The 57671-nt window shown below is 36.7% G+C and carries 57 protein-coding genes, 1 other RNA gene, 1 pseudogene, 1 riboswitch and 1 other annotated feature (2 of these 61 running past the window's edge); of the genes and pseudogenes, 13 read left to right on the forward strand and 46 right to left on the reverse strand.

What is annotated here, in order from left to right:
- Nucleotides 1-37: riboswitch (cobalamin riboswitch) on the reverse strand; it reaches 149 nt to the left of the window's first position.
- Between the two features lie 477 nt (nucleotides 38-514).
- Both EDD72_RS03210 and EDD72_RS03215 read right to left on the reverse strand, forming a co-directional pair.
- Nucleotides 515-1189 carry a response regulator transcription factor gene (locus EDD72_RS03210; RefSeq protein ID WP_132767193.1) on the reverse strand — a complete coding sequence of 225 codons (675 nt, stop codon included), beginning with the start codon at nucleotides 1187-1189 and terminating at the stop codon, nucleotides 515-517.
- Between the two features lie 170 nt (nucleotides 1190-1359).
- A complete protein-coding gene (locus tag EDD72_RS03215; protein ID WP_132767194.1) occupies nucleotides 1360-1752 on the reverse strand; it encodes a DUF302 domain-containing protein in 393 nt (130 codons plus the stop codon).
- Between the two features lie 252 nt (nucleotides 1753-2004).
- Here EDD72_RS03215 and EDD72_RS03220 point away from each other — a divergent pair, with 252 nt between their 5' ends.
- Genes EDD72_RS03220 through EDD72_RS03230 form a run of 3 tightly spaced genes read left to right on the forward strand, consistent with a single transcriptional unit; the run spans nucleotide 2005 to nucleotide 4087 of the window.
- Nucleotides 2005-3336 carry a sensor histidine kinase gene (locus EDD72_RS03220; RefSeq protein ID WP_132767195.1) on the forward strand — a complete coding sequence of 444 codons (1332 nt, stop codon included), beginning with the start codon at nucleotides 2005-2007 and terminating at the stop codon, nucleotides 3334-3336.
- A 12-nt stretch (nucleotides 3337-3348) separates the two neighbouring features.
- On the forward strand, nucleotides 3349-3981 hold the full coding sequence (locus tag EDD72_RS03225) for an accessory gene regulator ArgB-like protein (protein WP_132767196.1): 633 nt from the start codon (nucleotides 3349-3351) through the stop codon (nucleotides 3979-3981).
- Nucleotides 3965-4087 (forward strand): cyclic lactone autoinducer peptide, encoded by a 123-nt coding sequence (locus tag EDD72_RS03230; RefSeq protein WP_132767197.1) that lies wholly within the window; start codon nucleotides 3965-3967, stop codon nucleotides 4085-4087. The genes EDD72_RS03225 and EDD72_RS03230 overlap by 17 nt, the downstream gene beginning before the upstream one ends.
- Before the next feature lie 113 nt (nucleotides 4088-4200).
- Here the strand turns inward: EDD72_RS03230 and sigK are convergent, their stop codons facing one another.
- From sigK to EDD72_RS03340, 22 genes are all read right to left on the reverse strand, one after another.
- Nucleotides 4201-4917, reverse strand: a complete 717-nt coding sequence (sigK, locus tag EDD72_RS03235; RefSeq protein WP_132767198.1) for an RNA polymerase sporulation sigma factor SigK — start codon at nucleotides 4915-4917, stop codon at nucleotides 4201-4203.
- Nucleotides 4918-5038: 121 nt separating this feature from the next.
- Nucleotides 5039-6853 carry a peptidoglycan D,D-transpeptidase FtsI family protein gene (locus tag EDD72_RS03240; protein WP_132767199.1) on the reverse strand — a complete coding sequence of 605 codons (1815 nt, stop codon included), beginning with the start codon at nucleotides 6851-6853 and terminating at the stop codon, nucleotides 5039-5041.
- Between the two features lie 78 nt (nucleotides 6854-6931).
- Entirely contained in the window at nucleotides 6932-7573 is a 642-nt protein-coding gene (udk, locus tag EDD72_RS03245; RefSeq protein WP_132767200.1) for a uridine kinase, read from the reverse strand.
- On the reverse strand, nucleotides 7574-8860 hold the full coding sequence (locus EDD72_RS03250) for a peptidase U32 family protein (protein WP_132767201.1): 1287 nt from the start codon (nucleotides 8858-8860) through the stop codon (nucleotides 7574-7576). It lies immediately after the preceding gene.
- A 19-nt stretch (nucleotides 8861-8879) separates the two neighbouring features.
- Nucleotides 8880-9800 carry a peptidase U32 family protein gene (locus EDD72_RS03255; RefSeq protein WP_132767202.1) on the reverse strand — a complete coding sequence of 307 codons (921 nt, stop codon included), beginning with the start codon at nucleotides 9798-9800 and terminating at the stop codon, nucleotides 8880-8882.
- Nucleotides 9801-9802: 2 nt separating this feature from the next.
- The gene (locus EDD72_RS03260; RefSeq protein ID WP_207893631.1) at nucleotides 9803-10450 is read right to left on the reverse strand and encodes an O-methyltransferase; all 648 of its coding nucleotides are present in this window, start codon (nucleotides 10448-10450) and stop codon (nucleotides 9803-9805) included.
- A 118-nt stretch (nucleotides 10451-10568) separates the two neighbouring features.
- Nucleotides 10569-11624, reverse strand: a complete 1056-nt coding sequence (gene mltG, locus EDD72_RS03265) for an endolytic transglycosylase MltG (RefSeq protein ID WP_132767204.1) — start codon at nucleotides 11622-11624, stop codon at nucleotides 10569-10571.
- Nucleotides 11625-11716: 92 nt separating this feature from the next.
- A complete protein-coding gene (locus EDD72_RS03270) occupies nucleotides 11717-12013 on the reverse strand; it encodes a DUF1292 domain-containing protein (RefSeq protein WP_132767205.1) in 297 nt (98 codons plus the stop codon).
- Nucleotides 12014-12032: 19 nt separating this feature from the next.
- Nucleotides 12033-12308 carry a DUF1292 domain-containing protein gene (locus EDD72_RS03275; RefSeq protein ID WP_132767206.1) on the reverse strand — a complete coding sequence of 92 codons (276 nt, stop codon included), beginning with the start codon at nucleotides 12306-12308 and terminating at the stop codon, nucleotides 12033-12035.
- Between the two features lie 5 nt (nucleotides 12309-12313).
- On the reverse strand, nucleotides 12314-12724 hold the full coding sequence (gene ruvX / locus EDD72_RS03280) for a Holliday junction resolvase RuvX (RefSeq protein WP_132767207.1): 411 nt from the start codon (nucleotides 12722-12724) through the stop codon (nucleotides 12314-12316).
- Between the two features lie 109 nt (nucleotides 12725-12833).
- A complete protein-coding gene (locus EDD72_RS03285) occupies nucleotides 12834-13097 on the reverse strand; it encodes an IreB family regulatory phosphoprotein (protein WP_132767208.1) in 264 nt (87 codons plus the stop codon).
- Nucleotides 13098-13148: 51 nt separating this feature from the next.
- Nucleotides 13149-15797 (reverse strand): alanine--tRNA ligase, encoded by a 2649-nt coding sequence (gene alaS, locus EDD72_RS03290; protein WP_132767209.1) that lies wholly within the window; start codon nucleotides 15795-15797, stop codon nucleotides 13149-13151.
- Between the two features lie 496 nt (nucleotides 15798-16293).
- Nucleotides 16294-17373, reverse strand: coding sequence for an AI-2E family transporter (locus tag EDD72_RS03295; RefSeq protein ID WP_243643761.1), 1080 nt, complete (start codon nucleotides 17371-17373; stop codon nucleotides 16294-16296).
- Nucleotides 17374-17543: 170 nt separating this feature from the next.
- The gene (locus EDD72_RS03300) at nucleotides 17544-17741 is read right to left on the reverse strand and encodes a hypothetical protein (RefSeq protein ID WP_132767210.1); all 198 of its coding nucleotides are present in this window, start codon (nucleotides 17739-17741) and stop codon (nucleotides 17544-17546) included.
- Nucleotides 17742-17757: 16 nt separating this feature from the next.
- Entirely contained in the window at nucleotides 17758-17955 is a 198-nt protein-coding gene (locus tag EDD72_RS03305) for a hypothetical protein (RefSeq protein ID WP_132767211.1), read from the reverse strand.
- Between the two features lie 23 nt (nucleotides 17956-17978).
- Entirely contained in the window at nucleotides 17979-18479 is a 501-nt protein-coding gene (locus EDD72_RS03310; protein WP_132767212.1) for a PRC-barrel domain-containing protein, read from the reverse strand.
- Between the two features lie 60 nt (nucleotides 18480-18539).
- Complete coding sequence (locus tag EDD72_RS03315) at nucleotides 18540-19682, reverse strand: cysteine desulfurase family protein (protein WP_132767213.1); 1143 nt, start codon at nucleotides 19680-19682, stop codon at nucleotides 18540-18542.
- Nucleotides 19679-20326, reverse strand: a complete 648-nt coding sequence (locus tag EDD72_RS03320; RefSeq protein WP_132767214.1) for a YczE/YyaS/YitT family protein — start codon at nucleotides 20324-20326, stop codon at nucleotides 19679-19681. The genes EDD72_RS03315 and EDD72_RS03320 overlap by 4 nt, the downstream gene beginning before the upstream one ends.
- A gap of 37 nt (nucleotides 20327-20363) precedes the next feature.
- The gene (locus EDD72_RS03325; RefSeq protein WP_132767215.1) at nucleotides 20364-21659 is read right to left on the reverse strand and encodes a replication-associated recombination protein A; all 1296 of its coding nucleotides are present in this window, start codon (nucleotides 21657-21659) and stop codon (nucleotides 20364-20366) included.
- Nucleotides 21660-21675: 16 nt separating this feature from the next.
- Nucleotides 21676-22719, reverse strand: coding sequence for a low-specificity L-threonine aldolase (gene ltaE, locus EDD72_RS03330; protein ID WP_132767216.1), 1044 nt, complete (start codon nucleotides 22717-22719; stop codon nucleotides 21676-21678).
- Between the two features lie 12 nt (nucleotides 22720-22731).
- Entirely contained in the window at nucleotides 22732-23307 is a 576-nt protein-coding gene (locus tag EDD72_RS03335) for a 5' nucleotidase, NT5C type (protein ID WP_132767217.1), read from the reverse strand.
- Nucleotides 23308-23403: 96 nt separating this feature from the next.
- Nucleotides 23404-24654 carry an extracellular solute-binding protein gene (locus tag EDD72_RS03340; protein WP_132767218.1) on the reverse strand — a complete coding sequence of 417 codons (1251 nt, stop codon included), beginning with the start codon at nucleotides 24652-24654 and terminating at the stop codon, nucleotides 23404-23406.
- 224 nt (nucleotides 24655-24878) lie between these two features.
- Between EDD72_RS03340 and EDD72_RS03345 the strand changes: the two genes are divergently transcribed.
- Both EDD72_RS03345 and EDD72_RS03350 read left to right on the forward strand, forming a co-directional pair.
- Complete coding sequence (locus EDD72_RS03345) at nucleotides 24879-25160, forward strand: autorepressor SdpR family transcription factor (protein WP_424565521.1); 282 nt, start codon at nucleotides 24879-24881, stop codon at nucleotides 25158-25160.
- Nucleotides 25161-25164: 4 nt separating this feature from the next.
- Nucleotides 25165-25827, forward strand: coding sequence for an SdpI family protein (locus EDD72_RS03350; protein ID WP_132767219.1), 663 nt, complete (start codon nucleotides 25165-25167; stop codon nucleotides 25825-25827).
- A 33-nt stretch (nucleotides 25828-25860) separates the two neighbouring features.
- Here EDD72_RS03350 and EDD72_RS03355 read toward each other — a convergent pair whose 3' ends face one another.
- From EDD72_RS03355 to EDD72_RS12470, 7 genes are all read right to left on the reverse strand, one after another.
- A complete protein-coding gene (locus tag EDD72_RS03355) occupies nucleotides 25861-26613 on the reverse strand; it encodes a tRNA threonylcarbamoyladenosine dehydratase (RefSeq protein WP_132767220.1) in 753 nt (250 codons plus the stop codon).
- The gene (locus tag EDD72_RS03360; RefSeq protein WP_132767221.1) at nucleotides 26614-27372 is read right to left on the reverse strand and encodes a tRNA threonylcarbamoyladenosine dehydratase; all 759 of its coding nucleotides are present in this window, start codon (nucleotides 27370-27372) and stop codon (nucleotides 26614-26616) included.
- A 34-nt stretch (nucleotides 27373-27406) separates the two neighbouring features.
- A non-coding RNA gene (gene ssrS / locus EDD72_RS03365) (6S RNA) lies at nucleotides 27407-27587 on the reverse strand.
- Between the two features lie 79 nt (nucleotides 27588-27666).
- Nucleotides 27667-29436, reverse strand: coding sequence for an aspartate--tRNA ligase (gene aspS, locus EDD72_RS03370; RefSeq protein WP_132767291.1), 1770 nt, complete (start codon nucleotides 29434-29436; stop codon nucleotides 27667-27669).
- Nucleotides 29437-29456: 20 nt separating this feature from the next.
- Nucleotides 29457-30719: a histidine--tRNA ligase gene (gene hisS / locus EDD72_RS03375; RefSeq protein ID WP_132767222.1), complete on the reverse strand. Its 1263-nt coding sequence runs from the start codon at nucleotides 30717-30719 to the stop codon at nucleotides 29457-29459.
- A gap of 81 nt (nucleotides 30720-30800) precedes the next feature.
- Nucleotides 30801-31041: a binding site (T-box leader), on the reverse strand.
- 48 nt (nucleotides 31042-31089) lie between these two features.
- Nucleotides 31090-32586, reverse strand: a complete 1497-nt coding sequence (locus EDD72_RS03380) for a coproporphyrinogen III oxidase (RefSeq protein WP_132767223.1) — start codon at nucleotides 32584-32586, stop codon at nucleotides 31090-31092.
- Nucleotides 32587-32783: 197 nt separating this feature from the next.
- Entirely contained in the window at nucleotides 32784-32948 is a 165-nt protein-coding gene (locus EDD72_RS12470) for a hypothetical protein (RefSeq protein WP_165894953.1), read from the reverse strand.
- Nucleotides 32949-33100: 152 nt separating this feature from the next.
- Between EDD72_RS12470 and EDD72_RS03385 the strand changes: the two genes are divergently transcribed.
- Nucleotides 33101-34591: an N-acetylmuramoyl-L-alanine amidase family protein gene (locus EDD72_RS03385; RefSeq protein WP_165894954.1), complete on the forward strand. Its 1491-nt coding sequence runs from the start codon at nucleotides 33101-33103 to the stop codon at nucleotides 34589-34591.
- Between the two features lie 211 nt (nucleotides 34592-34802).
- On the opposite strand, the gene dtd is transcribed toward EDD72_RS03385, so the two are convergent.
- From dtd to EDD72_RS03420, 7 genes and pseudogenes are all read right to left on the reverse strand, one after another.
- Nucleotides 34803-35240 (reverse strand): D-aminoacyl-tRNA deacylase, encoded by a 438-nt coding sequence (dtd, locus tag EDD72_RS03390; protein WP_132767226.1) that lies wholly within the window; start codon nucleotides 35238-35240, stop codon nucleotides 34803-34805.
- 14 nt (nucleotides 35241-35254) lie between these two features.
- Entirely contained in the window at nucleotides 35255-37414 is a 2160-nt protein-coding gene (locus EDD72_RS03395) for a RelA/SpoT family protein (protein ID WP_424565522.1), read from the reverse strand.
- Nucleotides 37415-37608: 194 nt separating this feature from the next.
- Nucleotides 37609-38121, reverse strand: a complete 513-nt coding sequence (locus EDD72_RS03400; protein WP_132767228.1) for an adenine phosphoribosyltransferase — start codon at nucleotides 38119-38121, stop codon at nucleotides 37609-37611.
- Nucleotides 38122-38137: 16 nt separating this feature from the next.
- Nucleotides 38138-40477 (reverse strand): single-stranded-DNA-specific exonuclease RecJ, encoded by a 2340-nt coding sequence (gene recJ, locus EDD72_RS03405; RefSeq protein WP_132767230.1) that lies wholly within the window; start codon nucleotides 40475-40477, stop codon nucleotides 38138-38140.
- Between the two features lie 34 nt (nucleotides 40478-40511).
- Nucleotides 40512-41447 carry a cation diffusion facilitator family transporter gene (locus tag EDD72_RS03410; protein WP_132767232.1) on the reverse strand — a complete coding sequence of 312 codons (936 nt, stop codon included), beginning with the start codon at nucleotides 41445-41447 and terminating at the stop codon, nucleotides 40512-40514.
- A 108-nt stretch (nucleotides 41448-41555) separates the two neighbouring features.
- Nucleotides 41556-43722: pseudogene (secD, locus tag EDD72_RS13065) on the reverse strand (protein translocase subunit SecD).
- A gap of 102 nt (nucleotides 43723-43824) precedes the next feature.
- On the reverse strand, nucleotides 43825-44073 hold the full coding sequence (locus EDD72_RS03420) for a post-transcriptional regulator (RefSeq protein WP_132767296.1): 249 nt from the start codon (nucleotides 44071-44073) through the stop codon (nucleotides 43825-43827).
- A gap of 178 nt (nucleotides 44074-44251) precedes the next feature.
- On the opposite strand from EDD72_RS03420, the gene spoVB reads away from it, so the two are divergent.
- Nucleotides 44252-45823, forward strand: coding sequence for a stage V sporulation protein B (spoVB, locus tag EDD72_RS03425; RefSeq protein ID WP_132767234.1), 1572 nt, complete (start codon nucleotides 44252-44254; stop codon nucleotides 45821-45823).
- Here spoVB and EDD72_RS03430 read toward each other — a convergent pair.
- The gene (locus tag EDD72_RS03430) at nucleotides 45820-46506 is read right to left on the reverse strand and encodes a YetF domain-containing protein (RefSeq protein WP_132767236.1); all 687 of its coding nucleotides are present in this window, start codon (nucleotides 46504-46506) and stop codon (nucleotides 45820-45822) included. The two genes, spoVB and EDD72_RS03430, sit on opposite strands and share 4 nt — an antisense overlap.
- Before the next feature lie 158 nt (nucleotides 46507-46664).
- On the opposite strand from EDD72_RS03430, the gene EDD72_RS03435 reads away from it, so the two are divergent.
- Together EDD72_RS03435 and EDD72_RS03440 are read left to right on the forward strand one after the other, a co-directional pair.
- Nucleotides 46665-47054, forward strand: coding sequence for a TIGR04086 family membrane protein (locus tag EDD72_RS03435; RefSeq protein WP_132767238.1), 390 nt, complete (start codon nucleotides 46665-46667; stop codon nucleotides 47052-47054).
- 106 nt (nucleotides 47055-47160) lie between these two features.
- The gene (locus tag EDD72_RS03440) at nucleotides 47161-47982 is read left to right on the forward strand and encodes a phosphatase PAP2 family protein (protein WP_132767241.1); all 822 of its coding nucleotides are present in this window, start codon (nucleotides 47161-47163) and stop codon (nucleotides 47980-47982) included.
- A 141-nt stretch (nucleotides 47983-48123) separates the two neighbouring features.
- Here EDD72_RS03440 and yajC read toward each other — a convergent pair whose 3' ends face one another.
- From yajC to queA, 3 genes are read right to left on the reverse strand one after another with little or no spacing between them, the layout of a single operon-like run.
- On the reverse strand, nucleotides 48124-48426 hold the full coding sequence (gene yajC, locus EDD72_RS03445; protein ID WP_132767243.1) for a preprotein translocase subunit YajC: 303 nt from the start codon (nucleotides 48424-48426) through the stop codon (nucleotides 48124-48126).
- Between the two features lie 39 nt (nucleotides 48427-48465).
- Nucleotides 48466-49599, reverse strand: coding sequence for a tRNA guanosine(34) transglycosylase Tgt (gene tgt / locus EDD72_RS03450; protein ID WP_132767245.1), 1134 nt, complete (start codon nucleotides 49597-49599; stop codon nucleotides 48466-48468).
- A gap of 32 nt (nucleotides 49600-49631) precedes the next feature.
- Nucleotides 49632-50660 (reverse strand): tRNA preQ1(34) S-adenosylmethionine ribosyltransferase-isomerase QueA, encoded by a 1029-nt coding sequence (queA, locus tag EDD72_RS03455; RefSeq protein WP_132767247.1) that lies wholly within the window; start codon nucleotides 50658-50660, stop codon nucleotides 49632-49634.
- A gap of 301 nt (nucleotides 50661-50961) precedes the next feature.
- Here queA and EDD72_RS03460 point away from each other — a divergent pair, with 301 nt between their 5' ends.
- Genes EDD72_RS03460 through EDD72_RS03475 form a run of 4 tightly spaced genes read left to right on the forward strand, consistent with a single transcriptional unit; the run spans nucleotide 50962 to nucleotide 54582 of the window.
- Nucleotides 50962-51732: a DeoR/GlpR family DNA-binding transcription regulator gene (locus EDD72_RS03460; RefSeq protein WP_132767249.1), complete on the forward strand. Its 771-nt coding sequence runs from the start codon at nucleotides 50962-50964 to the stop codon at nucleotides 51730-51732.
- An 11-nt stretch (nucleotides 51733-51743) separates the two neighbouring features.
- On the forward strand, nucleotides 51744-52685 hold the full coding sequence (gene pfkB / locus EDD72_RS03465; RefSeq protein WP_132767251.1) for a 1-phosphofructokinase: 942 nt from the start codon (nucleotides 51744-51746) through the stop codon (nucleotides 52683-52685).
- A 27-nt stretch (nucleotides 52686-52712) separates the two neighbouring features.
- The gene (locus EDD72_RS03470) at nucleotides 52713-54098 is read left to right on the forward strand and encodes a PTS fructose transporter subunit IIC (protein WP_132767254.1); all 1386 of its coding nucleotides are present in this window, start codon (nucleotides 52713-52715) and stop codon (nucleotides 54096-54098) included.
- 28 nt (nucleotides 54099-54126) lie between these two features.
- Nucleotides 54127-54582, forward strand: a complete 456-nt coding sequence (locus EDD72_RS03475) for a PTS sugar transporter subunit IIA (RefSeq protein WP_132767257.1) — start codon at nucleotides 54127-54129, stop codon at nucleotides 54580-54582.
- A gap of 29 nt (nucleotides 54583-54611) precedes the next feature.
- On the opposite strand, the gene EDD72_RS03480 is transcribed toward EDD72_RS03475, so the two are convergent.
- The 4 genes in view from EDD72_RS03480 to EDD72_RS03495 are tightly spaced (at most 39 nt apart) and all read right to left on the reverse strand, a layout consistent with a single transcriptional unit that may run on beyond the window.
- Nucleotides 54612-55154 (reverse strand): GDYXXLXY domain-containing protein, encoded by a 543-nt coding sequence (locus tag EDD72_RS03480; RefSeq protein WP_132767259.1) that lies wholly within the window; start codon nucleotides 55152-55154, stop codon nucleotides 54612-54614.
- The gene (locus EDD72_RS03485; protein ID WP_132767262.1) at nucleotides 55151-56242 is read right to left on the reverse strand and encodes a DUF2157 domain-containing protein; all 1092 of its coding nucleotides are present in this window, start codon (nucleotides 56240-56242) and stop codon (nucleotides 55151-55153) included. Before EDD72_RS03485 ends, EDD72_RS03480 begins: the two co-directional genes overlap by 4 nt.
- 39 nt (nucleotides 56243-56281) lie before the next feature.
- Nucleotides 56282-57457, reverse strand: coding sequence for an aminotransferase (locus EDD72_RS03490; RefSeq protein ID WP_132767264.1), 1176 nt, complete (start codon nucleotides 57455-57457; stop codon nucleotides 56282-56284).
- A protein-coding gene (locus EDD72_RS03495; protein WP_207893633.1) for an Lrp/AsnC family transcriptional regulator crosses the window boundary here: on the reverse strand, nucleotides 57457-57671 show its 3' end. Its footprint extends 286 nt past the window's final position; only the last 215 of its 501 coding nucleotides appear in the window; its start codon lies off the right edge, out of view — the gene reads right to left on this strand; it ends in the stop codon at nucleotides 57457-57459. Before EDD72_RS03495 ends, EDD72_RS03490 begins: the two co-directional genes overlap by 1 nt.

Consider the following 57671-nt stretch of genomic DNA (forward strand, 5'->3'; position numbering starts at 1 on the left):
GATTGAATCAGTAGGAACCTATTTATCACACGCTATTTTGTTTTCTGTGTCTATTATAGCGCACTACAAAAAATTCACAAGCAATAGCAAACTATTGTCAGAATTTTTTATTCATCTTCGCAATCAAAAAAAGCGACTGAATGAGTCATCGTCTGAGTCAGTAACACACTGGGAGAACAGCCTAATCGATAAAAGAAAAATTGTTTTCTTTTAAACTGTTTCATTTATCACTTCATTTTTTTGTGTTTGTAAAATATAAACCTATTCACAATCAGGATTCCAATCAGTATTAAGAAAATCCAAAACGTTCCTCTCATCCAAAAATACATATGGTGCACCATCATCCCTCTACCCATCATCATCCCCATCTTATATGGAGGAAACCAAATCATCCGAATCGCGAACAAGAGGAAGGAAACACCAACAAAAATTGAAAATACAGAAAAAATAACCCATAAAAATTTTCTCATGATTCCCACTTCATTCCTTCAAAATAGATTCAAATCCCTCATTCTTATTCTACTTTATATCCGATTCCCCATACCGTTTTTATGATTTGTTCTTCTAATCCAGCTTTTCGAAGTTTTTCTCTCAGATTTTTAATATGAGAATCAACGGTTCGATCCTCTCCCATAAAATCGATACCCCAAACCAGTTCAACCAATTGTTCTCGTGAAAGGACTTTCCCTTTGTGCTTAATTAAGATTTCCAATAAATCAAATTCGGTTTGAGTAAGGTTGATCGTTTTTTCTAAGTAAGTAGCAATCCGCGCTGAGAGATTTAAAACAATCCCTTTATATTTTAATAACTCATCTTCTTCTGTATTTTTTTGTGTTCTTCGTAATAAGGCCTGGATACGAGCAACCAACTCTGCCTCTTCAAATGGCTTTACCAAGTAATCATCGGCTCCAGATGTAAGTCCAGTTACTTTATCCTCTGTCGTGCCTTTTGCTGTTAGCATCAAAACGGGTAAATCAGAAACTTTCCTCACTTTCTCTAATGTTTCCCAACCATCCATGACAGGCATCATGATATCAAGCACCATCAAATCATATTCTTCTTTTAGGATTTTATCATATGCTTCTTTTCCATTTTCTGCTTCATCTACTTGATAATGATGTTGTTGTAAATAAATTCGCAGTAGTTGTCTCATATGAAATTCATCATCAACGATTAAGATCCTAGTCATAGCTATCAACTCCTACAAAACTGATTGTAGAATGAAACTATAAAGAAAGTATGAAGATCAATCAAATGATCTTTTTGGATTAGTTTACCATAAAATCAGAAATAATTCCTGTAAAAAAAAAAAATCCCACTGTGTATATCACACAATGGGAAACGTTTCGTATGTAAAACTTATTTTGCTGCTGCATCCATCACGCTGATCATTAAACCTTCTACTTTGTCAGCGATTTTATTCCACTCTTCTTTTCCATATTGATTTAATAGGAAAGTAGGTCTTGGTAGACGAACATTTACACCATTTTCATCTTCAGTAACCGTGATTTTGCATGGTAGGAAGATGGATACTTCAGTACCTAAAGAAAGGATTTCGTAAGCCTCACCCGCATTGCAAATTTCTAATACGCTAACCTTCTTTTTAAAATCGTATCCTTTCGCTAAGATGTTCTCATGAATGTTAATACGAGCTACAATTTTAAATGCAATCTTCTTTAATTCTGCATCAATTGCCTCAATGGTTTGTTCAAACTCTTTATTTGATGCTACAACATATTCAAAGTGTTCCATATCTATACCCCTCCAAAAAAGTTTTTAGGAATAATTCCTATTTTCACTTTCCATTTTACTTTTTTTCTTACTATATAGACAAGAATCATTCTAATTTTTTTTGAACTTTTCTTAAAAAGTGATGATAAGTGCTGATCCTGATATTTAGCCTCTTTTTATTTTTAAAATTTATTCTTTTAAATGAAAGGATTTTAGAAAAAAATGGAGAACTTATTTTTATAGAAAATTGCATAAATTTGGAGGCATCATAGAATGAGTTTTATTCTGAACTACTTATTTATCACCTTTCCAGAATTTTTTACGATCTTCTTATGGGGAACAACACTTTTTGGTTATCGTTTTTCTGAAATAAAAAAACAAATTCTATTCATGGCCGCTTTCTCTGGATTGTTCTCTGATCTTTTATGGAAGATAAATATTTTATCCGACTTTAGAATTCTTATTACTTTAACTTCAAGCTTTCTTTTATACAAATTTATATTAAAAAATAGTTGGATTCGTTCTTTTTTCATTTTTTTTAGTACTTTTTTTAGCTTATTGATTACTGAATCTATTATTGTGATCGTAGTAGGACAATTTATAAACATAGATGATATTTTGCAATCATTTCCTTTAAAGTTCCTTATCACTTTTTTATATTTATCCCCGTTAATGTTGGGTACTTGGATTCTACATAAAAAAAATAAATCAATTCTATCATTTTTCAATCAAAATGGCTATGATAGGAAAAAAGCGCTTTATTGGACAATGATTTTTGTTTTTGCCTTTTTACAAGGTTATCTTATTATTTATATGAATTACGCTTTTTACATCGAAGAATATCAATTTTTACATAAAGAAATCATATTTAAAATTTCTGGGTTCCCAATAGTCAGTCTAATACTCATTATCGCCAACATCGTACTTATTTATTTTACAATCAAACTTAAAAACTATCATTTAGAAAAAGAAATTATCCAATACGAAGATAGCTATCATGAAAATATTCAAAATTTAATCCATACTTTAAAAAGTGAAAGACATGATTATCTCAATGAAATTCAAACATTATACATACTCGCTAAGACTGAAAGTTTTGATGAACTGAAACAATATATTCAGCAACTTGTTAACAATATACAATCGTTAAATCGTGTAACACAAATTAAAAACATTCCCGTTAGCGCACTATTACATTCAAAATGGAATGAAATTGAATCAAAGGGAGTTGCTCTAGAAGTTATAACAAAAACAAGTGATATCTTTCCTACAATAAAAGGGTATGATCTCGTAAAAATCATTAGCAATATTTTAGATAACGCATTGCGAGCCGTAACTGAATTTCCGGTTAAAAATCCCAAAATTGAATTTATTTGGGATAAACAAGGGAATGAAGCAGTCATCTCAATAGCAAATAACGGACCAAAAATCGAAAAAGAGCTACTCTCAAAAATTTTCCAACAAGGTTTTTCAACAAAAAAAGCAAATGGTCAGCATGGATACGGATTATCAATTGTCAAAAAGATAATCGAAAAATATCATGGTTCGATTGAAGTTTTGTCAGATGATCATAAAACGGAGTTTATTATGAAAATCCCATTATGAGGTGAATAGATAATGTTAACAACTATTTCCTACATATTGGCCACTAAATTAGCTCATGCTGCCGAACGAGAGGACGTAGATTATATTAGGTACGGTATTGAGATTACTCTTAGTGTTCTTTTAAAGATTGTTTTCTTTATATGGATATCGTCACTTTTTGGGGTAACAGCCAAAATGTTAATTGTTGCTTTTTCATTTGCTTTTTTCCGTATTTTTTCCGGAGGAATTCATCTTTCAACTTTTCTTCGTTGTCTAATTTCCTCTACAATTTTATTCTTAATCCCTTCAATAATAATAACAAAGGATTGGTTATTCTCTCCAGTAATATTAACAGTATTTACCTATCTAATTGGTATTTTATCTACAATATTTTTTGTTCCAATAAGTGCAACAAACCGTCCAATCCCCATTGAGAAAAAATCAAGTTTTAAATGGAAAAGTTTTTTGTTTCTATCTTTATGGTTTATTCTAAGTTTATTTTTTACCAAATATTTACATTCAAAAACCTTTGCCATTTACTCTTCTTTTGGAATACTCATTCAATCTTATACTTTAACACCTCTAGGTTCTAACACCTTTAAGATGATAGACAAGTTTTTCGATCTTAAAAAGAAAGGGGGGTATAAAAATGAAAAAATTATATAAGAAGATTGCTTCTTTATTTGCAATGGTAGCTAGAATTGAAACATCCGCCGCTAGCGTGTATTTTATCTATCAACCAGATCCACCCAAATCAAAAAAAGCCCATTAATTTGGGCTTTTTTTCTCCATATTATAAGCAAAGGAACGTAGCAAATGTATTTAAATAAGTTAATCAATGTTTTTGAAAAAAAGAATGTTCTTCATCAACATCCTTTATAAATATTAATCATTCTGTACTTTTTTTCGGCTTGCTCGGTAGAACTCATTAAACAACTTCATCAATGCTCGTTTTTCGATCCTAGATACATAAGAACGTGAAATCCCTAATTCCTTTGCAATCTCTCGTTGCGTTCGTTCGTTTCCATCTACTAATCCAAACCGGCCAATCACCACTTCTTTTTCTCGATCATCTAGAATATGCAGATGATTGTAGATTTTACTCTTTTCTATCTTCAATTGAACTTCATCCACAACAACATCTAAATCTGTTCCAAGTACATCAATTAAAGTGATTTCATTTCCTTCTTTATCCGTACCAATTGGATCATGAAGTGAAACATCTTTTCTTGATTTTTTTAGTGAGCGTAGATGCATTAATATTTCATTCTCAATGCAACGTGCGGCATAAGTTGCTAATTTTGTTCCTTTATTGGATTGATAGCTTTCAATTCCTTTAATTAGGCCAATGGTTCCAATTGAAATCAAATCTTCAGCATCTTCTCCCGTATTTTCAAATTTCTTCACAATATGGGCAACAAGTCGTAAGTTATGTTCAATCAATTTATTTCTTGCATTTTTATTGCCTTTTAATAATAGCTCAATCTGTTTTTCTTCTTCCTTTTCATCTAATGGTTGAGGAAAGGCATTATTTTTGACATACGATACAAATAAGGAGAGTTCTTTAAACAATAACGCAAGAGCAGTAAAAATCCCCGGCACTTTGTCACCCCCTAGGCGTTTAAAGAAAAAACTATTATATTCTATGTAATAGGCCAACTTAATTGTGCCTGTACATTTTCAATTCAATAAAAAAAATATAGATGGGGGTTTTCCATTGGGATTATTTTTTCTTGAGTGCCAATTCATCCATGAGCTCTAAAAATATTTTTTTTGCAATTCGTTCTTTTACTTGTTTTTCAAGCTCAGATAAACTTCGAGTATCTACATTCTTAATTGCAACAGCAATCGCATAACGTGGTCTTTCCACTGGGCCATAACCAATAAACCAGCTATTGTACACACCTTTAACCGATGTTTCTGCTGTTCCTGATTTACCAGCTAAATCCCATCTTGCTTGATTGAGATATCGCCCTGTTCCTTCATCAACCACTTTCTCCATCATCTTTTTTAGTCTTTCATAAGACCGCTCATTTCCAATTAGCGATTCCCTTTTTTGTATTGGAAATTCAAAGTATTCTGTTTCGTTTTTGTAGATGACTTTCTCAACCAAACGCGGCTGATATACTTCGCCATGATGAAGAATCGTTACAATCAAATTGGCTGCAGCTAACGGTGAAATTCGTACATCTTGTTGACCGATTCCAGTTCGGAGAATGGAACCAAGGTCTTTTCTCTTCATTGGCTCATAAAAGACACGATTGGATTGCTCATTATCGATTTGTTTGAAGTTTTCTTGCTTAAAAAATTCATCTGTCCATCCTACGATACCAACTAAACCTAGCTTTTCAGCATATTCTTCGATTTTTTCTGGACCTAATCGTTTCGCCAATTCTCCAAATACGATATTACAAGATTCCGCAAATCCTTCCTCAAATGTAATTTCTCCATGGGCCTTAGAACAAGTGAATTGTTCGCTTCCGTAATCTCCAGAGCAAAAGAACTTCTCTCCTTCTTTTACCACACCTTCCTCCATCGCTGCTATTGCGATAAGGGTTTTGAAAATGGAACCTGGCTCGATCACTTGTACCGCTTTATTATTCCAATTCGTTGAATTCGGATCAACTTGATTAAGATTAAAATCTGGAGCACTTGCCATCGCTAAGATATCTGCATTTTTAGTATCAAGAATGACTATGCTTCCCTCTTTCAAACCGCTTGCCTGTAGTTCCTTTTGCAGAATTTCCTCTGTTGCCTTTTGCATCTCTTTATCGATGGTGGTTACAAGTGACAGTGGGTAAAACTGATCCTCTTGGATTTGATATTTTGAAGCCAGACCATTTAATGGTTTGCCCTGATTATCGACAAAATAAGCGATCTTTGATTCTTTTGTTCCTTGAAGAATCTCTTGAAAGGTTTTTTGTAATCCTGAACGGCCAATCAAACTGTTTCTATTTAATAAACCTTCTTCGAGAGATTCATGATATTTTTCTTCAATTTCTTTCGGATCATTTGCTAAAAAACCGATCAAATGTTTAGCAACCATCTGCTCTTCATCCTGAAAATGATAATTGCTCACAATAATCCCCGGTATTTGTAAAGATTCGATTTCTTTTTGCTGGTAAGTGCTAACTGTAATCGGTTGGCCGTTTTGTTGTAAATAAGTTGGCCTTTTTAAACTTTTTAACTGTTTAACTAAAGACTGTTCATCTATTTGGAGGATTTTGGTTAACGCTTCGATCTTACTGCGTTCAATCGATTCTCTGATAAAAGGAAAAACAATAACCGTTTGCAGTTCTTTTTCACCTAAAAGTGAAATCCCATGCCGATCATAAATGTTTCCTCGTCCACTTGATAAAACAAATGACTGTTGTCTTTGTTTCACAGAGTTTTCAATTAAGTTGATATGATGCTTGGAAAAGTCTTTCGTAGCAATGATTTGAATCCAGGCTAAACGCCCGATTACAATTCCAAAGAGGAATACGATGAGCAACATCACCCGAAACATTCTTTTTTTGCGGCTTTGTATTATCGACATTTTCTTTCTCCCCTATAGATGTAAGGTAATACTATCATCGACAGATTTCAGGGGAGATAAACATAAAAAAAGTGAAGACTAGATCGATCTAGCTTCACGTTCCGCAAGAATCGTTTTTATTTTTGTCACAAGTAAATCAATCGCGACTTTATTTTTTCCACCTTCAGGGATAATAATATCCGCATAACGTTTTGTTGGTTCGATGAATTGAAGATGCATAGGACGAACAACTGATAAATATTGATCGATGACAGACTCCATGGTTCTTCCTCTTTCACGGATATCTCTTACTAATCGGCGAATAAAGCGTTCGTCTGCATCCGTATCAACAAAAATCTTAATATCCATTAAATCGCGTAACCGTTTATCTTCCAAAACAAGAATTCCTTCAATGATAATGACTTCTTTTGGTAAGAGTTTAACCGTTTCTTTTTTACGGGTATGAACGGTGAAATCATAAATTGGTTTCTGAATCGGTTTATAGGCTAACAAACGATGAAGATGCTCAAGAAATAAGTCATTATCAAAAGCAAATGGATGATCGTAATTGGTTTTTACCCTTTGTTCAAAAGGCAAATGAGATTGATCTTTATAATAGGAGTCTTGTTCGATCATGAGTACTTGTTGATCAGGGAAACTCTTTAAAATCCGCCTAGCGACTGTTGTTTTTCCTGATCCCGTTCCACCGGCTACTCCGATTACAACGGGTCTTTGCATAATTTAATTCTCCTTCCGCATCATATCATAAGGATAAACAGGTTGGTCTACTTTGATTTTCACAATTTGTAGTGGGTGTCTCGCTGCGTCAAGTTCATTTCCTTCTTCATCCACAATTCGTTCAATCCGCTGAATAAATTTCGTATTTGGGCCGAAGAATTCAACTTCTTGTCCAACTTGGAAATTATTCCTTTGTTGAATTGTAGCTATACCTGTTTTTTCATCATAATTCAGGACAAGGCCTACAAAATCATACTTCCTTACTTTTGGTCCTTCTCCATAGATTTGATCCTCTTTATTTGGCATTCGATAATAAAAGGCCTTCGTCAATGGGCGATGACTTGCTTTTTCAATTTCATCTAACCATGCAGGGTTAAATCTATAATTCTTTGGATCTGTGACATAGGTATCAATGGCTTGACGATAAGCATTTACCACGGTTGCCACATAATGGACACTCTTCATTCTACCTTCTATTTTTAAAGAGTCAACCCCTACTTCAATCATATCTGGGATCGAATCGATCATACATAAATCCTTCGAACTCATCGTATAAGGATCATCTGTCTCTTGAAATAATGGAATTTCTTGTTTATCTTGAACATTTTCTTCTTCGATTATTCCATCTTCAAATAAATCATATTTCCAACGGCAAGATTGAGCACAACCTCCACGGTTCGCATCACGACTGGTCATGTGATTAGATAGAACACAACGACCAGAGTAAGAGATACACATCGCACCGTGAATAAAGGCTTCAATTTCTATATCCACATGCTTTTTGATTTCACGAATTTCCCTTATCGAAACCTCACGGGCTAGCACGACTCTAGAGATTCCTTCTTCTTTCCAAAATTGAATCGACTGCCAATTGGTCGTAGACATCTGTGTACTTAAGTGGATTTCTATTTCAGGAACCAATTGTTTTGCTATTGTAATGATCGCTGGATCGGCAACAATAATCGCATCGATCCCAATTTTATATAATGTTTTCAGGTAATCTTCTAAACCATTTAGATCATCATTATGAGCAATAATATTGGTCGCAACAAATACTTTTGCTCCACGAGAATGAGCAAAATCCACACCCTTTTCCATATCTTCAAAAGTAAAATTACCTGCTTTTGCACGTAAGCCAAATTGTTGTCCACCGATATAAACCGCATCTGCACCGTATCGTACCGCGAATTCTAGTTTTTCTAAGTTACCTGCAGGTGCCAGTAATTCTGGTTTTCTGATAATTACCGGTTCAGGTTTTATGATTTCTTGTTCTCTTGAAATGATACTCATGCTGTTCACCACCTTCGTTTTAATAATATTGTTCTTTAAAATAAAACCCAGTCCCAAGTGGGCGATTTTTCGGTTGTATCGCTTCAATATCTTTGGAAGATACAGTAACCTTGTTTCCAGTTACATATTGATCAATCGCTGTCCGATAATGTTGAACGACTTTTTCCAAATAGTTCGTTGATTTTAAAATTCCCTCAATTTTGAGACTATCAATCTCTGCATCTATTAATTTTCCAATATGATCAATCATGCAAATATCTTCCGCACTCATGATGTGTGTACCATGAAGATCTTCAAAAACTGGATATTGTTCGTTAGGACGTTTATGCTCTCGTAAGAATAACCCTCGATCTTGGGAAGTATCCTTTTGTTCTTGACCTGTAAAATCAAGGTAGCTAGATACAAGTCCCCTTTTTGAATGAAAAATACACGTCATTCCGTGAACTTGAACCTGTACTTCAATATCAACATGTTGCTTAATATCAATCACTTCTTGAAGGGACAATTCCCTTGCAAGGATCGCTCTCGTTGCTCCTTTTTTCGCCCAGTAATTCACCGTTTGATAATTCGTGGACGTTGTCTCCGTATTCCAGTGCAGAGCAATTTGTGGAGCTACTTTTTTCGCGATCATAAGAACAGCAGGATCACCAAAAACGATCCCATCCACCTCAAATTGTGCTAATCGTTGAATATATTCTTCTAGCCCTACTAACATTTCATTATGAAATAGAGCATTCATCAGCACATAAATCTTCTTTTGATTTTGGTGGGCAATCTTGGTCGCCTCCCCAATCATCTCAAGGGTAAAATGGCCTGGCATACGTAGCCCATATTCTTTGCCCCCAATATGAAGAGCATCTGCACCTGAATCAAACAAACGCTGCACTTCGTCTAGATCCTTTGCAGTAACTAATAATTCAGGCTTTTTCTTCGCTGACATGTCTATTCCTCCAATTTATAGGATATCGCTAGTCCATCACCAATTGGAACAAACGATGTGAGTAGCTTTTTTTCATCTGCAAGTTCTTGATTGAAGCGATGAAGCTTTTTTAACATAGGTTTTGTTTGCACGATTTCTTCCTCAGCGATATATCCGCGAAAAAGAATATTATCAAACACAAAAATTCCTCCCACAGGTAATAACGGGAAGGCTAATTGAAGAAATTGTTTATACTTTCCTTTGGCGGCATCAATAAAAATAAATTCAGATTGAGGTAAGTGAGGAAGGATTTCGATCGCATCCCCTTCATACAAAATGATTTGCTTATCCAAGCCCGCGATTCTAAAATTTTCCTTTGCCCGAGCAATCATTGTCTCGTTACGCTCGATCGTATGAATCGTTGCATAGGGAGCTGATTTTGCCAAAAAGATCGTAGAAAAACCAATAGCCGTACCCACTTCAATGATGTTTGAGGGACGAATCATATTTAATAAGACTTGAATCAGCTTCATACTTGGTACTTGAATAATTGGAATTTCTTCCTTTATTCCTTGTTGTTGCAATTCCTCAAGAAAGGAATCATCAAGGGGTAATAACTCGGTTATATATTGATCCACTTCTTCTTTAATAAAACCCATGTTCTGCTTCACCTCAATCACGACAAAAAATATTTTAACATATTCACAGTGTTAATTCATCTAATAAGACAAAGAAATTGGCATTTTCGCCAATTTCTATTAATCAAGCCTCTTCTTTCTCACTTTTAACTTACCAATTCCCTTTTAAACTGAGCCGGGAATCGGAATCATACTTTTGGTGTTCAGCGAATGTTTTTGAAAAATAGTGTTCGCCAGAACCATCTTTTTTTGTGACAAAAAAGAAATAATCATGTTTTGCAGGAAAAATAGCAGCTTTGATTGCTTCTATGCCTGGGTTTGATATTGGCCCCGGTGGAAGCCCATCATTAATATATGTGTTGTAAGGGTTTTTGATTGCTAAATCGGCAAAAGTGAGTCGATCTTTTTGTTTTCCTAATACAAATTGAACAGTAGCACAGGATTGTAATTTCCATTTATTATTTAAACGATTATAAAAAACTCCTGAAACAATTGGTCTTTCCTTAGCGACACTCACTTCTCTTTCGACAATCGAAGCCAAAGTAACTGCCTGATGGATACTCATTTTTTGATTTTGAAGAACTTTAGTCCATTCCGGTTTCCATTCTTTTTGAAATTGATGTAACATCATATTGATAATTTCTTCTTCTGTTGCACCTTTTTTCACGACATAAGTATCTGGAAACAAATATCCCTCTAATCGATATTGAATGTTCGCATTATTCGGAATGGCTTTTATAAAATCATAGTTAAAATTACCTTCTTTTGCTAATTTCAAAAAATTCTCCTTATTTACAATTCCCTCTTTACTAAGCTTGTCTGCAATTTGCAGAATCGTATACCCTTCCGGAATTGTAAATCGTACCGTATCCAATACGACATTCCCTGATACAAATTGTTGAACGATTTCACTTATACTCATCTGTTTAGATAATTGATAGCTACCGGCTTGTAATTTTGAAGCGTCACCTTTATATTCTAAATATAGTTTAAATGCCCATTCACTCTTGATTAATTGATGTTCTTTCAGAATTGAAGCGATTTTTGTAGGTGTACTTCCTGGGGGAATTTCTATTTTTACCTTCTGTACAGCCGTCGAATCAACGGGTTGAAATTGTGAATAAACATAACTAATGATGATTACAGCTAAAATTACGACAGTCCCAGAAATGGATAAGATCCATTTTCTCTTTTGGCTGAGATCCATGATTCTCCCCTCACCATCTTTTTTATCTCCTATATCGTTATTAAGTTAGCATAAATCGCCAAAAAAAACAATGAGAGAAGGAAATCCCTCTCTCATTCTCCATTTTGCATCGTCCATTCATCGAATAACTCAACAACATCTTCCCATTCATCATCATCTTCAATAAATTCTAAGTCAAAATCTCCATTGTCTAATTTTACAACACGGAGAACTTCAATCTCTCCTTCTTCAGATTCGGAAGATTGAAAATAAGCATAATGTTTACCGTTAAAAACTAACTCTAGTAATAGTTGAAAAAGATATTCCTTTTCATTTTCATCAAATAGTGTGACTTCTGAGCCCAACTGTTCTTTTAACAAATGGACTTCTTTGATTTCTCTTTTCTGCATCGTTTGTCTCTCCTAAGGTTCATTGATTAAATTCATAATCAAGCGTATTGAATACTTCCTCAACTAAATCCCACTCTTCCTCATCTTCTATGGGATAAAGCTTCATGTCTTGACCATCTTCTTCAAAACGAAATGCATAAACCTCTGCTTCTTCCTCATCTCCAGTAGTATCTGCTGGAGTAACAAGGATATAACGTTTATCCTCTACTTCAAACTCATAAATGATCTCAAATTTTTCTTCATTTCCTTCATCGTCAGGAATAAAAAGAAATTCTCGTTCTTGTTCTTGACTCATATCGATCACCTCTTCGCATCTAAATAGCCTTGCAAAATCACCATAGCAGCCATTTTATCAATGACCTTTTTCCTCTTTTTCCGACTTATATCCGCTTGTATCAAAGTTCTTTCTGCCAAAACCGTAGTTAAGCGTTCATCCCATAAGCGAATCGGTAGTTCAAATTCAACTTCTAATTGTTTGGCGAAATCCATGATCATTTCAGCTCGTGGACCAATCGTACCATTCATATTTTTTGGTAAGCCAACGACAATTTCATCCACTTCATATTGATCAATGATCTCTCTTAGACGTGTCAAATCATGATCCAATGTTTTTCTTTGGATAACCTCAACACCCTGAGCTGTCCAGCCTAATTCGTCACTAATGGCTATACCAATGGTTTTCTCACCTACATCTAATCCTAGTATACGCATACGATAAATTCCCTCATACTCTAAGTGTTCTTTTGTCTAAATTGTGAAAGAAAAGGGGAGTCATTCTCCCCTTTTGTAACGAAGAATTTAAATTTTTTATATCTTTGACTTACTCATGGTGCTGTTTAAGATAGAATCTGACTAATTCCTCGATGATCTCATCGCGTTCAATCTTACGAATTAAATTCCTTGCGTTATTATGCCTTGGAATATAAGCAGGATCTCCAGATAGTAAATAGCCGACAATCTGATTGATCGGATTATATCCCTTTTCTTTTAAGGCCTCATACACCAAGATGAGTACATCTCTTGGTTCAACCCCTATCTCTTCAGATTTCACGTTAAATTTCATCGTATGATCCATCGAGCTCATTGGTAACACCTCTTTTCCAGATTCTTACGCACATGAAACGTTCCAGTTAAATTATGCTAATTTCATTGTAACCGATTTTACATATTCCGTCACGTACTTCAATGCATCTTGTATTTTTTCTGGTTCCTTTCCGCCAGCTTGAGCCATATCAGGTCGTCCGCCACCACCGCCACCGACTCTACTTGCTAATTCTTTAATTAAGTTTCCAGCATGGTAACCTTTCTTGACCAAATCATCAGAAACAGAAACAACAAGATTTACTTTATCATCTTGTACAGATGCGAGAACAATAATACCTGTCGTTACTTTTGTTTTTAGATCATCTAATACATTTCGTAGATTTTTCATATCCATGGAACCTACTTTTGCGCGTAAGACTTGAATGTTTTCGATTTGCTCGACACGATCAACAAGATTCTTCGCTTCAATATTGCTCAATTTCGCTTTTAAAGATTCATTTTCTTTTTGCAGCCCTTTAATCGTTGATTGTAATCCTTCAATTTTTTCAGGAATATCTTGGATGTTCGCCTTTAATTCTTGCGAGACTTGTTTCAGAAGAGACAATTGCTGGTTCATATACTGGTATGCCCATTTTCCCGTGACCGCTTCAATCCTCCGAATTCCTGCCCCAATACTGCTTTCTGAGACGATCTTAAACATTCCAATCTCACCGGAATTACGAACATGACAACCACCGCATAATTCTAAACTATAATCCCCAACTTGAACAACACGAACTTCATCTCCATATTTTTCATTAAAAAGGGCCATAGCTCCCATTTTTTTTGCTTCATCAATGGGTTTAATCATGGTTGCGACCGGATGGTTCTTCCAGATTTGTTGGTTCACTTTTTCTTCCACTTGAGCTATTTCTTCCTCAGTTAACCCACTGAAATGTGAAAAGTCAAAGCGAAGACGATCAGCAGCTACCAAAGAACCAGCTTGGTTTGCATGTTCTCCCAAAACATCTTTTAATGCTCGATGAAGAAGGTGTGTTGCCGTATGGTTCTTGATGATATCGGAACGTTTTTCTTGATTCACCTCTGCAGTGACGGAATCGCCTACTTTAAATGTTCCTTTTAATACTTTTACATGATGAAGATGCTGACCATTTGGAGCTTTGGTTACATCTAATACTTCCATTAATTCACCATGAATCCCTTTAATCAGTCCTTGGTCGGCAATTTGGCCACCACTTTCTGCATAAAATGGTGTCTTATCAAGAAACAAGTGTACTTCTTCGTTTTCGGATACATACTCGAGCAGTTGTTCGTCAGCAATGATATGAGTGATTTTTGCTTCAACAATTAATTCATCATATCCGACAAATTCACTTGGATCTTTAATATCTCTCAAAATTCCACCTTGAACTTTCATACTATTGACTTCATTTCTAGCTGACCTTGCTCGTTCTCTTTGAGCCTCCATTTGGACTTCAAAACCATCTTTATCTACATTTAAACCTTGTTCTTGTGCATAATCCTCTGTTAAATCAAATGGAAAACCGTAAGTATCGTATAATTTAAAAGCTTCTTCGCCTGTTAGTTCTGTGCGGTTTTCACGTTTTGCCTTTTGTACCATTTCTTCTAGAATCGCTAACCCTTCTGTCAATGTTTCATGGAAACGTTCCTCTTCATTCTTAATCACCTTTTCAATAAAGTCTTTTTTCTCTAATACTTCTGGATAGTAATCTTTCATAATTTCACCAACAAGACCTGTTAAAGTATAGAGAAATGGTTTTTCAATCCCAATTGACTTACCATAACGAACAGCACGACGAAGCAAACGACGAATAATATAACCACGGCCTTCGTTTGAAGGTAATGCCCCATCGCCAATTGCAAATACAATGGTACGAATATGGTCAGCAATGACTTTTAATGCAACGTCTATTTCTTTTTTCTCATGGTATTTCACTCCAGCGTGATTCGCGACGGTCTGAATGATCGGGATGAATAGGTCGGTATCAAAGTTCGTTTCCACATCCTGAATAATGGATGCCATCCGTTCTAAACCCATTCCTGTATCAATATTTTTCTGTGGAAGCGGGGTGTAACTTCCATCTGGATTATGGTTATATTGGGAGAATACTAAGTTCCAAACCTCTAAATAACGTTCATTTTCACCGCCAGGGTAACATTCAGGATCGCTGGAATCACAATATTTTTCACCACGATCGTAAAAGATTTCTGTATTGGGTCCACTTGGGCCTTCACCAATGTCCCAAAAGTTATCTTCTAATCGGATAATCCTTTCATCTGGAATGCCAATTTCCTCATGCCAAATCCGATATGCTTCATCATCTTCTGGGTGAATGGTTACGGACAAACGATTGGGATCAAAACCGATCCACTTTTCATCTGTCAAAAACTCCCATGCCCAATGGATGGCTTCTTTTTTAAAGTAATCACCTATAGAGAAGTTACCCAACATTTCAAAAAAAGTATGGTGTCTAGCTGTTTTCCCTACATTTTCAATATCATTGGTACGAATTGATTTTTGCGCATTGGTAATCCGAGGATTCTCTGGAACCTTACGCCCATCAAAGTAAGGTTTTAATGTGGCTACACCGCTATTGATCCAAAGTAATGAAGGATCATCATAAGGAATTAAAGAAGCGCTTGGTTCAATATGATGACCTTTAGAAACGAAAAAGTCTAAAAATGCTTTACGAATTTCAGCTGCACTCATTTTTCTCATTGTTGTCATCCTCCTTTTCTATTTCCTGTAATAGAGGTTTGTATATTCCAATGCGCTCCGTTGTATACAAACCCACATTCAATCTAATCCTTAAATGAAAAAAACACTCTCATCCCAGTCAGGGACGAAAGTGTTACTCTCACTTACGCGGTACCACCCTGATTACCTTAAGACCAAAATACAATACTGAAATTTTGGTCCGAAGTCAGATATTCAGAAGTCTGAATCATTTTAAAATTGGCTATTTCACCAATTTATCCAGTCTAACTTCCTACATCTAACCTCTAAAATTAAGGTCACTCAAGCTATGTAACGGTGTTTGCCGGAATCCTCATCTCTTGGATTAGCCTTCGATCATCCTTCATCTAGAAGTTCTTTCAGCCAGGGAACTTCCTCTCTTTAGATGGACTATGATCTACTCGATCCATCATCGATTTTCGTCTTTATTGATTTTGACAACATTATACTTGGCAGAGATAGTGAATGTCAAATCCTTCTATATTCTTGTCTTTCGCAAATATATAAAAATATGCTGTAGGATCACTTTCAATATCGCAAAAATAGGGACAGCTAAAATCATACCTACCACTCCACCGCTTTCCCCACCAATCAATAATGAGATGATAATCAGTAATGGATGGATATTCAGTTTACGTCCAACCACTTGTGGCGAGATGACATTTCCTTCTAATGCTTGAATGGTTAAATTTACGATTAATACACTGATTACCATTTTCCAGGAAATGCTCATTGCTACAATTAAAGCAGGTGCCATGCCAATAAAGGGGCCAATGTAAGGAATAATATCCGTAATTGAAACGATAAACGCAAGCAGTAATGCATAGGGGAGGTCAATTATTAGATAACCAATATAGGCTAATACCCCAACGATGGTAATTACAATGAGTTGCCCCCGAATATAATTACCAAGCGCTTCGTCAATTTCTTTTAATAAACGAATCATTCCCTTTCTTTTGCTTCTAGGAACGAACGTGATGACCGTTTTCTCAATCAATTTGTAATCTTTCAAGATATAAAAGGAGACAAAAGGAACTAAAAAGATTGTAAATAAAATACTAATTGTGTTTCCTACCCAATCCATAACATGAGAAAATCCACTTGTTAATTTTGCTTCCCAATTTTGAATCGATGTATCAATTCCTTTTTGAATTGAATCTGGGATTGGGTATCCATTACGAATGCCATCCAACCATGATTTGATCCGTTGAATGATCAGAGGTAGATTTTCACCTAATTCTTTTACCTGAGTTGCAAGAAGAGGAAACGCCCTTAAACAAATGATGGTTACTGATCCAAAAAAGACGATATAAATTAATAAAACAGCAATAGATCTTGGTACACCACGATTATGAAGGATTGTTACGATTGGATGAAGGAGGTAGGAAATAATCAAGGCGATAAAAAAGGGAAGAAAGAGATTTTTGATAAAAAAAAGAATTTGTCCAAAAATTGGGCTAACCTTCATCAATAAATATAGAATAGTTAATACAAAGATGGTAATGATTAAATAAATCATTGCTTTTAAATATGGGATCTCATTCATTTTACTCCGCATCTTATCTTCCCCTTAAACTTGTCTCTTTTAAAAAGTATATGACGTTCCATTCAATTTTAAGCATCATAAAAATTGTTAGCTTATATGTCTATAAGACTTTTGAAGCATTAAAAGGGGAATCAAAAAAGAAGGGTATCAAGTGAAATACTTGATACCCACCATTTTTCGGTCTATCTTGCTCTAACCATGTTACGGAAGAAACGGGAATTTCCAATGAGACGAAACATTCCATTTTTGGCCATCATATTGATCAACATATTCATATAACGATTTAACATCTTCTGATTGTGTCTAGAACGTCGCATTACGATTCCTATAACTGCAGCGACAATTCCTCCAGTAATCATTCCCTGAGCCAATCGTCCCATCCAATTGAAACCTCCTTTAGAAAGATCCTTGGATTTTTAACTCATCCTCCGTAAAAAGATCGTCTAAAGAACTTAAACTTCCGTCTTCCTCAACTTGATAAACTGTAAAATGATCTCCATCCACGGTTAGCTCAATAAAACAATTCCAGCAATAATATTGATTATTCGCAATTTTGCCAATATCTCGACTTTGACAATTTGGACACGTAAACAATTTTTGTTCCCCTTTCACTCATCCTATTCAATATGAACGTCCTTTACCACATCATAGGGTACAATCATTGCATCTTCCCCAATAATCATTTTTTGCGGAAACTCAATGACCCTTCTCCCTTCGGTTATATCAGACAATAACCCATCCGAAAGCTCGTACCCTATTATTTTTCCCATTTCTTCCATAAAATAAACGTCTTCTACATGTCCTAATTCATGTCCATTTGTCGTGATGATTGGCTGTCCCTTTAACAAAGTTTTGCCAGAATAAAAACCGTGATAGTGATCAATCGCGTCTAATGGAGAAAGCAACCGCTTGGTTCCTACTGTTACCGCATCATCACCAATGGCCCCAATATTTTCAAACGATAGAAAAGCTGTTTTAGAAAAAAAACTTTTCGATTCAACGGCAATCCCCATTAGGCTTCCCTCATCATTAAAATAGACGTCTTTTACGGAACCGATCATTTTACCACTACTCGTATCGAGAACCGGTAATCCAATAACATCCAAAACCTTTCTCACATCGATCCCTCCTCTTAGAGTAGGGATAATATTAGTATGTGAAAAATGCAAAGAAACCAATCATTTGCGTTTTTGTTTCACAATATTGGCAATCACTGTTGCAGCTTGAATAATTTCGTCCTCTGTATTTCCATAGCCAAAACTAATTCTTATGACAGATCGAGATATTTTTTCCTCAAGATGTAATGCTTGTATAACTCTTGAGACAGTTAATGCCCCAGAAGCACAAGCTGACCCTCCAGAAACGGCAATTCCCTTCATATCAAGATTCATAATCATGGATTGAGTTTCGACTCCAGGAAAACTTACATTTAAAATTGAGGGTACAACTTGATCAAGATCTCCAATTATGACAAAAGATTCTTTTCCTAATTCCTGTTTCCAAATGGAAATCATTTTTTCACGGAAATGTTTTGTATGTTCTTGTTTCTCCTTTAAATTGGCTTTTAAAATTTTTGCTGCCTCACCAAAACCAACAATTCCTGGAACATTTTCGGTTCCCCCTCTTCTTGAACGTTCTTGGGAACCGCCGAATAAAGGTTTAAATGGAACATGTTCACGAATATATAATGCTCCTACACCCTTTGGACCATTGATTTTATGAGAAGAAATGGTCATTAGATCGACTGGGAGTTGGTCTAAATCAATATTCAAAATCGGTAAAGCTTGTACCGCATCTGTGTGAAAGATAATTCCCTGTTCTCTTGCCATTTCTCCGATCTGTTTAATCGGTTGTATGGTTCCAATCTCATTATTAACATACATCACACTAATTAAAATGGTATCTTTACGAATTGAAGCCTGTAATTGTTCCATGTTTACAATCCCATTACGATTTACAGGAATCGCTGTAATCTCAAAACCAAAATCACGTAACCATTTGGTCGCTTCTATCACTGCCGAATGTTCGATTTCGGAGATAATAATATGTTTCCCTTTTTCTTGGTTTGCTAACGCCACACCAATAATTGCTTGAATATCACTTTCTGTACCACCACTTGTAAAGACAATCCTTGACTGATGAACGTTTAAAGCTCTAGCCACATATACTCGTGCATCCTCGAGAGGAAGTTTAACGGTTTGTCCAAACGTATGAATACTTGATGGGTTTCCGAATTTTTCCTGTAAAAATGGTTTTATTTTCTCAAAAACTTGTGGATGGACAGGGGTAGTTGCAGCATGGTCGAGATAAATTCTATTCATACCCATCTCTCCTTTTCTTTCGTAGCCAGTAAACGAAGGATATTTTCAAAACGTACGCCCCAGAATGTAATAAAAAACTGCATCAACGGTCCAATAAAGACGGATAAAATCAGTGTGCCAATAAAAACAGGGCCACCTAAGAAAAAACCAATGACTAAAACGATGAGTTCCATCCATGTTTTCACTTTGCGAATACTCCAATTTAAACGGTTCGACAAAACCAACATCAAACCATCTCTTGGACCAGCACCTAAATTAGAAGTAATATACATACCTGTACCGATTGCCATAATGATCATTCCAAGGATGAAAAAGAGACTTTGATAAAACCATTGTCCTTTGTGCATCGTTGGTAAGATAAAAAGAAATAAATCGATAAACCAACCGACAAAGATCATATTTAATAAGGTTCCAATGAAAACAACTTTTTTATCCAAAAAATAAGTAAACAAAACAATAATAAGTCCGGCTATTTGCGACCATGTTCCGATCGTTAAACCAAACGTTTTATACAAACCGATATGAAGGACATCCCATGCAGATACTCCTAGATTCGCCTCAATAGTTAGAGCGATTCCTAAGCTCATCACAATAAGTCCAATAAAAAAGAAAACGGTGCGATAGATGATTTCTTCTTTTTTCATCTTTTCTCCTCTTTTCAACCATTCATCTCATACAAAGCTAATCCCTTTTTCGCTGCTGTAATTTCATTTCCATTCCTTGATCACTTGGGTAATAATATCTTCTTCCCGTTAATTCGTCTGGTAAATACTGTTGCTCGACATAATGATTCGGATAATCGTGGGGATATTTATATCCTATTCCATGACCAAGCTGCTTGGCTCCTTTATAATGAGTATCTCGCAAATGTTTTGGAACTTGGCCTAATTTTCCAGCGCGAACATCACTTAACGCAGAGTCAATGGCACGAATCACCGAATTTGACTTCGGACTTTCAGCTAAAAAAATGACACATTGTGCGATATTAATGCGAGCTTCAGGAAGACCAACAGCTTCCAAAGCATGAAAAGTTGCAATTGCTTGTTCTAAAGCGGCAGGGTTGGCCATACCAATATCCTCAGATGCATGAACAATTAATCTTCGAACAATCAGTTTCGGATCTTCTCCTGCTTCTAACATCCGGGCGAACCAATAAAGAGCCGCATCAGTGGCACTTCCCCGGATCGATTTGATTAACGCGCTCATCATATCGTACCGTTGATCAGCAGTATCATATCTCATGGCCGGTTGTTGAATCGACTCTTCTGCTACTTGTTTCGTAACATGAATGATTTCCGACAGGTCAGGTTCCGTTGTGGTTACTGCTAACTCTAAAGCGTTCAATGCTTTGCGTAAATCTCCATTAGCGGTTGTGATTAAATGTTCCAGTGCATCTTCATCCATAACAACATGATATTCCCCTAATCCTCTTTCCCGATCTTCTAAAGCTGTTCGTAAAGCCGTTTTCATTTCTTCGTAAGTTAGAGGTTCTAAGCGAAAGAGAAGGCTTCGTGATAATAATGCAGAGTTTACTTCAAAAAAAGGATTCTCCGTTGTTGCACCAATTAAAATAATTTCCCCTTTTTCCACCGAAGGTAACAATGCATCTTGTTGTGACTTATTAAAACGATGAATCTCATCTAAGAAAAGTATCGTTCTTTGTCCATACAACTTTAATCGTTCAGCGGCTTTTTCTATCACTTCGCGAACTTCTTTTACCCCAGTACTTACCGCATTTAAACGAACGAATTCGCTTTTTGTCACCTGACTAATGACATATGCTAAACTCGTTTTTCCCGTACCCGGCGGACCATAAAGGATTATGGAAGTTAAGCGATCTGCTTCGATCGCTCTTCTTAATAGTTTTCCTTTGCCAATGATATGTTGTTGCCCAATATACTCATCGAGATTTCTTGGACGAAACCGATCGGCTAATGGTGCAAATTGTTTTGCTGTATCCGAAAACAAATCAAACATTGATGATCTCACTACCTTATGCTTGACTTCTTTTTTTGCTAATCTGATAAAAGGCATCAATCGTATCCGAAATATCCTGATCCGTAATATGACGGTGAGTGGTTAAGCGAATCAAATATTCACCAAAGGCGCTTCCTAGAATTTGACAATTCTTTAACTCCTCTAAAAATTGATGAGCAGTCATACCTGTATCTTTGACATCAATTAAAACAATATTGGTTTGGACCGACTCAAGTTCAATTTGAATTCCCTTAATCTCTTGTAAAGCGACTGCTAACTCTTTTGCCCTACGATGGTCTTCTGCAAGGCGATCGACCATTTGCGTTAAGGCAACAATTCCTGGTGCTGCCATTATACCCGCTTGTCTCATACCTCCACCTAACCGTTTTCGCCATTTTCTTGCCACTTCAATAAAATCCTTTGGTCCAGCAAGAACAGATCCAACTGGGGCACTTAATCCTTTGGAAAAGCAAACCTGAACTGTATCCACATATTGTGTGAATTCCTTTACATCCACTTCTAACGCCACAGCGGCATTAAACAATCGAGCCCCATCTAAATGCACTGCAACTCCTTTTTCTTGCGCCACTTGATAAACTTCTTTCATATATTGCGGTGGCAGGATTACCCCGCCTGCACGGTTATGGGTATTTTCTAAGCCAATCATCGCCGTATGGGGTAAATGAATATCGCGATCATCGCGAATCGCTTCACGGATTTTATCAATTGGCATTTGTCCTTTTATTCCAGGAATAATCCGCGTTTGCACTCCTGCTAAAGCAGCAGCTGCTCCTCCTTCATAATAAAAAATGTGAGAATCTGCTTCTAAAATAATCTCATCCCCGGCTTTCCCATGTGTTAAAACAGCAACTTGGTTTCCTTGTGTACCACTAGTGACAAAAAGTGCCGCTTCTTTTCCTAATTTCTCAGCCGCTAATTCTTCCAATTGCCTTACCGTAGGATCTTCACGATAGACATCATCTCCAACTTCTGCTTCATACATTGCTTTTCTCATTTCTTCGGTAGGTTTTGTCACTGTATCACTTCGTAGATCAATCATTTTTTTCTCTCCTTATTGATTTTTTTCAGCAAATGTTTCAATGTATTCTAATCCCTCAGTCCAATCCTTAATTCGAGGGATTGCTTGGTTATAATGTTGATTATACCTTGCATCAACAATAACGGTATGAATATTCGCAGCTAAAAGCCGATCTAAATGTTCGGGATCATCTTCAAAAAAGAGATCAATCCTTAAATCTTTGGCAATCTTCCCTTTATCATGGATATTCATATACAAATTGGTTCCATCAAAAGGAAATCCATGTTTTTGAAGCCATTCTTCTGTAATGTCCCTTATTCTTTTGAAATTAGGTCTTGCTGTAATGAAAAAAATTTCATGACCCTCTTTTTTTAATTGTTGCAATGCTTCCGGAGCTCCCTCCAACGGGATTCCGATTGTATAGATCTTACTCTCTAATTTTCGCCATAATTTTCGTCCTTCTTCACCACTTAATCCATACGGTTCATCAAGATAAAAAGTGGTGACTTCGTCCTCTTTTACATCCATATTTAATTCCTCATTATATAACTGAATGGCAGCTTTTTGTGTCTGTTTAATCGTGCCATCAATATCAACGCCAATCCGCATATCTATCACTCCATCCTTAAATACTTTTACATGTAATATATCATTTCCTACGTCATTTAGAAAAAGAAGGACAGGGTTCCTCCTTCAAACAAAGATTTATTTCCCTTGATTTGCTTGAATTCGTTGTATAATAGCATTTACTGCTTCATCTAAGGCTTTCTGGGGTTCCAATCTGTTAGTAACCGTTAATTGTAAAGCCTTTGTCATTGGATTCCATACCTCCGCCATTTCTGGAAGATTTGGTATTGGATCTGCGTTTTGGGATTGAAGAAGAATTGCTTTTGCTTCTTCATTATTTACGATCATTGGATCACTGATGAGTTGTTTTAAAGGTGGAATTTCTCCTGTCTTTTCGAAATGAATTTTCGCATTTTCTGGATTCGTTAACCACTCTATTAATTTGGTTGCCCAACCTTGGTTTTTAGAATATGGTGTAACAAACCATCCTTTTACATTCAAAAACGTTTTCACTGGTTTTCCATTGGGAAGAGACGGCATAGGGGCAATACCAATATCAATGGTTGCATTCTTATAGGTTTGGATCGCACGAGGATCGTTCATCACAGCGGCAACCTTTCCTGCAGTAAACAAACCATCCATCGTCTGTGTTCCCGATTCCCCAATGATCTCTTTGGGAAATAACCCTTCAGCGTACCACTTTTGAATATACTCCAAACCTTGAACAGCTCCTTGGTTATTTAACCCAAGATCTTTTGGTGAAGGAATTCCTTCTTTTTCGCCAAAAACATAACCACCAAATCCACTGATGATTCCATGTGCAAAATAATAGTTATCCCAAGGGGCTAAAAAACCATAATAACCATATTTTGTGAATTCTTTCGAAAAAGTATATAGCTCATCAAAAGTTATGGGAGCTTGAGCCATTAGTTTCTTGTTATAAATAAAGATTGGTGTTTCAATCGATCGCGGCAAACCAAAAAGTACTCCTTTATAAGTTAAAGCATTGATCGCTGATTCATTAAATTGGCTTACGAGCGCTTTGTCTACTTTTATTGGCATGACTAAACCTCGTGTCACGGCTTGCCCCAATTGGGTATGTGGCATGGTAATCACATCGGCTGCATTACCTGCAAGCCCCTCTTGATAGAGTAGTTCTAGCATCTTTGTGATGTCTACTTCTTTAACCTCAACTTTGATTCCATATTGCTGCTCAAAACGATTTAACGCGGGTTCGATCCCGGCTGTTTTACCAATCTCATCCCAAACCACTAATTTTTTAGGTTTTGTTTCAGAAACTATTTGCTTTTGATCTCCATCTAAACTACACCCTAAAGAAAAGACAGCGAGAATCATTATCGATAGGAAAATAGAAAAAAACTTTTTCATCGACAAAATACCCCTTATTTTTGTGTTAGATTTATTTTATTTTACAAGTATTTTTTGATCATTGCCAACCATCGTTTTTACAAAGGTGGAAAATGTTGTTTTCACTATTTCTTTTTTGTATCAATATGGATATAATGAAAATAGATATTTAGTTATTTATCTAAATATTCAATGACATAAATATTATCAAAAAAATGGATTCTTTGTGAAAGGGAGTGAAACGTTTGTCATCGTTTAATTTGACCTTTAAAGCCCTATCTGATCCAACAAGACGGAAAATTATTCAACTTTTAAATAAAGGACCAATGACAGCTGGGGAAATAGCAGATCATTTCAATATGACAAAGCCGAGTATTTCTCACCATCTCAACTTGCTAAAGCAAGCAGATATGATTCGGGATGAAAAAAGAGGCCAATTTGTTATTTACGAGTTAAATACTACGGTTTTTCAAGATATTATAAATTGGTTTATTGATTTTACCAATAAAAAAGAAGAAAGGGAGTGACGAATTGATCAGAAAATCTGATTGGTTATTATTATTTTTAATCTTGTCAACCTTTGTAGTCGGCATTATCGTTTATCCTCAAATGCCTGATCAAGTACCCATGCATTGGAATATACAAGGGGAGGTTGATCGATATGGTGGGAAGTTCCAAGGGACATTCATGTTACCGCTGATGATTCTAGGCTTGTTCTTCCTATTCCTACTTTTACCTAAGCTTGATCCAAGAAAGGAAAACTATCAAGGTTTCAAACGAACATACGGAATCATTCAATGGTCAATTCAATTTTTTTTAGTTGTAATGTATTTTCTTACTCTCTATCATTCCTTAGTTCCAAAAAATGAAATCCCAAAATTCTTGCAAATTTCGTTTGCTGTTCCATTCTTGGTCTCCGTCTTATTTATTGTTCTGGGGAATTATATGGGAAAAGTAAAAGATAATTTCTTTGTTGGAATTCGTAATCCATGGACATTAAGTAGTAAAGAAGTATGGTATAAGACACATCGCCTAGCAAGTAAACTCTTTGTCATCTCAGGGATCCTTGGAATAATTGGTTCTTTCTTTGGTGGAAGTATTGCGTTCATTATGTTATTGGGTCCTGTAATCTTATCAGTTATATTACCCATGATCTACTCTTATGTAATCTATCGAAAAGAATTAAAAAAATAATTGAATCATTTCTAAAAAGAGACGATCACATTTCTACTGATCGTCTCTTACTTTGCTAATCAAATCCCTCACAACAACGCTTGCCATAATTAAACCCGCTGCAGGAGAAACAAAGGAATTACTCGATGGGGGAGTTTTTTCTTTTCGGATTTCGCTATTTGGATCACCGATCTCTTTGTATAACTCTTCATGTGGAGTGAGTGGTTGCTCGGGTGAAAAGACGACTTGGATGCCTTTTGTGATGCCATGCTTTTTCAACTCATGTCGTATGACTTTGGCTACTGGGTCCATGTGAGTCTTAGAGATATCCACCACTTGGAACTGAGTTGGATCCAATTTGTTCCCAGCACCCATTGAAGAGATTAGAGGAATGTTTCTTTTTTTGCATTCCACCATCGTGAGAATCTTACTACCAATGGTATCAATTGCATCGATAACATAATCCGGTTGATAGGAGAAAATCTGTTCCATCGTTGTCTCATCATAGAAGAGTTGAAGCGGGATGACTTCACATTCGGGATTAATATCTAGGATACGCTCCTTCATTAATTCTACCTTTGATTGTCCAATTGTCGTAGATAATGCTGGAATCTGCCTGTTAATATTTGTAATATCTACGATTGCATGATCTACTAGTATGATTCTTCCTATTGCTGAACGAGCTAAGGCCTCTGTTGCAAATGACCCTACTCCTCCAACTCCTAATACGACAATCGTACTTTTTCTTAGTTTGTTTACTTGTTCGATACCTAACTGCAACTCAAGTCTGGAAAACGAATGAACCATTTACTCTTTTTCCCCTTTCTTGTTCAATTCAAGAAAGTGACGAATCACAACACTTGCAGCAATTAAACCTGCCATCGGTGGTACAAAACCATTACTTGAAGGTGGCATTTTTTCTTTGCGAATCGTACTTTCCTCTTTCCCTACTTCTCGAAATAATTCTTTCTTTGGGATAAGAGGCTTCTCAGGAGAAAAAACAACCTGTACTCCTTTTTCAATACCATGTTTTTTTAATTGTTGGCGTACAAACTTCGCTACAGGATCCATATAAGTTTTCGAGATGTCTGTCACAATAAATTGAGTTGGATCTAATTTATTTGCCGCACCCATTGAAGAGATGATGGGAATATTTCTTTTTTTACTTTCAAGAATCACATGAACCTTACTACTTAAGGTATCAATCGCATCGATAATATAGTCTGGATCGTAAGAAAAAATCTCATCAGCAGTATGTTCATTATAAAATAAATGCAAAGGAACAACTTCACATTCTGAATTGATCGCTTTAATTCGATCTCTCATTACCTCTACTTTTGGTTTTCCAATCGTTGAATGTAGGGCATGGATTTGCCGATTGATGTTCGTGATATCAACTTTATCTTTATCTACTAAAATTAATCTCCCAATTGCTGAACGAGCTAAGGCTTCAACTGCGTAAGAACCAACACCGCCGATGCCTAAAACTGCAACCGTCTTTTGTTTCAGTCGTTGAATGTTTTCCGTACCAATTCCTAATTCAAAACGAGAAAATGCGTGAATCATATGTATTTCCCTTCTCATTTATCTAATAATAAAAAAGAGCCCCGGGTATGCCGTGTCTCCTAGGTTTTGAACCTGCTCTCGCAGGTGGGTGCTCTGTCATTTGCTTCCTTGTTTCATGATAAATCATGCTCTCAATTCCACAAATGAACCCGAACTCCCGATTAAAAGGGTGTTGGCTCAAAACTATCGTGAAATCACGTACATCTTAGGGCTCTCATATTATTCTATGTGGTTTTATGTTACCATACTCATTTATTGAAAATCAAGTGAACATTTTTACAGAACTGTGTAAATCTAGGCTTTTATATTTTCTTTAATTTCTAAATGAAGTTCCTCTAATTGCCTATGGTCAACGATAGAAGGAGCGCCTGTTAACAAGCAATTGGCCCCTGCTGTTTTCGGAAAAGCGATCGTATCTCTTAAATTATTCCGTTTGGCAAGAAGCATAATGATTCGATCCAAACCAAAAGCAATTCCACCATGTGGAGGAGTACCGTATTCAAAAGCTTCTAATAAGAAACCAAACTTATCCCATGCCTCCTCTTTGGTGAATCCAAGCGTTTTAAACATCTTTTCCTGAATCTCTTGTTTGTAAATCCTCAGACTTCCCCCACCTAATTCGTAGCCATTTAATACCATATCATAGGCCTGAGCACGTACTTTTAATGGGTCAGTATCCAATAGTGGAATATCCTCTACTCTAGGCATTGTGAATGGATGATGTTCCGCTACATATCGTCCTTCTTCCTCGTCATAGGCCAAAAGTGGGAAATCAGTAACCCATAAGAAGCGATAAACATCTTGTGGGATAAGATTGAGATCCTTTCCCAATTTAAGGCGAAGGTTTCCTAAAGCATCTGCCACAACTTTTTTTGAATCGGCCACAAAAAGAATCAAGTCCCCTACTTCTATTTCAAGTATCAGACGTAATTGACTCAATTCTTCTTCCGTTACGAATTTGGCAATAGAACCTTTTACTCCATCTTCTTTAAAAGCAAGCCATGCGAGTCCTTTTGCACCGTAACGAGCAACGAATTCAGTTAATTGATCAATATCTTTTCGGCTGTAATGGGCCGCTCCTTTTGCATTAATGGCTTTGATTTGCCCACCATTTTCAATCGTTGATCGAAATACTTTAAATTCGCTATTGTTAAACACTTCTGTTAAATCTTTAATTTCCATCCCAAAACGAATGTCAGGTTTATCCGATCCATAACGTTCCATCGCTTCTTGATAAGTTATTCTAGGGAATGGACGAGGAACCTCATATCCAATCGTTTCTTTAAATAAACCCACCATCATTTCTTCCATTAAATCTTGAAACTCTTGTAATGGCATAAAAGACATCTCAATATCCACTTGTGTGAATTCAGGTTGACGATCCGCACGTAAATCTTCATCACGGAAACATCTTGTGATTTGATAGTAGCGTTCAAGACCAGCTACCATTAATAGCTGTTTAAATAATTGGGGGGATTGTGGCAATGCATAAAAATGTCCTGGATGTTTCCGACTAGCGACCAAGTAGTCCCTTGCTCCTTCAGGGGTACTTTTTGTCAGCATCGGCGTTTCAATATCCAAAAATCCATGCTTGTCCAAAAAATTCCGGATAAAAGTTGTCGCTTTATGGCGCAAAATTAAGGTGTTCTTCATTTCATTTCGCCGTAAATCAAGATAACGATATTTTAATCGTAATGTTTCATCGATATCAATATGATCTTGAATAAAGAATGGTGGGTTTTTCGCTTCATTGATGATGTTAATTTCCTTTAATTCTACTTCAATTTGTCCCGTTTCTATATTTGGATTAATGGTATTTTCAGAACGCTTTACAACAATTCCTTTTACTGCAATTACATACTCATTTCTTAGTTTATCAGCAATTTCATGTGCTTCTTTTGACGTTTCTGGATTAACGACTAGCTGTACAATCCCACTTCGATCTCTTAGATCGATAAAAATTAAACCACCTAAATCTCTTCTTTTTTGAACCCAACCTGTAAGAACAACTTCCTGATTCACATTTTCTAAACTTAATTTTCCACACTCATGTGTACGATACATTTCCATGTTAAGTTCCACCTTTACTTTAATTTACTTGTTAATATCGGAATAATCTCGTAAATAGGAACATCTCGTTGTTCACCATTACTCATATCTCGTAAAACTACCTGTTCACGATCAAATTCATCATCGCCCAGAATCATGACGTATTTGGCTTGAAGACGGTCGGCCGCCTTCATTTGCGCCTTTATTTTTCGTCCCAAATAATCTTTTTCCGCTTTGATTCCCTGTTTTCGTAAATCATCAAGAATCTTCATACTAACAGAATCTGCTTTTTCTCCAATTGTGACAAAATAAACATCGACACCTGTATCCAATTTGCCATCGATTCCCTTTTGTTTTAGAGCTAAAGCAATTCGTTCAATCGAAAAAGCAAAACCGATTCCTGGAACATCATTTCCACCAATCTCAGCTACTAATCCGTTGTAACGGCCTCCACCACAAAGTGTACCTACAGCTCCTATATCTTCAGAAATAATTTCAAAAGCGGTTTGTGTATAATAGTCAAGGCCACGAACTAATCTGGGATTTTCCACGTATTGAATTCCCATTTGGTCGAGATAAGATTTTACTTTCTGGTGGTGAGTTCTACAATTATCACATAAATATTGATCAATTGTTGGCGCATCTTTAGTCAATTCTTGACAGGTTTCATTTTTACAATCAAGAATACGCATTGGATTTCGTTCTAAACGAGATTGGCAATCCTTACATAAATGTTCTTTTACACCATGTAAGTGTGTGACTAATTTCTCCCGGTGAATAGGTCGGCATACTGGACATCCTACGCTATTAATCTCTAAGCGTAAATTTCTCAAACCCATTTCTTCAAATAAGCGGATTGCCATCGAAATGACTTCTGCATCAACTGCTGGGTCGCTACTACCTAGAACCTCGACTCCAACTTGGGTAAATTGACGCATTCGACCTGACTGTGGACGCTCATATCGGAACATTGGACCAATATAAAATAATTTCGTTGGATCAGGATTGGCATACAGCTTGTGTTCGACAAAAGCACGAACCACAGAAGCAGTTCCCTCTGGTCTTAATGTGAGACTACGTCCACCTCGATCTGTAAAGGTGTACATCTCTTTCTCGACAATATCTGTGGTTTCTCCAACCCCACGTTGAAATAACTCCGTATGTTCGAAGATAGGTGTCCGTATTTCTTTATAATTGTACCGTTTAAAGATCCCTTTTGATGTTTGCTCAATATAATCCCATAATTCCGCTTCTTCTGCCAACACATCTGCTGTTCCCCTTGGAACTTGAAACTTCATACAAATCCCCCTATCCTAAAGGAATAGAATTATCTAAATTTTTTCTAAATAATAAAAAAATCCCTCGTCTGATGATTGTACATCAGGGACGAGAGATAGAAGTTCTTTCTTCACCCGTGGTGCCACCCTAATTGGAATGAATCCCACTTCATTCGATAACGCTAATTCCTAGCGCTGCTTGGCTACTCGTTATAAATACTCCTTTCGCCAAGAGTTCTCGGGGATGTCTTTCTTTAGGTCGTAATAGAGAGATGATCGCAGCCAACTCATCTCCTCTCTGGCTATCCGGTGCCTAAATACTTTTTCCCTTCACCGAATCACTATTTAATTGTTAATTATCTTACTTTGCGAAAAACAGAATGTCAAGTTTTTAAGAATGAAATATTTGGTTCAGTTGTTTAATTTTTTTCATTGTCGACTCTTTTACGGTTTCAATATATGCTCGTGGTTCTTTTGGATTAGGAAAACGAATGACTGTATCGGACTTTGGTGCAATCAGTTTACTCACTGCTCCACTACCTAAACCAATGATCGTCTGTTTTTCTTCCATGATCAATATATTATAAAGACTTTCTTTCCCTTCGCGGGAGTAACCAATATTTTCCAAATTTCCCAACATATTTTTTTGTCGATATAAATAATAAGGTTGATAATCATTCTTCTTGGTCCAAGTTGTTGCATAGTCCATCATTCGTTGAATCTCTTCAGGGTCCGTGATTTCAAATTCTTCCTTATTCTTCGTTAAATAAGATGCTCGTTTAAAAGCCATCGTATGAATGGTTAAGGACTCTGGTTGTAGTTGATGAATTTGTTCTAACGAGTATTGAAGTTCTTTTAGCGTCTCACCCGGTAAGCCAATAATGAGATCCATATTAATATTGTTCACATTCATTTGCCGTGCTAAATGGAATTTTTCTATGGTTTCTTCCACAGTATGATGTCGTCCAATTACATTCAATGTCTCTTGTGTAAACGTCTGAGGATTAATACTCATTCGATCCACATTCCAACGATTTAATACATCAATCTTATCATTGGTAATGGTATCTGGTCTCCCTGCTTCAACCGTAATCTCCCTCACAGATTGAAGATCAATCCACCTCACTAATTGCTGAAAAAGATGGTCTAACTGATCCGCTTCGATACTTGTCGGTGTTCCTCCACCAAAATAAATAGTTGTTACTTTTCTGCCTGAGTTCTTTAACCACTTGCCAATTTGCTCAATCTCATACTCTAGTCCTTTTAAAAAATCTTCTACTGTACCATTTCGTCCTGTAATGGCATATGCAGGAAAAGTACAATAAGCACATTTGGTAGGGCAGAAGGGGATGCCAATATATAGGCTTACTTCTTCATCAATCTGATACAGATCAGGGATGACCTGTAATTGTCTTTGAACGATTTCACGTAATAAAGCAATTTTATTGGGTTTTAACAAATAATCCCTAGCCAAAGTTCGATTTACCTCATCATATGGAAGCTTGCGACTTAATCGATGATATAACTTCGTTGGTCGAATCCCTGTTAGAATCCCCCAGTCGTGCTTTTTCCCTGTAAGATGTTCAAGGATTTGGATCCAAACATAACTAATTCCTTGTTTGACTACCTTTCTTATTTGCTCATCCGTTTCTAGGGAAATGGTTCGATCATGTTCAAAGGTAATTGTATCCATCCTGTTCAACACTTTTGCTTGAACGAATATCAGCGAATAATTTATATGATAATGGAACTCAATGGTAATCATATCGTCTGTTTCTAATTGAGAATGATCATACACCAATTGATCTCCATCTGATTTAAACAGATCGAAGAGACGTTCAATGTCTCGTTTGAATCGTTCTTCTAGATTGATAATGTTATAGATCATGTTTGCCCCTCCATCAATGACTAGAAACAGTATACTGATTCTATTTTCAAAAGACAAGTGAAGGGAAATTTTGTTTCCGTTGTCCTGCTCCGCACTTCCAAAAGTCCGCTACTTATGGAATATACAAACCCACTATCTTCAAATCACTGGCTTGTATAATTCTTGTTATACATTAAAAAGCAACCTAACATGATTTGCTAAGTTGCTCTTCCATGTTTCATATTCATCGATACCAATGGATCTATTTCCCGGGAAAATTGTCCTTCCATCAGAATTTCTTCTTTCGCCAACTTATCCTGAAAATCCAATGAAAACATTTGATTCCACAGTTTCAAATACAATTCCTTCTTCGCTTGGTGCATATGATACCTCCATTACTTTCTTCAGAAATTAGTATTACCAAAAATTGTTGATTTTAGATGCTTTGGAACTAATTTTCGCAATGAAGCAGGAATCTAAGGTAAATAAAACGAAAATCTTTGTTCATACACCCTCTAGAAAGGAAGGAAGAGCTTTGAAACGAAGGTTCCTTTTTAATCTTCTTCTAGTTCAATTCGTTATTTTTTCAGCAATTATGCCTCAGCAAAACGTTTATTCTTCCACTATTGCAACAGTAAAGGGGAATATTATCAATGTAAGAAAAGGACCTGGGTTAGAATATGATATATTGGCACAGATCAAACAGGGAGAAAAATATCCTGTACTTGAAGAAAAATATGGCTGGGACAAAATAAAAATAGGTAATTACTATGGTTGGGTTGCTGATTGGTTGGTTGAAAAAAATGTGAGCGAAACGAATAAAAGTGAACAAACCGTTAAAGCTGCCATTCAAAATTTAAATGTTCGCTCAGGCCCAAGTACAAGTTTCCCGATTATCGGTCAAATCCATAACGATAAATACTATCTTATTGTCGATCAAGAAGGAGATTGGTTAAAAATTCAACTGAAACCAGGACAACAAGGATGGGTCGCCAAATGGTTAACCAAACAATCGAATACTCCACCATCGAAAGAAACATCGAAAAAAGAATTTGTAAAGATTCAATCCAATCGCTTAAATGTAAGATCAGGCCCTTCGACAACCTATTCTGTCATCGGTCAATTATTGAAGGGGGACCAGATTGAAGTATTTGAGATTAAAAATGGTTGGTATCGAATTCGTTACAATAACCAAGATAGTTGGATCGCAAGTCAATATGCGTCAAAAGTAGATCACAATGAGGAAATGACGAATTTACCTAAAGTGTTCATTACCCTTCCAGGAACCAACATTCGGAAAGAACCAACAACTTATTCACCAATTATAGCGGTGGTTCAAAAAGGGGAGCAATTCCCGATCATCGGAACAGAAGGAGATTGGTACTTGATTCAGTTACCAAGTGGACAAAAAGCTTACGTGGCAGGCTGGATCGTCTCCGTTACAGGAATAGAAAAAAAGATAAAGCACGGAATCGAGAATGCTTTGGCTGGACGTACCATCGTCGTGGATGCTGGGCATGGTGGATACGACTCTGGTTCAATCGGTACTTATTTTAATACGAAAGAAAAAGACGTGAATCTAGCTGTAGCCAAACTACTACAAAAGAAATTAGAAGCTTCAGGAGCGAATGTCATCATGACGAGAGATAGTGATTACAAAGTTTCTCTTGAACAAAGAACTTATCTCGCCATTAAAAATCAGGCGGATGCGTTTATCAGTATTCACCATAATACAATTTCTAACCCTCAGATTAAGGGGACGATTACCTATTATTATAAGAATATAGACCAAAAACTCGCTCAAACCGTTCATCGAGAACTCTTAAAGCAAAATAAACAAATCGATCTAAATCCTCGATTTGGTAACTTTTTCGTTTTGCGAGAGAATCCAATACGATCCATTCTCGTCGAACTCACTTTTCTCACGAATTATGAAGATGAGCTTCAAGCTCGTTCTCCGATCTTTCAAGAACGATCTGCAGAGGGAATTTTTCAAGGAGTGATTAAATATTTTCAGGATAAATAAGAAAGGATAGGAGCACCTTACTTCCTATCCTTTCTTAACGTATAATCTGGAGATATCGGGTTTATATATTCCATAAGCAGCGACTTTTGGCAGCCACTTTCTCACCTAATCATTATTTTACGGAAAGTGGCGGACAACGGAGCGCATTGGAATATACAAACCTAATTTTTAATCTAGACCACAAAGCACAAGTACATTTTCATCTATAAAATTAAGATTCTAAAATAATCGTAACAGGACCATCATTGATAAAGTCCACTTCCATCATTTCACCGAATAGCCCAGTTTCTACATGGGCCCCTTTTTCTCGCAACAACTGGTTTAGCCGTTCATAACATTGTTTTGCTTTATCAGGTTTTGCAGCATTCATAAAATTAGGACGTCTCCCCTTTCTGGCATCGCCATAGAGGGTAAATTGGGAAATGGATAAAATACTGCCGTTTACATCAAGTAAAGAGAGATTCATTTTCCCTTCTTCATCTTCAAAAATTCTCAGATTCACAATCTTATCTGCCAAGTACTCTACATCTTTCTCTTCGTCATCATGAGTGACTCCAACGAGTAAAACGAATCCCTTTTCAATAGCGCCTACTACTTCGTTATTCACGAGTACTTTACCTCGCTTTGCCCTTTGAATTACAATTCTCATCACGATATCCCCCTCTACTGCATAATCCTGCGAACGGTATAGACGTCTTTGACTCGTTTAATCCGCTCAACGACAGAATGAAGATGTTCAGTATTATGAATCAGAATCGTCATCAAAATCGTTGCGATTTTATTCTTGTCCGATTTTCCAGAAACAGCCGTCATATTCGTCTTCGTCTCGGATACAGCTTGGAGAACTTCATTCAGTAGTCCTCTTCGATCCATTCCTGTTACTTCTATGTCGACATTATAGGCTTGATCTTGATGATTATCCCATTCAACAAAGATAAATCGTTCATTCCCATCCTTAAGTTGTTGAATGTTAGGACAGTCCGTTCGGTGGATGGAAACCCCTCTCCCTCTTGTAATAAATCCGATAATATCATCACCAGGAACGGGGTTGCAACAACGGGAAAAACGAACCAATAAATTATCCACACCTTTTACTTTTACGCCATTTGCAACCTTTTTCTTAGGAGTTGTTGACACTGGCGGGCGTAATTCGATACCTTTGGCAAGTTCATCACCATTTGCCTTCTTTACCTTTTCAATCAGTCGGGTAACGATTTGCATGGCGGTGAATCCACCATACCCAATCGCAGCAAGCATATCTTCTTCATCATTAAAATTGAACTTTTGCGCCACTTCCCGTAAATTCTCTTGCGTCATGACCTGACTGATATCATATCCTTGACGACGAAGCTCCCTTTCAATACTCTCTCTACCTTTTACAATATTTTCTTCTCGTTTTTCCTTTTTAAACCATTGCTTAATTTTATTTTTCGCTTGCGAAGACTTGGCAATCTTCAACCAGTCTTGGCTCGGACCATAACTATGTTTTGATGTTAAAATTTCAACGATGTCCCCAGTTTTAAGTGGATGATCAAGCGGTACAATCTTGCCATTCACCTTTGCTCCTATACACCGGTTCCCTACTTCCGTATGAATCCGATAAGCAAAGTCTAAGGGAACAGACCCTTGTGGAAGTTCAATTACATCTCCTTTTGGAGTAAAGACAAAGACTGCATCGGCAAATAAATCCATCTTTAAAGATTCCATGAATTCTGTCGCATCTTTATAATCGTTTTGCCATTCGAGAATTTCTCTAAACCAGGTTAGTTTTTCTTCAAACGAACCATCGGCTTGCGCTTTCCCTTCCTTATAAGCCCAATGTGCAGCAATTCCATATTCTGCCGTATGGTGCATTTCAAAGGTTCGAATTTGAACTTCTAAGGGTTCTCCATTTGGCCCAATGACTGTCGTATGCAAGGACTGATACATATTCGCTTTTGGCATCGCAATATAATCTTTAAAGCGACCGGGCATTGGTTTCCATAGAGTATGAATGGTTCCTAATACGGCATAACAATCTTTAATGGTATCCACAATCACGCGAACAGCTAATAAATCATAGATTTCGTCAAAACGCTTGTTCTGTTTTACCATTTTCCGATAAATACTATAAATGTGTTTTGGTCGACCCGCAATCTCTGCGTGGATATCTAGGTCTTTTAACCGATTTTCAATCGCTTGAATCACCTTTGCCAAATACTCTTCTCTTTCCGCTCTTTTCCGCTTCATCAGATGTACAATCCGATAGTATTGCTGAGGATTTAAATAGCGTAGAGCGATATCCTCGAGTTCCCATTTTATTGTTGAAATACCAAGACGATGTGCCAATGGAGCAAAGATCTCCAACGTTTCATTGGCGATTCGTCGCTGCTTATCCTCAGGTAAATGCTTTAAAGTCCTCATATTATGGAGGCGGTCTGCTAATTTAATTAAAATCACACGGATATCTTTTGCCATCGCGACAAACATTTTACGATGGTTTTCTGCTTGTTGCTCTTCTTTAGATTTATATTTAATCCTGCCTAATTTGGTCACACCATCTACCAAACGTGCCACCTCGTCACCAAAGACCTTCGTGATCTCATCTAAGGTGACAGGAGTGTCCTCAACCACATCATGAAGAAGTCCAGAGATAACGGTTACCACATCCAATTGCAAATCTACAAGAATCTCAGCGACTTTTACTGGGTGAATAATATAGGCTTCTCCCGATTTTCGGAATTGTCCTTCATGAGCCTTGTTTGCAAAGTCATAGGCTTGTTCGATTAGTGCGATATCCTCATCAGACATATATTCTGCAGCTTTTTCCAATAATTGATCCATACCATGATCCATCGTTTTCACCTGATATCTATAAATATCATATATCATTTTATTATTACTAATTTTCATTCTAAAGTAAAGAGATAGAGGAAACAATTGTTTTCCAAATAAAAGAAACCTAACACGGGAATTGCTAGGTTTCCTAACAAGATTTTATATGATTTTTATAAAAATTAACTCATTATTTAATACCATTAGTAGGTAACCAGAGAGAAGACTTCATAACCTTTTAATGCTTCTCGTCCCTTGAGATAACTTAGCTCAATTAAGAATGTTGCACCAACAACGATACCCCCTAATTTTTCTACGAGTTCAATCGTTGTTTTGATCGTTCCACCTGTAGCCAAAAGGTCATCTGCAATTAATACTTTTTGACCGGGTTTTATTGCATCTTTATGCATCGCTAATGCATCTTTCCCATATTCCAAATTATAGCTAGCCTGAATCGTTTCAGCAGGTAGCTTCCCTGCTTTCCGTACAGGGATAAAACCAACACCTAATGAATAAGCCAGAGGAGCTCCAACAACAAAACCTCGTGCTTCTGGTCCAGCAATTAAATCGATATCAAATCTTCTAACAAATTCAGCAAGATCATTAATTGCTGAACGATATGCTTCCCCATCTTTTAATAAAGTAGTTATATCTTTAAAACTAATTCCTTCTTGAGGAAAGTCCGGGATTACCCGTATCAAGCTTTTATAATCCATGATTCAATGACTCCTCCTAATTCCTCTTGGACTTATGTAAGAACCAGTCCCTTAGATTTTTTGTATTAGAATATAAGAAAATTTCCTTTACCTTTTCCTTTTCCAAGTATTTACGATAGGATAATGATTGCACTAATTCCTTTTTCTCAGGATTCGGATGTAAGGTAAGAATATCTCCATCTACTATTATAAAACCTAATTCACGAAAAACTTCAAGTATAAAATGAAAAGTTTCTGAACTAATCCCTAATTTTTTAAAAAAATGTTCGGCTTTTTCTTTTTGTTTTAGTTCAGGATGTTTTCTTAAGAAAGAATAGACCTGTTTCAATACGTTACGATTTGGCGCGGGGTCAAATCTATATTTAGTATGAACAAAATTTTCATAAATACAATAGAGCTTTTCAACTTCTTTCAGTTCACCCATAATCTCTTCCATTGTGGAAACTCTTGGCGGCAGATCATAAAGAACAACCTGTTTGAACCTTGTTACTGTGAATGTCCTTTTTTCCCAACGTTGGTACGATATTTTTCGCGCCAATTGAAAAATCGAAAGCTCCTCTTTTTGAACTTCTTCATCATAGAAAATAAGTGCTTGCTCGTGATCTAGCTCTTTTAATGATTCTTCTTCAACCTTCCGATTTCGCCAATCAAAGATTTGGAGATGAGGGATTTGAAAATCACGGATCATGATTTGTGGTTTCTTTTCCCCGTTCCATTCGTTCACATTTAGTTCTCCTAGGATACGAATTTCAGAAGAAGCTGCAATCTCTTTATTTAGATGGCCCATTTTAAAAGCTAAGGCCTCTATCATCTTATTTTGGTTGGCAACCGTCATTTTTAAATGCTGTTGATCTTTACCGATCGTGGATATTTTGGCGATTTCAACTTTTTCAATCATCCATTTCGGGCTCGGATTACCCATACCAAATGGTTCCATTTTTTCAATTTGTTCAATCAAAGGAATCGTTATCTGATCCAAATTACAAACCATATCTACATTTTCAGTCGGAATAAAATCCTCTGCATTTAGCCATTCTTCCGCCAGTAGATTTAATTTTTGTCGAAATTGAGGGATATCTTTTTCGTGAATACTTAATCCTGCTGCTGCTGTGTGGCCACCATAATGAGGCAGTAAATCTTTTGCTTCCGTCAGTGCTTGGTAGATATCATAGCCAACAATACTTCGTGCCGAACCTTTAGCCATCCTTGTCTCAGGATCTATGCTAAGCACGATCGTCGGGCGATAATATTTTTCAAGAATACGAGAAGCAACGATACCAATGACTCCGACATTCCAGTTCTCTTTGGCTACGACGAGTACTTTATCCTTTTGCATTTCATGAGATTCGATGATTTCAAACGCTTCTTTAGTGATCATTTCAACAATTTCTTGTCTTTCTTGATTAATCATACCTAAAGTATTCGCCAATTCTTTTGCTAATTCTTCCTCTTCCGTTATAAAAAGGCGAACAGCATGATCGGCTGTTTCCAAACGACCACTCGCATTAATTCTCGGAACAATCCCAAACCCTACATGTCCAGTTGTGATTTTTTTTCCTTTTAATCCCGCTTCTTCAAGTAGTGCTTGTAATCCAATGTGTTCTGTTTTTGCGAGTTGCTCTAAGCCTGCTCTTGCAATAATGCGATTTTCATCGATTAATGGAACAAGATCACCAATCGTACCAATAGCGGCTATATCTATGTACTCCATGGGAATTCTCCCTAAAAGTGCATGAGCAAATTTAAAAGCAACGCCAACACCAGCCAATAACTTAAAAGGATATGTTTCCCCTGGTGTTTTTGGATTTATAATCGCAAAAGCATCAGGAAGAATTGCTGGGGGTTCATGGTGATCGGTAATTATCAAATCTAACCCTAATTGCTTGGCCAAATGCGCTTCTTCAACGGCACTTATGCCGGTATCTACGGTAATCACCACTTGAAATCCCTGTTTCGCTGCCTCTTCCAACGCTTCTTTATTGAGTCCATATCCTTCGGTAAACCGATTCGGGATATAATAATCAAAATTGGTTCTTAATTGCTTCAACGTCTTATACATCATGGTGGTACTGGTAACACCATCTGCATCATAATCCCCATATATTAACACTTTTTCCCCTTTTACGATTGCGGTATGAACTCGATTCACTGCTTTTTTCATGTCCAGAAACAGAAAAGGATCATATAACATCGAGACATCATGGTTTAAAAATCGTTCGATCTCCTCTTTCTTTTTGAGACCACGAATGGCTAACAACCTAACAACCACTGGATCTAATCCCGTCTCACGAGCGAGCATTTCTACGATCTCATCTTCCACTTCCTGAATGAACCAACGTTTCTTTGGTTCTAACATTTCCTCCACTCCTAGATTGATTTTTTTCTATATTTTATTGTATGAGAAACGGTTCGTCTGACTGTTTTTGATAATAAGTGGTTTGGTAAGGGTTGATATGTACAAATACATCTTTTACATTATGAAATTGTAAGAGTAATGTTTTTTTTACTTCTTTACCAATCTGGTGTCCTTGCTCTACCGTAATCTTGGGATCGACTGCAATTTTTAAATCAACGATAACATAATGGCCATGTTCTCTGGCAAATAATTCATCCACATGCATGACACCAAACACTTTTTCTACAGCCGCAACGTATTCTTTCGTTTCGTCTTCTTGTAACACACGATCTAATGTATTGTGTATCGTTTCTCTTCCTAGATCATAAGCCATTTTGAGAATTATAATCGCTACAACGGCACCAGCTAGTGGGTCTAAATAAAGCAGCCAATGGATTTGATATTTCCCTCCAAAAACTGCTCCACCAATGCCAATTAAAGCCCCAATGGAAGAATAGACATCGGATCGGTGTTCCCAAGCGTTCGCAATGACAGCAGGAGAATTGATTTTTTTCCCTACCCGATATTTATACTGAAACATCGATTCTTTTACAATAATCGAAAGAATGGTTGCATAAATGGCTAGCATTCCCGGTGCCTCAATATGTTGTTGGAACAGTCCGCGAATAGAGGAATAGGCGACTTCAACCCCTACAAAAAAGAGTATCACAGAGACGATAATTGCAGCAATATTTTCTGCTTTTCCATGACCATAAGGATGGTCCTTATCAGGTGGTAACTGTGCTGCTCTTAAGCCAATGAGAACAGCAATGGAACCTGCTACATCGGAGGCAGAATGGGCGGCATCAGCAATTAACGCTTTACTATTTGCAATCATCCCTGCAACCCCTTTTACTAAGGATAGTAGAAGATTACCGATAATCCCAACCCATGCTGCATATTCTGCTTTTTGAAAACGCTGTTCTTTCATAATTTCCTCCTCAAGTCAGAAGAATCCGAGTGATCATTTCAGAAGAAAAACCGCGGTAGGCCCGCGGTAACAGATCTTACAATTATAGTTTTAACCATTTTTCTTATCTTACGCTTCCTTTAGTTGAACTCGTTTCTTTTTAAAATCACGGCCTTTCCATACGACCCAAATCTGAGATGCAATAAATATAGATGAATAGGCTCCAGTAAACAAACCAAACAACAGTGCTAACGAGAAATTATGAATTCCTGAGCCACCGAAGATAAACAAGGCTAAGGCCGTAATGAAAACAGTAAGTACCGTATTAATCGAACGGGATAACGTTTGATTCAAGCTAAGGTTCACTACATCTTCAAGCTGATCCATACGCTTAATGTTCGCCTTTTTCAGATTATCTCGAATTCGGTCAAAGATAACGATCGTATCATTCACCGAATAGCCCACAATGGTCAAAATTGCTGCAATAAAGGTAATATCTACTTCTAAACGGAAGATCGAAAACATAGTAATGACGAAAAAAGCATCATGTAACAAGGCAATGATCGCTGCAATCGCAAAACGATATTCGAAGCGGAATGTTACATAGAGAATAATTCCAAGGGAAGCCCATAACACAGAATAGATTGCTTTTCTCGCTAACTCCCTACCAATCGTTGGGTCAACCGTACTCTCTTGAATATCTACTTTTGAACCATATTTTGATTGAAAAACACTACGAATGATCGGTAGTACATCTTTAGAAACGGTTTGATCAAAGCGAGCAACAGCAATCTCATTATTGTTTCCGGCTGTCCGAATAACTGTTGGTTTTAAGTTCACATTTTGAAATCCCTTTGCCTTCGCTTGATCTTCTGCTTGTTTTAATAATGTCTTCACTTCTGTATCTGTAAAAGCTTTACCAATATGAATGTCAAGCCGAGACCCACTCTTAAAATCAATTCCTAGATTCAGACCAAAAATAAGTAATGAGATGATTCCTAATATCGTAATAATCCCAGAAATAGCAAAGAAAATATTGCGATGTCTTACAAATTCAAATTTATAGTTCACGAATCTCAGCCTCCTTCACGCCAAAGAGCCATGTTTTGGATGTAAGATTCGATTTGACAAACAAGTTGATTAACAATCTTGCACCAAAAACAGCAGTTACCATACTTACGAGGATACTAACAATTAACGTAATCGCAAAACCCTTGATCTGACCGAATTCACCGATAATGAATAGAACAAGTGCAGCAATAATCGTTGTTAAGTTCGAATCGAGAATTGTTGCAAACGAACGTTGATATCCTACTCGAATCGCAGACATGAGACTTCTACCAGCTCTTAATTCTTCTTTTATTCTTTCGTAAGAAATGATATTGGCATCAACAGCCATACCAATTCCTAATACCAGTGCAGCGATTCCTGGTAAAGTGAGTGTTACATGCATTTGCCAGAATACAACAAGAATGAGATAAATATAGAAAACAAGTGTAAAGCTTGCAATAAACCCAGGTAATCGATAATACAAAATCATGAATAATAAAATGAGTACGGTACCAATGATACCCGCCTTCACTCCTAATTGTAAGGCTTGCATCCCTAAACTTGCCCCTACACTTTGCGATTGGATCTCCTTCAGCTGAAGTGGTAAAGCTCCAGCATTTAATAAATCAGCAAGTTCTTGAGCCTTTTCTACACTTTCTTGTCCAGTAATCACAGCCGTCCCTGTAGTAATGACAGATTGAACCGTTGGATTTGTAATTAAATCCTCATCAAGATAAATACCAATGGGTTGTCCAAGATATTTGCTCGTAATATCTCTAAATTTGTTCGCATCCTTAAGTTTTAACTGGACGACTGGTTGATTGGTTTGAGTATCTACATCTACTTTTGCTCCACCTTGAACCAAATCTTTTCCATCTAGTAAAATTTCGTTATTCACATTTCGAAAAGTAAGTCGAGCTGGCTTTCCTAGCAATTCCCTTGCAGCATCTTGATTGGTAACCCCTGCAAGTTTGACACGAATTCGATCTTGGCCTTCGATATTGATCTCAGGCTCTGTCACCCCAAGTACATTAATCCTTCTTTCAATCGCACGAACCGTATCTTTTAACCCTTGGCTAGTTACTTTTTCTCCTTCTAACGGAGAAGCCTGATATAACACCTCAAAACCGCCTTGTAAATCGAGACCTAACGTAATATGACGTACTACATAGTTGGACGTAAAAGCCATTAGCAATGAAAGGGATAGGATGATGGCAATGAGTGCAATAAGTTTATTCCAGCGAATCATTCATAGTATCCTCCTTTTTCACTCAATAAGGAAATTATAACCCTTTTCCATATCACAGTGCAATGAAAGGGTTCGTGGGTTGAAAAGCCGATTTAGTCTTTAGTCTAGATTCATTCCCTTAAAAGCATTTAACGTCATCCAATTCATAAACGTCGTCACTTTTAATGACAAAATATCATTGACGACTCGATGTAACGGTGGGATCTCATTTTTATATTTTTCAGAAACACACTGCCAAATCTCTTTAGCCGTTACTCCTTTATATCCCATTAATTGAAATTCTTCGGCCTTACTTTGACATAATGCTTCTAATTGGCGATCATATTCTTCAAGATCAAGTCCTTCCATGTCCTTAATCACCACTTTCAAAAAATTTCTTCGATTTACGCATACATACTATACAATACTTCGCCATCAAAATGCTTTTTTCCTCCTGCAATAAAAAGAATTTCATTTTGTCATGAGTTTGGCCAATTTTTCATATATCTAGACTAGCTTAAAAACTATAAAGAAATGGGTGGAAATCATGGCAATGAAACAGAACTTTATACATGGTGCAATGATCTTAGTCATCGCTGGATTAGTGACGCGAGGATTAGGAACCATCTACCGTATTGTTCTTTCAAGAATAATCGGTGCAGAAGCGATCGGTTTATACCAAATGGCATTTCCATCCTTAATTCTCTTAATCACCATTGTTACAGCAGGTTTACCTATTGCGGTTTCTAAGATGGTTGCTGAATCGGAGGCAAAGAATGATACGAGGCAGACGCAAAAGATTTTGCAAATCGCTCTTATCCTTGTCATATTTCTCTCAATCGGCATTTCTGTCGTCTTTTACTTATTGGCCCCGCTCATCAGTCAATATATTCTAACGGATGAAAGGGTATATTTCACACTGGTCATGATTGTTCCCATTATTCCAATTATTTCTGTATCTTCTGTCCTACGAGGTTATTTTCAAGGAAAACAAAATATGATCCCTTCAGCGACTTCAACTATTATAGAAACCATTTTTCGAATGGTTTTTGGAATTATTCTTTCTCTCACATTTTTACCAAAAGGGGTTGAATACGCTTCTGCCGGTGCAATGCTTGGTATGGTCATTGGTGAAATTGCGGGTAACTTTACTTTAATTACTCACTACTTTATGCAAAAGAGAGAAAAACAAATATCAACTCGAAAACGACTTTTATTGAACCAAAACAATCAATTATATCCAAAAATGTTCCGAATTGCCATTCCTGTTACCACAAGTCAGCTGATTGGTTCCCTTGCCTATTTTATTGAACCTAGCGTAGTCTCCCATAGTCTAGCTTTAGCAGGAGTCAGTACAAAAATAGCTACTGCCCAATATGGTCAATTAACAGGTATGGCATTATTAGTCATTAACTTTCCAACGGTGATTACCTACTCTCTTTCCGTTTCACTCATCCCTGCTGTTAGTGAGGCAGCAGCGCAAAAGAACCAATTCCTTGTCTATAAACGTTTACATCAAGCTGTAAAAATGGCTTATATGATTGGCTTACCTGCCTCCATCTTGATGTTTGTTTTGGCTGATCCAATCAGTTACTTATTGTTTAATAGTCAGCAAGTTGGACATTTTATTCGGATCATGGCTCCTTTTTCCATCTTTTTGTATCTTCAACGCCCTCTAGCTTCTACTTTACAAGGATTAGATTATGCGAAAGAATCAATGACCAATACGCTGATTGGGGCCACCGCTAAAACCATCGCCATCTTAGTACTTGCCTCAAGAGCCAGTTTAGGAATTGATGGTGTAGCAATCGCGATTAATCTAGGGATGGCTCTTGTCACTGTTTTACATTTCCGTAGTATTATCCAAATTATTGGTTATACCGTTGAACTTAAACCATTGATGACAATTAGTCTTTCTGCAATCGTCATGGGTTTTGCTTCTTATTACCTTTTCGTTTATTCTCTTCAACAAATCGACATTATTTTACGTTTATTAATCTCTTTCATTCTTGGTGTGATCATCTATCTCTATTTATTGTTGATCCTAAAAGTGGTAAAAAAGCAAGATTTAGAACGGATTCCTTGGCTTGGGACACTTATTCGCCGGGTTCTTCCTTAATTTGAATCCTTTTTATCAATAAAGAAATTGCCTGAATCATCGATACTCACAAAATATATTTCTCCAATGTCTAAATATCCTTTGTTTCTTAACTGTTTTTTTAACCAGAGCTCGTCCTTATCAATTTTCCGCAAATTCTCCAACAAAATTTGACCATCTGCAACTAAAGGAACAGGAAGGCTTTTATATTCTTTCCCCTTTAGTTGTAGGTCTCCTTTCGTAACAGGTTGGTGAAAAGGTTTGGGGAAGACACTAAGTTTCCCCGAAGGTTCTAAAATCGCAAATTCGACATCTGCGATATTTTGAATATTTTTTTCCCGTAACTGTGTGAATAGATCATCGATAGAGTAGCGTTGTCTAGCCATTTCTTTGTCTAAAATCTTCCCATTTGCGATTAAAATAGACGGTTTCCCATCTACAAGGTCCCGAAGTCTTTTACTTTTTAAAGTTAGATAAGATAAGAGAATCTGTGTGACCATGAGAATAAGAATCGGAACAACGCCTTTTGACAACGGTTGTTCCGTATCTTCAATCACCATCACCGCAATCTCTGCCATCATAATCGAGACAACTAGATCAAAAATGGATAATTTGCCAATTTCCCGTTTTCCCATGAATCGTAAAACAATCAAGACAAAAAAGTACATAAATAATGTCCGTAATAAAGCCGTTAATACTTCCATTTAAATCTCCTTTTCCTGTTCGAGTTTCAAATCATAGTTTAAACATTCGAAAAAGAATTTATAACCATTTTCCCTCTTCACATAAAGCAAAAAATTTTGCATAAAATGTACAAACTATTTCTTTTCACTTTATTTATGAACGAGGAGGTGATGATTGAATGAAAGCCAATTTAAATCATGCAACAAAGAAATATTCCAATCCGATTTTAACTGGTCTTATTTACACTTTTAGTATCGTTATCCTAAGCACAGTTGTACTCACGCTCATTCTCTATTTTACTTCCTTATCTGAACAGAGCCTTCCAATATTCATCTATATCACGACAGCGATTAGTCTACTCATCGGTGGGTTTAAAAGTGGTAAGATCGCAGGCACTAGAGGTTGGTATTATGGTGGGATCACAGGGATAATCTACGGAATCATACTGTCACTCATTTGGTTCCTAGGTTTTAACCTAGATTTCCAACTTCGTTTATTGGCACTCCTTCTCTTAAGTTTTCTTTTTGGTTCCTTTGGCGGTATGGTTGGCGTAAATTCAAAAAGATAATTCTGAAAGACAAGTGGATGTTTCTGGAATGAAAACATATAATACTACTAAGCCCCAATCAGATATGATATAATTTTTAAATATAAGTGTTAAATGGAGGTCTTTTATGTTTCATTCCATGAACACCATCATTCTTGCCTCAACGATCCTTACGATTCTGATTTCTATGATTGTTTTGCGCCAGAACCCTTACACAATCATCAAAAATTCTTTTACTACATTGTTTTCAAATAAAAAGATGTTCATTCAATTTTTAGCTCTTTTTTTAATCCTTTATTTTAATAAAATGGAACAAATCTTTGAAAAAAATATTAATGTTGGGGATTTCACACCAGTCATTCAACAATTAGAAGGGTATGGGATCTATTTTATTCAACAGTTCTTTTTAAATGATACCTTAACTTATATCTTTACATTCTTTTATATCATCGTTTTCCCAGCCATGATGGTTTCTTCATTAGTGGTATACATTAATGAAGACCACCGTTTATTTTACGCCGTTATTTATGCATTGATGCTAAATTATATGATTGCAATCCCATTTTATCTTTTCTTTCCCATCTATGAGGTCTGGTATTTTGATCATCATGTTCAATTTCTGATTCCCCAAGTTTATCCTAACTTTGATATAGAATATCGGCCACTTTCAGGAATTGACAATAATTTTCCAAGTTTGCATACATCCATTTCCGTTACGATTGCGTTGATCGCATTACGTTCCAAGAACCTACTATTTAGTAAGATTGCTTTATTTAGTGCAATCATCATTGTCTTCTCAACTCTTTACCTTGGAATTCATTGGCTATTAGACATGGTTGCTGGCGTGATCCTGGCTTTCATCGCTAGTTACACTGGATTACGTCTTAGTGACATGGTCACTGGAAAGAGTCAATTTGAGATTGGGGATCAACTAAGTACAAAGAGATAAACAATGTTTACTCTGCTTAGTCCAATAGGTGAGAGTCAAGCCAGCACTACTACGAAGAAATTGAACGAGCAATTTTCAAGTATAATAATAAGAGCGTAACCCCTATCTAAAGGATTACGCTCTTTCTTCTTATGTAAAAGTCTATTCACTTTTACTTTCTACTACCCCATTAATCGCATTACGATCAAAAGTGATTTTCATGCTCTCATTCACACGAAGAGTCACTTTGTCATCCGTAAGATCAACGATAGTTCCATAGATCCCACCTATTGTTACGACTTTGTCATTCTTCTTTAAACTAGCCAGCATGGCATTCCGCTGCTTCGTCCTTTTTTGTTGTGGACGAATCAATAAGAAGTAAAAAATGACAAACATCAATACAAAAGGAAGTAACGTTGCTAACCAACTCCCCTGTGTTGCTGCAGTTCCTTGAGCCAAAAACATCGATATTCCCTCCTTTCTTCAAAATATCATAACAAAAATCTAGAAAGTTCGTAACTCATTTCTCCCATATTCCGCAAAGAATTCCTCTTTATATTCAAGAAGGCGATCTTCTAGAATCGCTTGACGGATATTTTTCATCAGATTAAGCAAGAAAAAGAGATTATGATAAGTGGTTAATCTTAGTCCAAAAATTTCATCTGCCTTTAATAGATGACGAACATATGCCCTTGAATAATTTTGACAGGTATAACAACTGCATTTTGGATCAATCGGGCCAAAGTCTCTCGCATACTTCGCATTGCGAACCACCAATCGTCCTTGACTGGTCATTGCTGTACCATTTCTTGCAATTCGCGTAGGCAAAACACAATCAAACATATCAATTCCACGAATAACGCCTTCAAATAAAGACTCAGGATCGCCAACCCCCATCAGATAACGAGGCTTGTCCTCAGGAAGTAAAGGAGTGGTATATTCCAAAATATCGAACATCATCTCCTTTGGTTCTCCTACGCTAAGCCCGCCAATTGCATACCCGGGGAAGTTAAGAGAGGTGATTTCTTTTGCACTTTGCTCTCTTAGGTCCTTATACACCCCTCCTTGTACGATTCCAAATAAAGCCTGATCATTGGGTCTTGAGTGAGCTTTTAAAGAGCGTTCTGCCCATCTTGTTGTCCTTTCAAGAGATTTTTTCACATAGTCGCGATCAGCAGGGTATGGCGGACATTCATCAAACGCCATAATGATATCTGCTCCAAGAGCATTTTGAATCTCGATCGATTTCTCTGGGCTTATGAATAATTTTTCTCCACTCAAATGGTTGCGAAAGTGGACTCCTTCTTCTGTTATTTTGCGCAAATCACTCAAACTAAAAACTTGAAAACCCCCACTATCTGTTAAAATGGGGCGATCCCAGTTCATAAAATGATGGAGACCACCTGCTTCTTTCACAATATCATGACCAGGTCTTAGAAAAAGATGATAAGTATTACTCAAAATGATCTGTGCATTCATCTGTTTCAATTCTTCTGGACTCATCGTTTTTACTGTTGCTTGCGTTCCAACAGGCATGAAAATTGGGGTTTCAATCACCCCATGAGGTGTATATAGTCGTCCTAATCGTGCTCCTGTTTTTTTATCTTTTTTAATTAATTCATAACGTATAGCTGACATTCTATCCTACCTTTCATTCCGCCACTTGATGCTTAATAAATAAACATCGCATCACCAAAACTAAAAAATCGATAATGCTGATCAATCGCTTCTTGATAGGCCTTCATAATCGTATCACGACCAGCAAAAGCACTGACCAACATCACTAAAGAGGATTTAGGTAGATGAAAGTTGGTGATCATCGCGTCAATGGCTTTAAACTCATATCCAGGATAGATAAAGATATCCGTCCATCCATCCTTTGCTTCAAATCGTTCTGTTTCTTTGTTAACGACCGTTTCAAGGGTGCGAACAGAAGTAGTCCCTACAGCAATAATTCTTCTTCCCTCTTCTTTTGCCTCATTTAATTTCTTCGCCGCTTCCTCATTTAACTGATAATATTCGGAATGCATATGATGCTCTTCGATATTTTCCGTTTGCACAGGACGAAAGGTTCCGAGTCCAACGTGTAAGGTGATATATACGATTTGAACGCCTTTTTCTTCAATTTGTTGTAACAATTCCTTGGTAAAATGTAATCCTGCTGTTGGAGCAGCTGCTGAACCCAAATGTTTGGCATAGACAGTCTGGTAGCGGTCTTTATCTTCTAGTTGTTCTTTTATATAGGGAGGAAGGGGCATTTGCCCTAATTGATCTAAAATTTCGTTGAAAATCCCTTGATAATGAAAACGAATGATTCTTCCTCCTACTTCTGTCGTATCTTCGATCACTCCAGTCAGTAACCCGTCACCAAAAACGACTTCATGTCCTTGTCGTAGTCTTTTTCCTGGTTTAACCAAGGTTTCCCAACGATTGTCATCTAATTGCTTCAATAATAATACTTCTACCTTTGCTTCTGTCTCTTTTTTCTGACCGATTAAACGGGCTGGTAATACTTTTGTATCGTTTAAGACAAGGGTATCGCCTTTATGTAAAAAGTCAATAATACCCCTAAAACGGTGGTGTTGAATCTCTCCAGTGCGTCGATTTAAAGTGAGTAGTTTTGAATCAGAACGATTTTTAAGTGGGGTTTGAGCGATTAGTTCTTCCGGTAAATCAAAATCAAACAATTCAATGTTCATCATATTTTCCCTCAGTTTGAATGATATTTATATTATTTTTCCCATGTTCAATTTTTGGTAATACTCGAAAACGAATAACTAGCAATTATTTACTATATCAATCTCCTCGTTTTTTTGCAAGGAAATCTCTGAGACATCGATAATCCAATGAAGTTGCTATATGACACATATTTTTTCTATTGAAATGAAAAAATTTTCATGTTATAATCAAAAACAATCAGAAATAATCAAAAATAATCAATTATTTCCTTATAATCAATCACATTTGACCAAGAAAGGGTAAGGGAGGTGTTTTTAGCAGTTGTACAGTGAAGAACGGAAAGCACTCATTCTTGATTATATTCAGAAAAAATCCAGAGCTTCCGTCCAAGAACTTGGAGAGTATCTCAATGTATCCGAGTCAACCATTCGTAGAGATCTGAAAGAATTAGAAGATTTGAAGCTTCTAAAAAGGACTCATGGTGGGGCAATCTCGGTTGAAAATGTGAATTTTGAGCCAACATTTCGGGAAAAAGAAGATCAATATTTTTTAGAAAAAGGTGCGATTGCAAAAAGGGCTGTTGAATTCATTAAAGAAGGAGATACGATCCTTTTAGATTCAGGGACAACAATTTTTCATGTTGTAAAAGAATTAAAGCGGTTTCAAAAGTTAACCGTTGTTACCAATTCATTAATTTTTGCTCATGAGTTACAGGATTCTCAAGGAATTGATGTGATTATTATTGGTGGATTTCTAAGAAGAGAGACTTTAGCATTAGTGGGTCCTTTAGCGGAGGAAGCATTATCAGCGATCAAAGTCGACAAAGCATTTATCGCAACAAATGGATTAGATATCAAAGAAGGTCTCACGACACCGAATCTAATTGAGGCATCTACAAAACGGAAAATGATTGAATCATCAAAACAAGTCTTTTTATTAGCCGATCATAGCAAAATAGGAAAAATTGCTTTTGCTAAGTTCGCAAATATCAATAAAGTGGACAAATTGATTATCGATGATGCTGTTCCTGAATACACTGTCAAAGAATTGATCAAATTAGGTATTGAAGTCGTTACTGTCACAGTATCATAGGAGGAAACAAAATGGAACCAGCGGTAATCACAGTGACATTAAATCCCGCCATTGATAAAACCATCACCCTTCCACGGTTTGAAGTGGGTGGTCTTAATCGAGCCAGCCAAATCCGAATCGATCCTGGAGGTAAGGGAATTAATGTTGCAAAGGTGTTAAAAAAGTTTGGGGTTGATGTTTTGGCAACTGGCTTCATAGCCGGAGACCAAGGAAATTTGCTGCGCAATCAATTAAATGAGAGAGCCATTCAAACTGATTTTATTCATGTTGCTGGTGAGACCAGAACCAATTTCAAAATTGTAGATGAAGAAGCTGGAATCACTACCGAAATTAATGAAGTTGGGTTCCCAATATCGGATCAAGATATTACAAATTTAAAAGAACGGTTGAGATCTTACCTTTCATCAAATTCAGTGATTGTGTTTGCTGGAAGTCTTCCTCAAGGTGCGTCAGATCAAACCTATTATGAATTGATCCAATTTGCCAATCAAGCAGGAGCAAAGGCGATTCTTGATGCAGATAAAGCAGCACTAAGAGAAGGAATTAAAGCAAAACCCTACGCGATAAAACCCAACATTTTTGAGCTAGAACAATTATTGACAAGAAAACTTGATACTGATCAAAAAATTGTAGAAGCTGGAAAAGAACTAATTGAACAAGGTATTTCCCTTATTATCGTTTCAATGGGTAGTAAAGGAGCTATTGTGTTAAATCAAAAAGAAGCTTATCGAATCACACCATTTCCAATTACACCAAAAAGTACAGTTGGTGCAGGAGATTCTATGGTTGCAACACTAGTCTACTCTTTATTAGAAAATAAAAACTTAGAAGAAATAGCAAAATGGGTGACAACTGCCGGAACGATTACAGCAACCAAACCCGGCACAGAAGTTTGTTCACTAGAAGAAGTAAAACAAGCGATTCATAAAATCAATGTTAAAAAACTTTTGTAGCTACAACATGTAGAAAGGTGGATTACAATGAAGAAAATTTTAGCTGTTACTGCTTGTCCCACTGGTATCGCACATACCTATATGGCTGCAGAAGCTCTCCAAGAAGCAGCAAAACAAAAAAATGTGGATATTAAAGTAGAAACTAGGGGAGCAGTCGGTGTTGAAAACGAGTTAACACCAGAAGAAATTCACGAAGCACATGCCATCATCTTAGCTGTAGATGTTGATGTAAATGAAGAAAGATTCAAGGGGAAAAATGTCATCAAAGTTGGTGTTGCTGAAGCTATTAAGGATGCAAATGGATTAATTGAGCAAGCAATCTCGATGAAAGCAAAAACTGTTGACTATCGTGAACAAGTTGAGGCTATCAAAGCTGAGAGAAGTGCTGAACGAACAGGTGTATATAAACATTTAATGAATGGTGTTTCCAATATGTTGCCATTAGTGGTAGCTGGTGGATTAATCATTGCCATCTCTTTTATCTTTGGGATCAAAGCTTTTGACCCTAATGATCCTTCTTATAATCCGATTGCAAAAGCGTTAATGGATATTGGTGGAGGTTCTGCCTTTGCCTTAATGGTTCCTGTTCTTGCTGGGTATATTGCCTTTTCGATCGCTGGAAAACCTGGATTGGCACCTGGATTAGTTGGTGGAATGTTAGCTAGTAAAATAGGTGCAGGATTTCTAGGTGGGATCATCGCCGGTTTTCTTGCAGGTTATGTGGCAAAATGGTTGCGCGACTATATTAAATTACCAAGAAACTTTGCTGGTCTTGTTCCTATCCTCATTATTCCATTCTTCTCTACATTGATTGTTGGTTTATTAATGATTTTTGTCATTGGTACACCTGTAAAATCGATCATGGATGCCCTTACAGGATGGCTAACCAGCCTATCTTCTGCTAATGCGGTAATTCTAGGTTTGATATTAGGTGCAATGATGGCATTTGATATGGGAGGTCCTGTCAATAAAACCGCTTATACTTTCGCAGTTGGTTTATTAGGTAGCAATGTTTTTGCTCCAATGGCAGCCGTTATGGCAGCTGGTATGACTCCACCATTAGGTCTGTGGTTGGCTACTTTAATCGCACCTAAAAAATTTACAAATGAAGAAAGAGAAGCTGGAAAAGCAGCCTCAATTTTAGGAATTTCATTTATTACAGAGGGAGCTATCCCATTTGCTGCAGCTGACCCCCTTCGTGTCATTCCTGCGATAGTCGCTGGTTCAGCAGTCACAGGTGCTTTATCCATGTATTTTGGGGCTACATTACGAGCACCACATGGAGGAATTTTTGTCCTATTTATTCCGAATGCAGTAGGAAACTTACTCATGTATACCGTTTCAATCATCGTAGGAACGATCGTGACAGCTCTTCTTGTCAGTGTATTAAAAACAAGGAAAAATGAACAATAATCCATTTAACTTATAGGAGGTCTTATCTATGGATCTATCGACACTCATTAAAGAAGAGACCATTTCATTATCTCTAGAAGCAACAGACAAAAAAGATGTCATCTCCAAAATGGCAAATAAAATGGCCCAAGCTGGATATATTTCCGATGTGAATCTATATACTGAAGCCGTATTTACAAGAGAAGAAAAAGGGTCTACAGGTATTGGCTTTCAAGTAGCCATCCCTCACGGAAAGTCTAAAGGAGTGAGCAAACCTGGATTAGCTTTTGCAAGATTAGCTCAACCCACTGAATGGCAATCTCTAGATGGCCAACCTGTTTCCATGGTTTTCTTAATTGCTGTTCCCGAAGAACAAGCAGGCAATGAACATTTGCAGATTTTAGCAGCTTTATCAAGAAAACTCATCCATGAGGAATTTAGAAATCAATTAATGTCAGCCAAAACAGCTCAAGAGGTTCTTAGTCTCATCAAAACAGCATCTTAAATAGATAGATCGCCATGAAGTATTATGCTTCATGGCATTTTTTGTACCTCCATTAATAAAGGATAACCATGCCATACCTTTACTTTGGCTACTAGATTCCCTTCCCTAGCTTGTTTTTCTAGGTCTTCCCCTGTATTCTCCGGTACAAAATAACGGTCGATTTGGTAATCCACATAAACGTTTTGAGCAGACATTTCATTTAATGGACCATAGAGATTCACTTTAGCTTTTAAATAATAGGGATGGTTAGGTTTGGTAAAGCTAATTTTTTCAACCGTATAAAAATTGCCTTTCCTTTGTAAGATAGCATACAAATCTTTGTCCCTAAACTTACTAAACTCTTTCCCTGACTTCAATTCTTCAGGGAAAAGATTGAAAGGAACATCATTGATTTCATATCTTAAAGATACATAGTCTCCCCGAAAGAGATCCCTTGGATCTAAGGGTTTTGTTTTTAGCAAAATTTCCTCACCAAAAAAATACGTCATAGTAGGAAGGAAACTCATTGATAGTAAAATGAGAACTGGAACAATCATCACAATGTAAAAGAATATTGTCGATCTATTCCTCATCTTGGTTCCCTCCCTAATTCTTTACGTTTCCGTTCAAAATAAAAACCAAAACCTAATAATAAGATGCCCCCTGTAAAGAAAAAGATCGATTTAGGTAGAAAATCGTACATGGCGTCAAAATAAAATCTTAAAATGGTAATTCCAATAAAAAGCAAGGCGAATAAATTATTTTTCCTAACCAAAGACAAAAGGAGAAGAAAATAAAAGATTGCAAAAAGGATATGAATGGAAAAATAGTTGGGCAAATGGAGGGCTTGAACAAAGTCAAAGTCCTTCCAAATCCAATCCAATGTTAAAATGACACCAGTTACCCCAAACAAGATATTTCCCTGCGTCTGAAAGATCTTAGGATAGTAAGAAATAGGGAAAAAGTACATCAATAACCCAATGACAAAAAAGATGATAAGGATGAGTTCTGTTTTCACATGAAATCCTTCAGCTAAAAGAAGCCAAATAAAATTTAACGTGATTATATTGGTTAAAAATAGGTTTTCTTTTAATGTAAAATATCGTTGCAATCTATATAAAATGGGAATAATCAAAAACAAGGAAAAAGGGATACTGCCATACACAAATTGACCATTTAAATAAACCAAGAGTAATAAATGGAGAAACGTAAACATCCATTGATCTTTTAAATAAATCAGCAATGGAAAAATTCCTAATGCCCACATGAAAAACGCATTTGTAAAACGGCCACCAAAATTAAACATTTGGCCAATCAAAAATATTCCAGCGCCAAAAATCAAGACCCCTAAATAAGTTAAACTTCGGCTCGTTTTGGGATAATGTTCACGAATACGGAAACTAATCCATTGCGTAACAAGGTATGCAATAATAATCAAAGAAAATTTAAAAACTTTCCCCATATAGATCCAGTTACTGGCAATTAAACTTAAAATGCCAAGACCCATTAAAATTGAACCAACAGTAACAAGAACCTTAATAAAACTAATACTTCCATTTACCTGATAAGATTCTATGATTGTATCTACTTGCTTCTCTGAAATGATTCCTCGGGATTTATGCTTATTAAGTTCTTGTTTCAAAAACGCCAAATCACTTTGGCTAATTTTTTGCTTTTCCATTAAACCCCTCCCAACTGTTATCTTTGGAACCTTAATAAACTACTTTTTAAATTCTGAAACAAATCTTGCTATCCGTTTCATTGCTTCTTCTAATTGTTTCATCGATGTCGCATAAGAGCATCGGATGTAACCTTCCCCACTTTTTCCAAAGACATTTCCCGGTACAACTGCAACTTTTTCTTTTCGTAAAAGTTGTTCTGCAAATTCTTCAGATGTTAATCCTGTTTCAGAAATGGAAGGGAAAACGTAGAATGCTCCACCAGGTATATGACAAGAAAGTCCCATTTCATGAAACGAATGAACAACAAAGTTTCTTCGTTGCCTATAGCTTTTTTTCATCTCTCTTACGCTTCTTTCTCCATTTGTCAGAGCTTCGATAGCTGCATGTTGGGCCATTGTTGGCGCAGACATGATTGTATATTGATGAATTTTTATCATCGCTTGAATAATTTCTTTAGGTCCTGCTGCATAACCTAAACGCCAACCTGTCATAGCAAAAGCTTTAGAAAATCCAGAAATTAAAATAGTTCTTTCTTTCATTCTTTTAATCGATGGGAAACTTGTAAATTCTTCATCGTAAGTAAGTTCAGCATAGATTTCATCAGATAATACGATTAAATCATATTTTTCAACGACGGAAGCAATCTTTATAAGTTCCTCTTTTCCTAGAACCGTTCCAGTTGGATTGTTTGGATTACACAAAATAATGGCCTTTGTTTTCGAGGTAATGGTTTTTTCTATTTGTTCTGGTTGGAGCTTAAAAGCATCTTTAGAATCCGTTTGTACAGGTACTGGAAATCCACCTGCTAAGGATACAATAGGTGAATATGCAACAAAACTCGGTTCAACAACAATAACCTCGTCTCCTGGATTTATGATCGCCCTTAAAGCAAGATCAATCGCCTCACTTGCCCCAACCGTTACAATCAGTTCGTTTTCAGGATTATATTCAACCTCGTAATTCGATTTTAAATACCGGCTTACTTCCTCTCGTAATTCAATCATCCCAGCATTCGCGGTATAAGCAGTATACCCTTGTTCAAGTGCATGATAGCTAGCTTCTATTACATTCCATGGCGTTACAAAGTCTGGCTCTCCTACCCCAAGCGAGATCACATTATCCATCGTTGATGCCAACTCGAAAAACCTTCGAATACCTGAAGGTTTCAGTTGCTCAACTGTTTTTGATAGATACGTTTTTTGCTTAGTTGACATTATGGTGTCACCACAATTCTTCTGTCATCTTCTTCATGGTCAAATATGACCCCATCATGCTTATACTTCTTCAAAATAAAGTGGGTAGTTGTAGATATAACAGAATCAAGCGTTGATAACTTTTCTGAAACAAATCGGCCAATTTCAGACATCGTTCTCCCTTGAACAGAGACCGATAAATCATACGCCCCCGACATTAAATATACTGCTTTCA

Origin of the sequence: Tepidibacillus fermentans, assembly GCF_004342885.1 — a bacterium.
Taxonomy (GTDB): domain Bacteria; phylum Bacillota; class Bacilli; order Tepidibacillales; family Tepidibacillaceae; genus Tepidibacillus; species Tepidibacillus fermentans.

What these genes read in the sequence shown, in the direction of transcription:
- EDD72_RS03270 (WP_132767205.1), bottom strand. Translation starts at nt 12,013, where the DNA reads ATGCAGAAAAGAGAAATCAAAGAAGTCCATTTGTTAAAAGAACAGTTG.
- EDD72_RS03400 (WP_132767228.1), bottom strand. Translation starts at nt 38,121, where the DNA reads ATGGATTATAAAAGCTTGATACGGGTAATCCCGGACTTTCCTCAAGAA.
- EDD72_RS03295 (WP_243643761.1), bottom strand. Translation starts at nt 17,373, where the DNA reads ATGCGGAGTAAAATGAATGAGATCCCATATTTAAAAGCAATGATTTAT.
- ruvX (WP_132767207.1), bottom strand. Translation starts at nt 12,724, where the DNA reads ATGCGTATACTAGGATTAGATGTAGGTGAGAAAACCATTGGTATAGCC.
- EDD72_RS03440 (WP_132767241.1), top strand. Translation starts at nt 47,161, where the DNA reads ATGTTTCATTCCATGAACACCATCATTCTTGCCTCAACGATCCTTACG.
- EDD72_RS03355 (WP_132767220.1), bottom strand. Translation starts at nt 26,613, where the DNA reads ATGGTTCATTCGTTTTCCAGACTTGAGTTGCAGTTAGGTATCGAACAA.
- yajC (WP_132767243.1), bottom strand. Translation starts at nt 48,426, where the DNA reads ATGTTTTTGGCTCAAGGAACTGCAGCAACACAGGGGAGTTGGTTAGCA.
- dtd (WP_132767226.1), bottom strand. Translation starts at nt 35,240, where the DNA reads ATGAGAATTGTAATTCAAAGGGCAAAGCGAGGTAAAGTACTCGTGAAT.
- EDD72_RS03475 (WP_132767257.1), top strand. Translation starts at nt 54,127, where the DNA reads ATGGATCTATCGACACTCATTAAAGAAGAGACCATTTCATTATCTCTA.
- alaS (WP_132767209.1), bottom strand. Translation starts at nt 15,797, where the DNA reads ATGAGAAAAATGAGTGCAGCTGAAATTCGTAAAGCATTTTTAGACTTT.
- EDD72_RS03215 (WP_132767194.1), bottom strand. Translation starts at nt 1,752, where the DNA reads ATGGAACACTTTGAATATGTTGTAGCATCAAATAAAGAGTTTGAACAA.
- EDD72_RS03285 (WP_132767208.1), bottom strand. Translation starts at nt 13,097, where the DNA reads ATGAGCTCGATGGATCATACGATGAAATTTAACGTGAAATCTGAAGAG.
- EDD72_RS03315 (WP_132767213.1), bottom strand. Translation starts at nt 19,682, where the DNA reads ATGAATAGAATTTATCTCGACCATGCTGCAACTACCCCTGTCCATCCA.
- queA (WP_132767247.1), bottom strand. Translation starts at nt 50,660, where the DNA reads ATGAACATTGAATTGTTTGATTTTGATTTACCGGAAGAACTAATCGCT.
- aspS (WP_132767291.1), bottom strand. Translation starts at nt 29,436, where the DNA reads ATGTATCGTACACATGAGTGTGGAAAATTAAGTTTAGAAAATGTGAAT.
- EDD72_RS03320 (WP_132767214.1), bottom strand. Translation starts at nt 20,326, where the DNA reads ATGAAAAAAGAAGAAATCATCTATCGCACCGTTTTCTTTTTTATTGGA.
- EDD72_RS03410 (WP_132767232.1), bottom strand. Translation starts at nt 41,447, where the DNA reads ATGAAAGAACAGCGTTTTCAAAAAGCAGAATATGCAGCATGGGTTGGG.
- pfkB (WP_132767251.1), top strand. Translation starts at nt 51,744, where the DNA reads ATGGAACCAGCGGTAATCACAGTGACATTAAATCCCGCCATTGATAAA.
- EDD72_RS03340 (WP_132767218.1), bottom strand. Translation starts at nt 24,654, where the DNA reads ATGAAAAAGTTTTTTTCTATTTTCCTATCGATAATGATTCTCGCTGTC.
- EDD72_RS03220 (WP_132767195.1), top strand. Translation starts at nt 2,005, where the DNA reads ATGAGTTTTATTCTGAACTACTTATTTATCACCTTTCCAGAATTTTTT.
- hisS (WP_132767222.1), bottom strand. Translation starts at nt 30,719, where the DNA reads ATGAAGTTTCAAGTTCCAAGGGGAACAGCAGATGTGTTGGCAGAAGAA.
- ltaE (WP_132767216.1), bottom strand. Translation starts at nt 22,719, where the DNA reads ATGATTGATCTACGAAGTGATACAGTGACAAAACCTACCGAAGAAATG.
- EDD72_RS03395 (WP_424565522.1), bottom strand. Translation starts at nt 37,414, where the DNA reads ATGGATCAATTATTGGAAAAAGCTGCAGAATATATGTCTGATGAGGAT.
- EDD72_RS03275 (WP_132767206.1), bottom strand. Translation starts at nt 12,308, where the DNA reads ATGAGTCAAGAACAAGAACGAGAATTTCTTTTTATTCCTGACGATGAA.
- spoVB (WP_132767234.1), top strand. Translation starts at nt 44,252, where the DNA reads ATGGCAATGAAACAGAACTTTATACATGGTGCAATGATCTTAGTCATC.
- EDD72_RS03435 (WP_132767238.1), top strand. Translation starts at nt 46,665, where the DNA reads ATGAAAGCCAATTTAAATCATGCAACAAAGAAATATTCCAATCCGATT.
- EDD72_RS03480 (WP_132767259.1), bottom strand. Translation starts at nt 55,154, where the DNA reads ATGAGGAATAGATCGACAATATTCTTTTACATTGTGATGATTGTTCCA.
- EDD72_RS03360 (WP_132767221.1), bottom strand. Translation starts at nt 27,372, where the DNA reads ATGATTCACGCATTTTCTCGTTTTGAATTAGGAATTGGTACGGAAAAC.
- EDD72_RS03470 (WP_132767254.1), top strand. Translation starts at nt 52,713, where the DNA reads ATGAAGAAAATTTTAGCTGTTACTGCTTGTCCCACTGGTATCGCACAT.
- EDD72_RS03335 (WP_132767217.1), bottom strand. Translation starts at nt 23,307, where the DNA reads ATGCGGATTGGCGTTGATATTGATGGCACGATTAAACAGACACAAAAA.
- tgt (WP_132767245.1), bottom strand. Translation starts at nt 49,599, where the DNA reads ATGTCAGCTATACGTTATGAATTAATTAAAAAAGATAAAAAAACAGGA.
- EDD72_RS12470 (WP_165894953.1), bottom strand. Translation starts at nt 32,948, where the DNA reads ATGCACCAAGCGAAGAAGGAATTGTATTTGAAACTGTGGAATCAAATG.
- EDD72_RS03230 (WP_132767197.1), top strand. Translation starts at nt 3,965, where the DNA reads ATGAAAAAATTATATAAGAAGATTGCTTCTTTATTTGCAATGGTAGCT.
- EDD72_RS03210 (WP_132767193.1), bottom strand. Translation starts at nt 1,189, where the DNA reads ATGACTAGGATCTTAATCGTTGATGATGAATTTCATATGAGACAACTA.
- EDD72_RS03300 (WP_132767210.1), bottom strand. Translation starts at nt 17,741, where the DNA reads ATGGGACGATTGGCTCAGGGAATGATTACTGGAGGAATTGTCGCTGCA.
- EDD72_RS03430 (WP_132767236.1), bottom strand. Translation starts at nt 46,506, where the DNA reads ATGGAAGTATTAACGGCTTTATTACGGACATTATTTATGTACTTTTTT.
- mltG (WP_132767204.1), bottom strand. Translation starts at nt 11,624, where the DNA reads ATGGATCTCAGCCAAAAGAGAAAATGGATCTTATCCATTTCTGGGACT.
- EDD72_RS03225 (WP_132767196.1), top strand. Translation starts at nt 3,349, where the DNA reads ATGTTAACAACTATTTCCTACATATTGGCCACTAAATTAGCTCATGCT.
- EDD72_RS03380 (WP_132767223.1), bottom strand. Translation starts at nt 32,586, where the DNA reads ATGATCTATAACATTATCAATCTAGAAGAACGATTCAAACGAGACATT.
- EDD72_RS03325 (WP_132767215.1), bottom strand. Translation starts at nt 21,659, where the DNA reads ATGTTTGATTTGTTTTCGGATACAGCAAAACAATTTGCACCATTAGCC.
- EDD72_RS03490 (WP_132767264.1), bottom strand. Translation starts at nt 57,457, where the DNA reads ATGTCAACTAAGCAAAAAACGTATCTATCAAAAACAGTTGAGCAACTG.
- EDD72_RS03240 (WP_132767199.1), bottom strand. Translation starts at nt 6,853, where the DNA reads ATGTCGATAATACAAAGCCGCAAAAAAAGAATGTTTCGGGTGATGTTG.
- EDD72_RS03250 (WP_132767201.1), bottom strand. Translation starts at nt 8,860, where the DNA reads ATGAGTATCATTTCAAGAGAACAAGAAATCATAAAACCTGAACCGGTA.
- EDD72_RS03420 (WP_132767296.1), bottom strand. Translation starts at nt 44,073, where the DNA reads ATGGAAGGACTTGATCTTGAAGAATATGATCGCCAATTAGAAGCATTA.
- recJ (WP_132767230.1), bottom strand. Translation starts at nt 40,477, where the DNA reads ATGTTAGAACCAAAGAAACGTTGGTTCATTCAGGAAGTGGAAGATGAG.
- EDD72_RS03485 (WP_132767262.1), bottom strand. Translation starts at nt 56,242, where the DNA reads ATGGAAAAGCAAAAAATTAGCCAAAGTGATTTGGCGTTTTTGAAACAA.
- EDD72_RS03255 (WP_132767202.1), bottom strand. Translation starts at nt 9,800, where the DNA reads ATGTCAGCGAAGAAAAAGCCTGAATTATTAGTTACTGCAAAGGATCTA.